General features: G+C 55.4%; 41 protein-coding genes, 4 tRNA genes and 1 pseudogene (1 of these 46 cut by a window edge). 32 read left to right on the forward strand and 14 right to left on the reverse strand.

Annotated elements, in window-relative coordinates:
- Window positions 1-193: 193 nt before the first annotated feature.
- The 4 genes from amyA to fliD form a co-directional block, all read right to left on the reverse strand.
- A complete protein-coding gene (gene amyA / locus A1830_RS01820) occupies window positions 194-1,675 on the reverse strand; it encodes an alpha-amylase (protein WP_067700901.1) in 1,482 nt (493 codons plus the stop codon).
- Window positions 1,676-1,814: 139 nt separating this feature from the next.
- Window positions 1,815-2,177 carry a flagella biosynthesis regulatory protein FliT gene (gene fliT, locus A1830_RS01825; protein ID WP_067700904.1) on the reverse strand — a complete coding sequence of 121 codons (363 nt, stop codon included), beginning with the start codon at window positions 2,175-2,177 and terminating at the stop codon, window positions 1,815-1,817.
- On the reverse strand, window positions 2,178-2,588 hold the full coding sequence (gene fliS, locus A1830_RS01830) for a flagellar export chaperone FliS (protein WP_067700908.1): 411 nt from the start codon (window positions 2,586-2,588) through the stop codon (window positions 2,178-2,180).
- A gap of 16 nt (window positions 2,589-2,604) precedes the next feature.
- Window positions 2,605-4,011, reverse strand: coding sequence for a flagellar filament capping protein FliD (gene fliD, locus A1830_RS01835; protein WP_067700911.1), 1,407 nt, complete (start codon window positions 4,009-4,011; stop codon window positions 2,605-2,607).
- A 280-nt stretch (window positions 4,012-4,291) separates the two neighbouring features.
- Between fliD and A1830_RS01840 the strand changes: the two genes are divergently transcribed.
- The 20 genes from A1830_RS01840 (at window position 4,292) to tcyN (ending at window position 28,529) form a co-directional block, all read left to right on the forward strand.
- The gene (locus A1830_RS01840; RefSeq protein ID WP_067700915.1) at window positions 4,292-5,578 is read left to right on the forward strand and encodes a FliC/FljB family flagellin; all 1,287 of its coding nucleotides are present in this window, start codon (window positions 4,292-4,294) and stop codon (window positions 5,576-5,578) included.
- Between the two features lie 209 nt (window positions 5,579-5,787).
- Window positions 5,788-9,315 (forward strand): glycosyltransferase, encoded by a 3,528-nt coding sequence (locus A1830_RS01845; RefSeq protein WP_067700917.1) that lies wholly within the window; start codon window positions 5,788-5,790, stop codon window positions 9,313-9,315.
- Between the two features lie 191 nt (window positions 9,316-9,506).
- On the forward strand, window positions 9,507-13,019 hold the full coding sequence (locus tag A1830_RS01850) for a glycosyltransferase (RefSeq protein WP_067700920.1): 3,513 nt from the start codon (window positions 9,507-9,509) through the stop codon (window positions 13,017-13,019).
- A 69-nt stretch (window positions 13,020-13,088) separates the two neighbouring features.
- Window positions 13,089-14,237, forward strand: a complete 1,149-nt coding sequence (locus tag A1830_RS01855) for a DegT/DnrJ/EryC1/StrS family aminotransferase (protein WP_067700923.1) — start codon at window positions 13,089-13,091, stop codon at window positions 14,235-14,237.
- 123 nt (window positions 14,238-14,360) lie between these two features.
- Window positions 14,361-15,005, forward strand: coding sequence for a NeuD/PglB/VioB family sugar acetyltransferase (locus A1830_RS01860; RefSeq protein WP_067700926.1), 645 nt, complete (start codon window positions 14,361-14,363; stop codon window positions 15,003-15,005).
- Window positions 15,006-15,331: 326 nt separating this feature from the next.
- Window positions 15,332-15,568 carry a hypothetical protein gene (locus A1830_RS01865; RefSeq protein ID WP_067700929.1) on the forward strand — a complete coding sequence of 79 codons (237 nt, stop codon included), beginning with the start codon at window positions 15,332-15,334 and terminating at the stop codon, window positions 15,566-15,568.
- A gap of 8 nt (window positions 15,569-15,576) precedes the next feature.
- Window positions 15,577-16,320: an SDR family NAD(P)-dependent oxidoreductase gene (locus A1830_RS01870; protein WP_067700932.1), complete on the forward strand. Its 744-nt coding sequence runs from the start codon at window positions 15,577-15,579 to the stop codon at window positions 16,318-16,320.
- Window positions 16,321-16,330: 10 nt separating this feature from the next.
- Entirely contained in the window at window positions 16,331-17,074 is a 744-nt protein-coding gene (locus A1830_RS01875; protein ID WP_067700935.1) for an SDR family NAD(P)-dependent oxidoreductase, read from the forward strand.
- Complete coding sequence (locus A1830_RS01880) at window positions 17,071-17,898, forward strand: transketolase (protein ID WP_067700938.1); 828 nt, start codon at window positions 17,071-17,073, stop codon at window positions 17,896-17,898. The genes A1830_RS01875 and A1830_RS01880 overlap by 4 nt, the downstream gene beginning before the upstream one ends.
- Window positions 17,892-18,860, forward strand: a complete 969-nt coding sequence (locus tag A1830_RS01885; protein ID WP_067700942.1) for a transketolase family protein — start codon at window positions 17,892-17,894, stop codon at window positions 18,858-18,860. Before A1830_RS01880 ends, A1830_RS01885 begins: the two co-directional genes overlap by 7 nt.
- Before the next feature lie 5 nt (window positions 18,861-18,865).
- Complete coding sequence (locus tag A1830_RS01890; protein WP_067702185.1) at window positions 18,866-20,266, forward strand: AMP-binding protein; 1,401 nt, start codon at window positions 18,866-18,868, stop codon at window positions 20,264-20,266.
- On the forward strand, window positions 20,250-21,335 hold the full coding sequence (locus tag A1830_RS01895) for a LuxE/PaaK family acyltransferase (RefSeq protein WP_067700945.1): 1,086 nt from the start codon (window positions 20,250-20,252) through the stop codon (window positions 21,333-21,335). Before A1830_RS01890 ends, A1830_RS01895 begins: the two co-directional genes overlap by 17 nt.
- The gene (locus A1830_RS01900) at window positions 21,319-22,518 is read left to right on the forward strand and encodes an acyl-CoA reductase (protein ID WP_067700948.1); all 1,200 of its coding nucleotides are present in this window, start codon (window positions 21,319-21,321) and stop codon (window positions 22,516-22,518) included. Before A1830_RS01895 ends, A1830_RS01900 begins: the two co-directional genes overlap by 17 nt.
- A gap of 187 nt (window positions 22,519-22,705) precedes the next feature.
- Window positions 22,706-23,719, forward strand: coding sequence for an HNH endonuclease signature motif containing protein (locus tag A1830_RS01905; protein WP_067700951.1), 1,014 nt, complete (start codon window positions 22,706-22,708; stop codon window positions 23,717-23,719).
- Between the two features lie 95 nt (window positions 23,720-23,814).
- Window positions 23,815-24,537, forward strand: a complete 723-nt coding sequence (locus A1830_RS01910) for an RNA polymerase sigma factor FliA (protein WP_067700954.1) — start codon at window positions 23,815-23,817, stop codon at window positions 24,535-24,537.
- A 42-nt stretch (window positions 24,538-24,579) separates the two neighbouring features.
- Window positions 24,580-25,083 carry a flagella biosynthesis regulatory protein FliZ gene (gene fliZ / locus A1830_RS01915; RefSeq protein ID WP_067700957.1) on the forward strand — a complete coding sequence of 168 codons (504 nt, stop codon included), beginning with the start codon at window positions 24,580-24,582 and terminating at the stop codon, window positions 25,081-25,083.
- A gap of 90 nt (window positions 25,084-25,173) precedes the next feature.
- Entirely contained in the window at window positions 25,174-26,160 is a 987-nt protein-coding gene (locus tag A1830_RS01920; protein ID WP_067700960.1) for a D-cysteine desulfhydrase, read from the forward strand.
- Between the two features lie 148 nt (window positions 26,161-26,308).
- Window positions 26,309-27,112, forward strand: a complete 804-nt coding sequence (tcyJ, locus tag A1830_RS01925; protein WP_067700962.1) for a cystine ABC transporter substrate-binding protein — start codon at window positions 26,309-26,311, stop codon at window positions 27,110-27,112.
- Window positions 27,112-27,780 (forward strand): cystine ABC transporter permease, encoded by a 669-nt coding sequence (gene tcyL / locus A1830_RS01930; protein ID WP_067700965.1) that lies wholly within the window; start codon window positions 27,112-27,114, stop codon window positions 27,778-27,780. Before tcyJ ends, tcyL begins: the two co-directional genes overlap by 1 nt.
- Window positions 27,777-28,529 carry an L-cystine ABC transporter ATP-binding protein TcyN gene (tcyN, locus tag A1830_RS01935; RefSeq protein WP_067700968.1) on the forward strand — a complete coding sequence of 251 codons (753 nt, stop codon included), beginning with the start codon at window positions 27,777-27,779 and terminating at the stop codon, window positions 28,527-28,529. Before tcyL ends, tcyN begins: the two co-directional genes overlap by 4 nt.
- Before the next feature lie 91 nt (window positions 28,530-28,620).
- Here the strand turns inward: tcyN and A1830_RS01940 are convergent, their stop codons facing one another.
- Both A1830_RS01940 and putA read right to left on the reverse strand, forming a co-directional pair.
- Window positions 28,621-28,851, reverse strand: coding sequence for a hypothetical protein (locus A1830_RS01940; RefSeq protein ID WP_067700971.1), 231 nt, complete (start codon window positions 28,849-28,851; stop codon window positions 28,621-28,623).
- Window positions 28,852-29,824: 973 nt separating this feature from the next.
- A complete protein-coding gene (putA, locus tag A1830_RS01950; protein ID WP_067700978.1) occupies window positions 29,825-33,775 on the reverse strand; it encodes a trifunctional transcriptional regulator/proline dehydrogenase/L-glutamate gamma-semialdehyde dehydrogenase in 3,951 nt (1,316 codons plus the stop codon).
- Window positions 33,776-34,306: 531 nt separating this feature from the next.
- Between putA and putP the strand changes: the two genes are divergently transcribed.
- The 6 genes from putP (at window position 34,307) to phoH (ending at window position 41,942) form a co-directional block, all read left to right on the forward strand.
- On the forward strand, window positions 34,307-35,791 hold the full coding sequence (gene putP, locus A1830_RS01955; RefSeq protein WP_067700980.1) for a sodium/proline symporter PutP: 1,485 nt from the start codon (window positions 34,307-34,309) through the stop codon (window positions 35,789-35,791).
- Window positions 35,792-36,949: 1,158 nt separating this feature from the next.
- Window positions 36,950-37,288, forward strand: coding sequence for a hypothetical protein (locus A1830_RS22455; RefSeq protein WP_156484918.1), 339 nt, complete (start codon window positions 36,950-36,952; stop codon window positions 37,286-37,288).
- A 113-nt stretch (window positions 37,289-37,401) separates the two neighbouring features.
- Window positions 37,402-38,235 (forward strand): iron uptake transporter permease EfeU, encoded by an 834-nt coding sequence (gene efeU, locus A1830_RS01965; RefSeq protein WP_067702188.1) that lies wholly within the window; start codon window positions 37,402-37,404, stop codon window positions 38,233-38,235.
- Between the two features lie 53 nt (window positions 38,236-38,288).
- The gene (gene efeO, locus A1830_RS01970) at window positions 38,289-39,410 is read left to right on the forward strand and encodes an iron uptake system protein EfeO (protein ID WP_067700986.1); all 1,122 of its coding nucleotides are present in this window, start codon (window positions 38,289-38,291) and stop codon (window positions 39,408-39,410) included.
- 6 nt (window positions 39,411-39,416) lie between these two features.
- The gene (gene efeB, locus A1830_RS01975) at window positions 39,417-40,703 is read left to right on the forward strand and encodes an iron uptake transporter deferrochelatase/peroxidase subunit (protein WP_067700989.1); all 1,287 of its coding nucleotides are present in this window, start codon (window positions 39,417-39,419) and stop codon (window positions 40,701-40,703) included.
- Window positions 40,704-41,153: 450 nt separating this feature from the next.
- Window positions 41,154-41,942 carry a phosphate starvation-inducible protein PhoH gene (gene phoH, locus A1830_RS01980; protein ID WP_067700991.1) on the forward strand — a complete coding sequence of 263 codons (789 nt, stop codon included), beginning with the start codon at window positions 41,154-41,156 and terminating at the stop codon, window positions 41,940-41,942.
- A 59-nt stretch (window positions 41,943-42,001) separates the two neighbouring features.
- On the opposite strand, the gene A1830_RS01985 is transcribed toward phoH, so the two are convergent.
- From A1830_RS01985 to A1830_RS02000, 4 genes are all read right to left on the reverse strand, one after another.
- Window positions 42,002-42,089 (reverse strand) — tRNA-Ser (locus A1830_RS01985).
- Window positions 42,089-42,173, reverse strand: a tRNA-Ser gene (locus tag A1830_RS01990). Before A1830_RS01990 ends, A1830_RS01985 begins: the two co-directional genes overlap by 1 nt.
- A gap of 272 nt (window positions 42,174-42,445) precedes the next feature.
- A tRNA-Ser gene (locus tag A1830_RS01995) sits at window positions 42,446-42,533 on the reverse strand.
- Window positions 42,533-42,617 (reverse strand) — tRNA-Ser (locus tag A1830_RS02000). Before A1830_RS02000 ends, A1830_RS01995 begins: the two co-directional genes overlap by 1 nt.
- A gap of 229 nt (window positions 42,618-42,846) precedes the next feature.
- Here A1830_RS02000 and A1830_RS02005 point away from each other — a divergent pair.
- The 3 genes from A1830_RS02005 (at window position 42,847) to A1830_RS02015 (ending at window position 45,949) form a co-directional block, all read left to right on the forward strand.
- A complete protein-coding gene (locus A1830_RS02005; protein WP_231877551.1) occupies window positions 42,847-44,313 on the forward strand; it encodes a peptide MFS transporter in 1,467 nt (488 codons plus the stop codon).
- A gap of 90 nt (window positions 44,314-44,403) precedes the next feature.
- Entirely contained in the window at window positions 44,404-45,345 is a 942-nt protein-coding gene (gene ghrA, locus A1830_RS02010; RefSeq protein ID WP_067700995.1) for a glyoxylate/hydroxypyruvate reductase GhrA, read from the forward strand.
- A 49-nt stretch (window positions 45,346-45,394) separates the two neighbouring features.
- On the forward strand, window positions 45,395-45,949 hold the full coding sequence (locus tag A1830_RS02015; RefSeq protein WP_067700998.1) for a TorD/DmsD family molecular chaperone: 555 nt from the start codon (window positions 45,395-45,397) through the stop codon (window positions 45,947-45,949).
- Between the two features lie 103 nt (window positions 45,950-46,052).
- Here the strand turns inward: A1830_RS02015 and A1830_RS02020 are convergent.
- Window positions 46,053-46,877 (reverse strand): annotated as a pseudogene (locus A1830_RS02020) (CoA transferase); the annotation flags it as partial.
- 291 nt (window positions 46,878-47,168) lie between these two features.
- On the opposite strand from A1830_RS02020, the gene A1830_RS02025 reads away from it, so the two are divergent.
- The gene (locus A1830_RS02025) at window positions 47,169-47,891 is read left to right on the forward strand and encodes a glutamine amidotransferase (RefSeq protein WP_067701001.1); all 723 of its coding nucleotides are present in this window, start codon (window positions 47,169-47,171) and stop codon (window positions 47,889-47,891) included.
- A gap of 213 nt (window positions 47,892-48,104) precedes the next feature.
- Window positions 48,105-49,625 (forward strand): acetaldehyde dehydrogenase ExaC, encoded by a 1,521-nt coding sequence (locus tag A1830_RS02030; RefSeq protein WP_067701004.1) that lies wholly within the window; start codon window positions 48,105-48,107, stop codon window positions 49,623-49,625.
- A 6-nt stretch (window positions 49,626-49,631) separates the two neighbouring features.
- Here A1830_RS02030 and A1830_RS02035 read toward each other — a convergent pair whose 3' ends face one another.
- Both A1830_RS02035 and A1830_RS02040 read right to left on the reverse strand, forming a co-directional pair.
- Entirely contained in the window at window positions 49,632-51,815 is a 2,184-nt protein-coding gene (locus A1830_RS02035; RefSeq protein ID WP_067701007.1) for a putative bifunctional diguanylate cyclase/phosphodiesterase, read from the reverse strand.
- Between the two features lie 4 nt (window positions 51,816-51,819).
- Window positions 51,820-53,199, reverse strand: coding sequence for a cation:proton antiporter (locus A1830_RS02040; protein ID WP_067701010.1), 1,380 nt, complete (start codon window positions 53,197-53,199; stop codon window positions 51,820-51,822).
- A 601-nt stretch (window positions 53,200-53,800) separates the two neighbouring features.
- Here A1830_RS02040 and A1830_RS02045 point away from each other — a divergent pair.
- Complete coding sequence (locus A1830_RS02045) at window positions 53,801-54,277, forward strand: YciE/YciF ferroxidase family protein (RefSeq protein ID WP_067701013.1); 477 nt, start codon at window positions 53,801-53,803, stop codon at window positions 54,275-54,277.
- A 128-nt stretch (window positions 54,278-54,405) separates the two neighbouring features.
- On the opposite strand, the gene A1830_RS02050 is transcribed toward A1830_RS02045, so the two are convergent.
- Window positions 54,406-57,671, reverse strand: the 3' end of a protein-coding gene (locus A1830_RS02050) for a glycoside hydrolase family 94 protein (protein WP_231877562.1). It continues 5,356 nt past the right edge of the window; 3,266 of the gene's 8,622 nt are visible here — the last part of the coding sequence; the start codon falls outside the window, past its right edge; its stop codon occupies window positions 54,406-54,408.

The following is a 57,671-nucleotide window of genomic DNA, read 5'->3' on the forward strand; positions in this document are numbered from 1 at the left end:
CGACGAGCGGAGCGAAGGGACCGCGCCACGCGCGGCGCGAGGACCGCCAGGCACCGGGCCCCACCCGTAGGCGACACCTCCAGCTTTTGTAGCGCCGGGCCCCACCCCCAGGCGACACCCCAGGCCTGTGCAGCACCGTGCCCCCCCAGGCGGACACCCCAGGCCTATGCAGCACCGGGCCCCACTTCGGAACTTACTCCTGAATCACCCAGACGCTCAGACTACCCGCATTACAGCGGAAAACTGCGCTTCCCCCCTCATCCGCGGTGACCCCCTCTTCGCGGTGCCCCAGAAAATCGTACCAGTGCGTGCCCGCAAAGCCCTCACCCAGTGACAGCGTCTTCTCCCCCTCATCACCGTTGGACATCACCACCACGCAGCCAGGATGCTCCTCCGTGCCGCTGCGGGCAAAGGCCACGCAGTTAGGGTGATCGAACCACTCGGTCTGCACGCCGTGCGCGTAAAACTGACGGGCACGAATCAGCGCTTCTAACTCCGGGATAACCGGCATCTCAATCTTGTAAATCTCACCGTCTGACCCTTCATCTTCATACTGCGCACCAAAAAGGTCAGGATAGAAAACCGCAGGGACACCCTCTTCGCGCAGCAAAATCAGCGCATAGGCCAGCGGTTTAAACCAGGGCTCGACGGGCGCTTCCAGCGACTGAAGCGGTTGGGTATCATGGTTAGCGACAATCGTCACCGCGTGCCACGGATCGTGGGCGACCAGCGTATCGCTGAAAATCTGGCTGAGATCGAAACCGGCACCCTCGCGTGAGGCGTTGTGAAACTTCATCTGCAGCGGGGCATCAAACAGCATGGTCTTGCCTTCGACCTGGTGTATATAGTGCTGGAGCTTATCCACCTCATGCGACCAGTACTCGGCCACGATAAACATCGGCCGATCCGCCACCTCCTGAATATGATCGATCCACTCCCTGTAAAACCAGGCCGGAATATGTTTTACCGCGTCGAGGCGAAACCCGCTGCACGGCAGCGTCTCCATCATCCAGCGCGCCCAGTATTTTAACTCCTCGGTCACCGCCCGGTTGCGGAAATCGATATTCGCACCCATCAGATAATCAAAATTACCCAGCTCATCATCAACCTGGCTGTTCCAGCCTTCACCGGTATAGTCGTTAACGATTTTAAACACGCCGTTCTCATCGGGGTTCTCAATGTGGTCGACGCCGCTAAAGCACTTATAATCCCAGACAAACTTTGAATACTGCCCCGCACGCGGCGGGAAGGTGAAACGCGTCCACGCCTCAGCCCCGATAACCTCACTGTCGATCTCATCCCGATTATCCGGATTCACCCGGTTAACCTGCACCTGCTCCTTTTCATCCGCGCCCATCTTATGGTTCAGCACGACGTCCATAATCACGCCAACCTGATGATCACGAAGCGCAGTGACCGCTGCAATAAGCTGATCTTTATCGCCATATTTCGTGGCGCGGGAACCCTTTTGCTCAAACTCACCCAGGTCGAAGAGATCGTAAGTGTCATAGCCTACCGAAAAGCCACCGGACTCGCCTTTTGACGCGGGCGGCAGCCAGACGTCGGTAATGCCGATTTCAGCCAGCCACGGCGCACGGTCGGCGGCCTCTGGCCAGAGCTTACTGCCTGTGGGGTAATACCAGTGAAAGAATTGCAACAGCGTGGGATTGCGCATGTCCTTGCTCCAGTTTCAACAGCGATGAGTCTGAAGTATGGAGCAGGCTGCGGAAAAAGCGCGGGTCACGGCGTAATATTCTGGTGCACGCTGACCCGCTGGCAAGTATGGGGAAAAGTCATAGGCAAATATTATTATTTCAGGTGGATTGATGCGGGAAAAGCACGACTCCAGACAGTTTACCGTACGCTGAATTAACCGACTTCTGACGGGTATTTTGCCCAATCAGATCGGCGAGTTCGCCCATCCGATGCTGAAGCATACGTTTCACTTCGGCTTCGTTGTCCAGAATATGACGCAATACGGGACGCAGCTGATCCAGCGTTTGCGCCGGAATGGCCACATCGCGGGTTGTTTCCGCCAGTTTTTCAACGGTACTGACGTAATTGACTTCCGTATCGATCAGTTCATCCCATTTACCTTCTGAGGCCAGACGCAGCATAGACTGGCTGATCACTAACAGCTGCTGATAAATTCCGAACATGTGCGGGGCGATATTCATTTAGACAGCGTCCTGAACCAGTGCAGGTGAACCTGAAACTTCTTTCCAGGCGTCGGCGATATTGCGCAGCAGCGCTTCAACTTCTTCAATCACACTCACATCATTATCAAGATTCGCCCGCAGCAGACGATGTACCATATAACGATACAGACCTATCAGATTCTGCGTCAGTTCGTCCGTACTGCTTTCATCCAGCCCCACTTTCAAGCCGTTATCAATGATGTTAATGGCTTTAGACAGGGACTCTCCCTTTTTAACAAAGTTGCCATCCTGCAAAAATAGCCGTGCGCGAACCAGGGCGCTCAGCGCCCCGTCGAACAGCAGGGTGATCAGCTGGTCTGAGCTGGCGCTCATGACCGCGCTTTCCACACCAATTTTTGCATAGGCTTTGGTACCGCTTGCGCTATACATTACGACTCCTTATGTCTTAAGAACTGCTTGAAGAACTGCTGGTACTGAATTGAGAGGTCAGGTATGAGCTGGTGCTGTTTAGCTTGCTCATCATTACGTCCAGCGCGGTAAACTGTGTTTTATAGCGCGCAATCGTATTATCAATGCGGGTACTTGCAGCATTGTACTGGCTGGTCAGATTGTTCAGCGTCTTACTCACGCCATCCGTTGCCGCCTGTAAAATACCGCTGCTGGATAACCAGCTGGTGATATTGGTCGCTATAGTGGTCGTAATGCCGGTAGTTTTACCGTCTCCGACGATCATCTGTTTCACACCATCGGGATCTTTCGTGAGCGCGGCGGTTAGCGCGGTACTGTCCAGCTTCAGATCACCGCTGGTCGGGTCCGTCGTCACGCCAATCTGCGCCAGCGTTTTATAGGTTGAAGAGCTGGCGGCATTGGTCAGCATGCTTTTCAACTGCGACTGGATGGTGCGCAGGGTGCTGTCGCCCAGCAGGGCACCATTGCTGCTGTCCTGAGAGGTGGCCTGCGTTGTGACGGCGGTATATTTGGTCAGGTTAGCAAAGTTATCCTGCAGGCTGTTATAGGCGTTAACCCAGTCGCTGATAGCGCTGGAGGCGCTGGTCGTATCCTGAGTCACCGTCAGCGTCTGATTGCCGCTGGTGGTATCGGTCAGGTTAAGGGTAATGCCTTCCAGTGCATCGCTGATGGTGTTGCTGCTGTTTTCAATTGAAACGTTGTTTACCGTTAGTTTGGCATTTTGCGCCGCAACGCTCTGGGTCATATTGCTGCTGGAGGTCCCGTCGTAGTTGAGGATCCCCTGTAGCGTACTGTCGCCGCTGACGCTTATCGTCGCAGCATTATCCGTGCCGGTATCGTTCGAGGTCATCGACAGGCGATAGCTGCCATCGCCCACTTTAATAATGCTGGCGGTAACGCCCGCATCCGCTTTATTGATCGCATCGCGAATGCCGGTCAGCGAGGAGTTCGCGGCGCTAACGGAGACCGCGACGGCTTTATTGCCGTTCGCCTGCTGGATGGTAATGGTGCTGTCCGAGGAGCCCAGCGCGGTGGTGTTGCTGCTCTGCACCGCTGAGGTCAGCGTCTGCGCCGTGGCCAACTGAGATACGCTAACGGTATATTTACCGGCTACCGCACCCGTGGTGGTGGTGGCGCTAAATGCGCTGGAGGTGCTGGTCGCCTTGGTGGAGGCAAACAGGGCGGCGCTGTTCAGTGCGGTATTCGCAGTCTGAAAAGAGGTCAGTGAACTCTTCAGCGTACCGTAGGCGCTCAGCTTTGCCGTATAGGATGACTGCTGCGTTGAAATGGGTGTCAGTGAGGCCTTTTCGGCAGTTTGAAGATTATCCAGAATGGTGCTCAAATCAAGGCCGGAACCGATACCCAGTGTAGAGATGGTAGCCATAATAATTCCTTTATGTCGTCAACACGGAGAGTGAATAGCGTAGTTATCGGCCAGCAATGAGTAAAGTTTACGACTATTTGCATCGGGTTAATAAAGCGAATAGCGCTAATAGAGAAGGGTATTTCGGAGAGTAGACAGGTCCGGGAAAATAATCTGCCTGGGATAAAAAAAATTCTAAAGGTTAGGGGAGGGCAGACGATAACAACCTTGACGGCGATGAAGCCGGGGGGCAAACAGCCCAACCAACTTAACCCGAAATGATTTAACAGGAAACTTTATCATGGCACAAGTAATCAATACTAACAGCCTCTCGCTGATCACCCAGAACAACATCAACAAGAACCAGTCTGCTCTGTCTACTTCTATTGAGCGTCTGTCTTCTGGTCTGCGTATCAACAGCGCGAAAGATGACGCCGCTGGCCAGGCAATTGCTAACCGTTTCACCTCTAACATTAACGGCCTGACTCAGGCATCACGTAATGCTAACGACGGTATCTCTGCTGCGCAGACCACTGAAGGCGCACTGTCAGAAATAAACAACAACTTACAGCGCGTTCGTGAACTGACCGTACAGTCTCAGAACGGCACCAACTCCGATTCCGACCTGTCTTCAATCCAGGACGAAATCAAATCACGTCTGGACGAAATCGACCGCGTATCCGGTCAGACTTCATTCAACGGCGTGAACGTACTGGCGAAAGACGGTACCATGAAAATCCAGGTTGGCTCAAACGATGGCGAAACCATCTCTATTGACCTGCAGAAAATCGACTCATCTACTCTGGGCCTGAAAGGCTTCTCTGTAGATAAAAACTCCCTGAGCCTGGGCGACAACATTACTCAGGTTGGCGATGCTTCCGGTTCTGGTGCAATGTCTACCGTTGACCTGAGCGATGTGGCTAAAAATCTGGGTGTTGCCGCTTCTGGTCTCTCTCTGCACAGCGTGCTGGGTAGCGATGGCAAATCAACCGGTACCTACGTTGTTTCTTCTGGCAGCGACAACTACTCTGTGTCTGTTGGCTCCAGCGGTAAAATTGAACTGAACACAACTGAAGTTGACTACTCTGACAGCACCAATGGTGTGTCTTCAGGTGTAATGACCGGTCAGGCAATTAAAGTTGGTGCAGATGCCAGCGGTAATGCAGTCGGCTTCGTCACCGTACAGGGCAAAGACTACACTGTATCGTCAAGTGGTATTGCCAACGGCGGTAATACAGCCACATCGACCACCAACAATATTTCTGATATCTCTAACACCGGCAACACCAATCTCTATACCGGCACTTCAACGTCTGACCCGCTGGCTCTGCTGGACAAAGCGATTGCACAGGTTGATAAGTTCCGTTCAAGCCTGGGTGCGGTACAAAACCGGTTGGATTCAGCTATCACCAACCTGAGCAACACCACCACTAACCTGTCGGAAGCGCAGTCCCGAATTCAGGATGCCGATTACGCGACGGAAGTATCGAATCTGTCTAAAGCACAGATTATTCAGCAGGCTGGTAACTCCGTGTTGGCGAAAGCTAACCAGGTTCCACAGCAGGTTCTGTCTCTGCTGCAGGGCTAATAACCCGCGGATTAATCTTCCTGAAAACCCCGCTCCGGCGGGGTTTTTTTTTAAGGCCAAAAACTGGAAAGCAAACTTCCGGAATAACCTGCTTTTACCCACTTTCTCCCGCAATTGAAATTGACTTTTGTCGTTAAGATAAAAAATTCATTTTATTCCCAGAACCCTGATACAGACTGGGATTTCAGCCTTCCGGGAGCATATCTGCCATGTCCACGCCAGCCTTAGTCAGCATCATTATTATTGCGCGCATCCCTACCTATTTTGAACAGGCACTGAAAAGCGCGCTTGCTCAGGATTATCCACATTGTGAAGTTCTGATTGCTGACAACAGCGGCGATAAATACATTCATAATTTTGCCGCACCCTATATTGATAAGCCGGGCCATCCGATACGTTTTTACAACCATCCGAAAGATCAGGGAGAGGTGTATGAAAACGCGGTGCAGGAAGCGCAGGGTGAATATATAAAATTCCTTGCTGATGCCGACTGGCTGGCACCGGATGCGGTCAGTAAATTGCTGACCGTGATGCCGGTTAATGAAAAGGTTTCCGTCGCGGTGACCAGTCGCGTCCGAACAGACTGCCTGAATAACCCTGTGCCGAATATTTTGTCGAACTCTTCTCTGGTGAATGCAGACAGCCTGATCAACGGAGAGGATCTGTTGCGGCTGCAGAGCACGCTCAGCTTTAACGTAATAGGTGAGCTGAGTGTCGCCTTATTCCGTCGGAAAGAGTTATTATCCCTGATTGCCCGTGAGGGGGGCTTCTTCTCGATCAATGATGAAAATCTGCTGGAAGTCGAGGCCCTGACGCTCTACGCAAAATTGTTGCCGGGCAACCTGCTTCACTGGTTTAACGAACCCCTCTGCACTATCCGCGTTTCCACTGTTTATCAACAGCCAGGGCAACGTGATGACGACGAAAGAGTGGTCGCAAATCGGGATAAGCTTTTCCATTATCTTCGCCAGCAACGCTGGTTCAGTCAGGCGGAAAAACCTCAGAATATGGTGCGGGTTGCCGGGGTGTTGACCCCGGACATTTTTGAATACCAGAACTTCAGCCAGCAGCATTACAACAACTTTATTCAGGGCGAGATGACCGGCTGGCTGGGACAGCGCAAGCTCGAACCTTTTGAGCAGGAATACATTGCCCAGGTTGCACAGGAAAATGGCGGCCCGGTGAGCGTCGGTGTTGTCATTACCGTAACAGAAGCGACGCAGAACAGCGTAGCGGAGACGCTGGCCAGTTTTGCTGAAATCGACAACAGGGTATTGATTTTAAATCCTATTGTAGTGGGAGCGACTGGTGCGGACCCCGCAGGTATTCCGTGTTATCCGGCTACGGATGAGAACCGCGTGGCGGTTATCAATAGCGTACTGACTGAACGCAGTGACGACTGGTTTATCTTTATTGATGCCGGAACGACGTTTCTCTCCTCCGGCCTCATTGCGCTTTCCACTTCACTGCACCAGGCTGGCAACGTGCTGGCTCTGTTCGCTGATGAATTTTTTGCCATGGAAGGGCAGCCCGGCGGCATCTCATTCCGGCCTGACTTCAACCTCGACATGTTCCTCAGTTCCCCCAAAACCCTTGCGCAGCACTGGTTATTCCGCCGCGAACTTCTTGCTGCTGCTGAAGGATTCGATGCGGCTTACCCGATATCCGGTGAGTTTGACCTGATCACTAAACTGATTGAGAGTCAGGGCCTTGACGTTATTGGCCATCTGTCTGAACCTCTGCTGATGACCTCGCTGAAATTGCGGGCAATAGCCGAAGATGCCGATATCCTGCGACGCCATCTCGCCAACCGGGGTTATCCGGAAGGTGAGGTAGCACTGGATAAATTTGGCAATTACCGCCTGCGTTACCAGCATGCGCATCAGCCGCTGGTCTCGCTGATTATTCTGGCTAACTGGCATTTGCCCTCGCTGATCACCTCTGTCACCACGCTGCTGGAGAAAACCCGCTATCTGAATTATGAAATGATCATCGTGGCGGACAGTCAGCAAAGCTCTGAGCGGGAAAACTGGCTGGCCAGCATTGCCAGTGTGGATCCTGAAAGAATTAAGGTGATGCATTATCCGCAGGTCTGGCAGCATGCCGGGATGAGCAATATGGCGGCTACGGCAGCCCGTGGGGAATATCTGGCTTTCCTGCATTGTGAGCTGGCGGTCACGGAAGGAGAATGGCTGGACAATTTGCTTAACCATGCTCAGCGTCCAGAAGTGGGTATTGTTGGCGGTAAGCAGCTTAATTCTCAGAACCGTATTCGCCATGCAGGGTACTTGCTGGGCGTGAACGGCGCGGTTGGCGATGCTTTTCGCGGCATGCCAGACGATCAGGTCAGCTATCTGGGACGTCTGCAACTCGACCAGAACTACAGTGCTGTCTCTGGTGATTTTATGCTGGTGCGCCGCGAAGTTTATGATGCCCTTGGCGGATTCGATACCAGCAGTCAACTTTACGATGATGTAGATTTCTGCCTGCGGGCGCGCGAGCTGGGTTACATGACGGTATGGACACCTTATGCGCGCATACTGCGTCCCGCTGGCCGCCATAATCCATTCCAGGGGGAGAGCGCTCAGGCCGCTAAAACCCTCAGGCAGGATGAGGACACTAAACTTTACCGGCGCTGGCTGCCGATGATCGCTAACGATCCGGCATTTAATGCCAACCTTTCCCTGAAAAGCCGTCAGTTCGATCTCAACAGCGACAGCGCGCAATGCTGGTCTCCGGTTAACCGCCCAGGAGTGCCGACAATCCTTGCCAACCATGCCGATACGGCCGGCTGCGGACACTACCGTATTATCGGTCCGTTCAGTGCAATGCAGAAAGAGGGCATGGCCAATGGCAAGCTGCACAATCGCCTGCTGTCTGTTGCCGAACTGGCGCAGCATAAGCCGGACAGTCTGGTTATTCAGCGGCGTTATTCCGAAATTTTCCAGAACTGGATGGCACCGGTAGTGGCGGCAACTGAGATCTTCAAGGTGTACGAGCTGGACGACTACATCCTCAATGTGCCGATAAAAAATCATCACCATAAAGATTTCAAACAGGACATGTGGAAAAAAATGCGCCGCACCCTGGGCTTTTTTGACCGCTTTGTGGTGTCAACGGAGCCGCTGGCTGAAGCCTTTAAAGGGATGCACAGCGAGATCGTGGTGATGCAAAATCTTCTGCCGGTCCAGTGGTGGGGCAACCTGCAGAGCCAGCGCCGTCAGGGCCAAAAGCCTCGTGTGGGCTGGGCGGGCGGTTCAAGTCACACCGGGGATCTGGAGATGATCGTTGATGTGGTCAAGGAGTTTTCAAACGAGGTTGAGTGGGTATTTATGGGAATGTGTCCGCATAAATTACGCCCCTATATTCATGAGCTGCACTATGGCGTGGATATTGAAATTTACCCGGCCACTCTGGCGGCGTTAAATCTGGATCTGGCGCTGGCGCCGGTTGAGGAAAATATCTTCAATTCCTGCAAGAGCAATTTGCGCCTGATGGAGTACGGTGCCTGTGGCGTACCGGTAATCTGCAGTGATGTGGAGTGCTACCGGGGCGATTTGCCGGTGACTCGTGTACGTAATCGCTTTAAAGACTGGCGGGATGCAATCCGTATGCACCTCAACGATCTGGATGCCAGTGCCAGAATGGGCGATGAGCTGCAGGCCCAGCTAAAGCGCGACTGGATGCTGTCTGGTGACAATGCTGCCCGCTGGCTGAAAGCCTGGACGGCTCAGTGATCTGACCGCGCGTTTATGATGCAGTCGTAGGGCTGCATTTGGTTAACGGGCGGAATAGCGACCTTTATCACCTCTAATGCTCACATTGGATCGCCTTTCCTCAGGCTAAAGTGGGCATTATCTGGTGTCATTTGCACCGACAGCTTCCCGGGTTGCCCATGCACCCCTGAAAGAATGAGAACAGGTGAATCATGGCAGAGCCAGCGCTCGTCAGTATTGTTATTCCCTCTTATAAAACAGCCTGGTTCGAAGCCGCGCTGAAAAGCGCCCTCGATCAGGATTATCCTCACTGCGAAATCATTGTCAGTGACGACTGCCCGACGCTGTTTATCCGGGATGTGGTCAGTCGTTATCAGCCTCTGTCCCGTTTCCCGTTACGCTATATCCGCAATGATCCTTCGCTGGGAGAAATCCTTAACGGCGAACAGTGCATTACCGAAAGCCGCGGTGAATTTATCAAATTCCTGTTTGATGACGATTTGCTAGCCCCTCACTGCGTCAGCGAACTGGTCAAAGCGATGAGTGCCGGGCCATCGGTAACGATGGCCACGTCAAGGCGCCATCGTATTGATGCCGTGGGTGAGCTGCTGAATGCAGTGCCAACCAATAGTCCTCCTGTCAGTGTCGACAGCGTGATGAATGGCCAGGACATTATTAACTTTATGAGCGGCTGCATCAGCAACTTCATCGGTGAGCCGAGCTGTGTACTGATGCGCCGCCAGCATCTGCTGGACATTGTCGCCACTGAGGATTCACTGTATTGCCTGAAAGGGGAATTAATGTATTTCCTCGGCGATCTCACCCTCTACCTGAAAATTCTGCGCAAGGGCGATCTGGCATATCTGGTGGAACCGCTGTCCTCTTTCCGCATCACGGATGAGCAGGTCAGCCAGATGGGACGGGATAAAGATAAGCGTGCGGACATCAGTCACCGGAGATTACCGCAGTATTTGCTGGAGCTGGGTTGGGCGAAGCCTGACGAGCTTTTTAAAGGCAAAGTCAGGGTTGCTCCCTTTACCGACCTGCACAAACTGCACTGGGTGGATATCAGTGCGGCGCTGATGCGTGCTTTTGCCACCAGTGAGTTTTTCAGCTGGCTGGAGGCGCGCAGGCTGACGCCTGCACAGCAGGTATTGATCGAGCAGCACCATGCGGCTAATCCCGTCACGGTAAAAGTGGTGGCGGTGATCGGCGCACTGGGCAGCAAACCGTCTGCCGTTGAGCAGACACTCTCTTCCATCCGGCAGCAGCCTCGTACCGGATTAGAGATCACCCCGGTTGTCCTGAGTGATGAGCCTCTTACCCTGGCAGAGACAACGCTACAGGTGACGCAGAGCGATCTTTATCTCAGCGACGTGAATGCGGTGATTGAAAACCATGCCGGTGAGTGGTTTATCTTCCTGCAGGCAGGTGACAGATTCACTTCTTCAGGGCTGACCGCGCTGGCTGCCGCACTGCCGCAAATTGGCGATCTGCTGGCCGTCTATGGCGATGAAGTGACGATGTCTGGCAGTGCACCCACGGCCTGTCTGTCACGGCCGGATTTCAACCTGGATCTGTTTCTCAGTTCACCGGCCACCATGGCGCATCACTGGCTGTTCCGGCGTGACCTGCTGCAGGCTGCCGGGGGGCTGGAAGAGGGCTGCGGCAATGCAGCCGAACTGGCCCTGATCCTGAAGCTAATTGAAAGTACTGGTTTCGCTTCAATCGGCCATCTGCCTGAGCCTTTACTGCTGACCAGCAGCAAGAAGGGCGATGCCGTGGAGGAAATGAGGGTTATTCAGCGCCATATCCACCAGCGCGGCTTCCAGGATGCTGAAATCAGCTGTGACGAAAACGGTCATTATCGCGTTCACTACCATCACCAGCATAAGCCGTTGGTCAGCATCGTGATTCTGGCAGGTGCTCATCTGCCATCGCTGATTGGCTGCCTGACCAGCGTAATGGAAAGAACGCGTTATCCCCACTATGAACTGATTATTGTTGCCGATAATCAAGGCTCACCAGCCCGTGACGGCTGGTTAAGCGAAATTGGCCGGCTGGAAGGCAGCGGCATTAAAGTCTGCGCTTTCCCGGACAAATTCCAGCGCAGCGGCATGAGCAATCTGGCCGTCGCTTCAGCCAGTGGCGAATACCTGCTGTATCTGCATGCCGAGCTGGCGATCAGCGATGAATACTGGCTGGACAATCTGCTTAATCACGCTCTGCGGCCGGAAGTAGGCATTGTCGGTGGCAGGCAGCTTACCCCTTCTGGACGAGTCCATCATGCCGGTTATGTGCTGGGCATTGACGGGCTGGCGGGCGAGGTGTTCAAAGGGGCAGTTGAGCAGCAGGTGACGATGATGAACCGCCTGCGCCTGGAACAGAATTATAGCGCGGTCTCCGGTGACTTTATGCTGGTGCGAAAAGAGGCATTGCTGGCGGTGGACGGTTTCGACGCCTCATTACACCGCTATGACGATATCGACTTCTGCCTGCGCATACGAGAGCAGGGCTATTTAACGGTCTGGACACCCCATGCCCGCATTCTGCGCAGCAGCGCAGAGGACAGCCAGCCGGAAAATGCCTCTCAGCTCAGCCTGGAGCAGGACACCCTGTATCAGCGCTGGCAGCCTCTGATTGCCCGCGACCCGGCCTACAACAGTTCTCTTTCCTTTAAAAGTAAAACCTTTGAACTGGAAGCCCATAGTCTTACCTGCTGGAACCCCCTGGCCGGGATATCGGTTCCGACTCTTTTTGCCGTCACCGACGAGAAACAGGACAAAGCCAGCTGGCAGATCCGTGAGGGGCTTAATGCTCTGCAGCAACAGGGCATCGTTAGCGGGATGTCGCTGGCGGAACTGCCCGATCTGGCTCGCGTGGCGCAGTATCAGCCAGACAGCATTATTTTACAGCATCAGACCACCGCAGCTTTTCAGATCTGGACGGCAGGGCTGCCGCGCATTGATAAGCTGTTCAAAGTTTACTGGCTCGATCAAAACGTGCCGACGCTGGGATTAAAAAACCATTATCGCCACGACCTGAAAAATGAGGCGGTGATCCAGCTGAAGAACACCCTCAGCCGCATGGACCGGCTGATTGTCTCCTCTGCAGGGCTGGCGGAAGCGCTGGAAGGGTTGCACAGCGACATCGTGGCTCTGCCAGTTTGCCTGTCTGAGGCCAGCTGGAGCGGGCTGCACACTTACCGCAACCGCGGGAAGAAACCTCGGGTGGGCTGGTCTGGCACGGCCGACGAATTTACCGATCTTGCCGTTATCGCCGATCTTATACGGGAGTTCGCGGATAAGGTTGAATGGATCGTGCTGGGCACCTGCCCGGACAGCCTGCGGCACTGTATTCATGAAGTCCATGGCCAGGGGATTCCGGAACTTTATGGCCAGCGGCTGGCCTCGTTAAATCTCGACCTGGCTCTGGTCCCGGCTGAAGATAACTTTTTCAGCGCCTGCAAAAACAACCTGAAATTACTGCAGTTTGGTGCCTGCGCTATTCCGGTGATCTGCAGCGATGTGCGCAGTTTCCAGGGGGCGCTGCCGGTCACCCGGGTCAGAAACCGTTTTAAAGACTGGCGGGATGCGTTGCGGATGCATCTCAACGATCCCGTGGCCAGTGAGCGTCTGGGCCGGGAATTACAGGTTGTCGTTGAGCAGGACTGGATGCTGACGGGGTCAGAACTGTCGCTTTTTGCTCAGATATGGCTGCAGTAAACTTCCCGACTCTGCCACTCACAGGGCTGGCAGAGCCGGGATAATTTAATCAATAGCAGGTGATGCAATATGAACAATAGCGACCCTAAAGCTGCCTCTTCCGTCCTGGTCACCAGCCCACTGATGCCGCCGCTGGAAGAATTTATCCCGTATCTGGAGAATATCTGGAAGAGCAAGCAATTGACGAACGGCGGGCCATATCATCAGGCACTGGAACAGGCGCTGGCTGACTATCTGGGGGTGGAGCATATTTGTCTGTTTGCCAACGGCACGCTGGCGCTGGTGACCGCTTTGCAGGCATTGCGTATCACTGGCGAAGTGATTACCACGCCTTACTCTTTTGTCGCCACGTCTCATTCGTTGTTGTGGAATGATATTAAACCAGTCTTTGTGGATATTGATCCGGTCACCTGCAATCTGGACCCTGCGAAAATTGAAGCGGCAATCACCCCTGCGACCAGCGCTATCATGCCGGTGCATTGCTATGGTATCCCTTGTGATGTCGAACGTATCCAGCATATTGCCGACAATTATGGCCTGAAAGTGATCTACGATGCGGCGCACTGTTTTGCGGTGAAGCAGGAAGGAGTCAGCGTGCTGCAACATGGCGACCTTTCGGTCCTGAGTTTTCATGCCACCAAAGTGTTTAACACCTTTGAGGGTGGGGCGATTATTTGCCCGGATGCAAAAATCAAACGCCGCATTGATTACCTGAAAAACTTTGGTTTCGCGGATGAAACCACCGTGGTGGCGCCTGGTATCAACGGCAAAATGAATGAATTTCAGGCGGCTTTTGGCATGCTGCAGCTCAAGCACATTGATGCTGCGCTGGCAGTGCGTCAGACCATTTACCAGAATTATCGCCAGGCGCTGGCGCATATCCACGGTATCTCTTTCCTCGCTCCTCAGGAGACAACGGCGTGGAACCATGCTTACTGCCCCATGTTCATTCATGAAGGACTCTTTCCACTGAGCCGCGATCAACTCTATACCGAGCTGAAAGCTCACGGCATCTTTGTCAGGCGGTACTTCTATCCGTTGATTTCAGCGTTTCCTATGTATCGGGGTTATGAATCTTCAGCGGAGGCCAACCTGCCGGTAGCCCGCAAAATGGCGCAGAGCGTACTTTGCCTGCCAATCCATCCGAACCTCTCTGCGGCTGAGCAAAATCAGATTATTGCGATCATTATTCGCGCCAGCAGCGTCAATGCTGCCTGAAAGAGAAAGCAGCTTTCAATCTCCGGATAAGAGAGAGAAAACGGGCGGTATTCACCGCCTGACTTTTCTTCATTTTATGTCAAATTAAGGCTTATTCCCGTAGCACACTGACGGACGATAAGTATGAAACTGGCTATTTATGGCGCCGGCGGCTTAGGTCGTGAGGTACTGGTTCTGGCACAGCGTATTCAGCATGCAGCGCCCCGCTGGGATGAAATGCTATTTATTGATGATATAGCCCCTAACCGTGAAGTGAAGGGCACTGCCGTGATTACGTTTGAACAGGCTCTCAGTCAGGATATTGCGGTAGTGATTGCGGTGGGAGAGCCTGAAGCGCGTGCTCGGCTGGCGGAGAAGGTCCTGCGTCAGGGCATTCCGCTCGCCACCTTGATTCATCCTGATGTGGTGCTGACTGACTGTAGCCGAATCGGTGCCGGATGTGTGCTCTCCGCCGGTGTGTTTATCTCCTGCGATGTGGTGCTGGGGCAGAACGTTTACCTGCAGCCTTATTCCAGCGTCGGACACGATTGCCAGGTAGGCAATCATAGCGTGCTTTCCACCTATGTAACGATGGGGGGGAATTGTCTGATTGGGGAGCGCGTATTTATCGGCATGAGCGCGGTGATTCAGCAGCGGGTCACCGTAGGAAAGGATGTCATTATTGGCATGGGCGCAGCGGTGTTTAATTCTGTTCAGGAAGGCGTGATTGCATTAGGTAATCCGGCACGTGTCATGCGCAAAAACGATGAAAAGCGCGTATTCAAATAGTTGAAACGCAGCGGTGGGGCTTAAGGATGGATTTTCTTTCTCGTATTACTGAACGCCATACCCATTTTTTACTGGCGTTAGACAAAATCCATCAGAATACATTGCCGGTAGTGCTTTGCGGCAGCGGCTATGTCGCCGAATTTGTGGACAGAGTGGACACCTGGCCCCGTACTACTATGCCAATCATTATCTCGTTCATGACCTGATCACATTGAGCAATCATCATAAGAAGTATGCTTACGACCTGGTGCTGTATGCGCTGCCTCCCGCGTTAGCTGCCCCTTCAGTGTAAGCGAGTTTATTTTAAGCTAATTGAGAAAATCATCATGTCTGATATTGAAAAATATAACCTTATTTTTGTTGAAACCTTTGAAGTTGATGAAGCTATTCTGCCTGACTACAAATATCAGGATACTCCTGCCTGGGATTCGGTCGGCCACATGAGCATGATTGCCGCGCTGGAAGAGAGCTTTGATATCATGCTGGATACGGAGGATATTATTGCGTTCTCCTCCTGGGCTGCGGGCAAAGAAATTCTGAAAAAATACGACGTCGTATTATAGGAGTTTTTATGTTACTCGCTGGAAAATGGGCGGTTATTACCGGATGCCTGCAGGGCATTGGTAAAGCCACGTTGGAAACGTTTGCGGCTTCTGGTGCCTCCGTTTTTGCCTGCTGCCAGCAAGAAGATGAGGCATTTTCAGATCTGATTGCCACGCTGCAGGATCGCTATCAGGTTGAGATTATTCCTGTCTTGTTTGATCTGCTGGATGAAGCTTCTATTAAACTCGGCGTACAGACCATTCAGAAAGCCAAAAAACCGATCGATATCCTTGTGAACATTGCAGGGGCAAATTTTGATGCGTTATTCCCGATGATGACGCTCGCTGAGCTGCAGAAAACTTTTGCGATTAACGTGTTCTCTCAACTGGTCTTCACCCAGTACATCACCAGACTGATGCTTCGCCAGAAAAAGGGCAGCGTCATCAATATTTCCAGTATCTCTGCCCTGGACGGTAATCCGGGCCAGCTCGCTTATGCCGCATCAAAGGCGGCCTGGATTGCGGCAACAAAAACCCTTTCAGCAGAGCTCGGTCCTCAGGGGATTCGGGTCAATGCGGTGGCGCCGGGCGTGATTGCCACAGCAATGACCGCTGAGCTGCCGGAAGCGGTGATGGCAAGGCAGATGGCGCGGTGTGAACTGAAGCGTCCTGGCCTGCCGGAAGAAGTGGCGAATGTGTTGCTGTATCTGGCTTCGGACAGCGCCAGCTACATTACCGGCCAGATTATTCGGGTCGATGGCGGGATGGGCTGAGGGGATAACTATGTTAATGCAGGGCAAAACAGTATTGATCACTGGCTGCCGCCGAGGGATGGGGCGGGCAATGGTAGAGGTTTTTGCCGCCAACGGCGCCAATATTTATGCACATGTGCGTGCCGAAGATGACGATTTTATTGCTGACATGCAGCAAATTGCCGCCGCCTGTCAGGTAGACATCTGGCCGCTGTTTTTTGACATGACGGATCCCGCCGCGATGAAGTTGGCGGTGAAGCGCATCATGGCAGAAAAGCGGCCGCTTGCCGCGGTGATAAACAATGCCGGGATCACCCATAACAGTCTGTTTCAAATGACCACCGAGGCTCAGCTTCGTCAGCAGTTTGAGGTTAATTTCTTTGCGGTGTACCTTTTCAGCCAGTTCATGGTCAAGCTGATGCTGCGCAATGGCGAGGGCAGCCTGATTAACATCGCTTCCACCGCAGGGGAAGATGGTAATCCCGGAAAATCTGCTTATGGTGCAGCGAAAGCCGCGCTGATTGCCATGACCAAATCCATTGCCGCCGAGTTGGGAGAGCATGGTATCCGTGCCAACTGTATCGCCCCCGGCATTACCGAGACGGAAATGCTGCTGACCATGCCGGAACAGGTGGTTGAAGCAGCCAGGCAGGGGGCTGATTTACGCCGTGCGGGTTTGCCTTCAGAAATTGCAGAAACCGCATTGTTCCTGGCTTCTGAACTGTCCAGCTACGTTACCGGCCAGACTATCCGGGTGGATGGAGGGTTAAAATGAGCCAGCCCATCACTGCTTTACGTGAGACCGCGACGGCAATCCGTAAAAGTATTTTGACCGTGGCCTGGAACGCGCCCAGCGATGGGGTACATATTTCGCCAGCCCTGTCGATGACCGATGTGCTGGCCGTGTTGTACGGGAGTGTGATGCGCTACAGGCCTGCGAAAATTACCGACAGGCAACGTGATGTGTTCATTCTGAGTAAAGGCCATGCCGCACTGGGCCTCTACGCGACGCTGTTTCATCATCAGATAATCAGCGAAACGCAGTTGAACAGCTTTGAGATTAATGGTTCTGTGCTGCAGGTTCACCCCACCAAACATGAAGAGTACGGCATTGATTTTTCGGGCGGCAGTCTGGGTCAGGGGATGAGTTTTGCCATTGGACTGGCGTTGAGTCACCGTTTGCAATGCCAGCCATGGCAAACCTATGTGCTGATCGGCGACGGTGAATGCAATGAAGGCGCTGTCTGGGAAGGGGCGTTTATGGCTGCGCAACACCGACTGGATAACCTGACGGTGATTGTCGACCAAAATGGCCTGCAGTCCGACGGTTTTACCGACGATATTATGTGCATGAATCTGCCCGCGCTCTGGCAGGCCGCCAGCTGGCAGACCCTGACCTGCGACGGGCACGATCATCAGGCGCTTCTGGCGGCTTTCAACACGCTGCGCGATGGCAGGCCGAAAGTGATCCTGGCCCGGACGGTGAAGGGGAAAGGGGTTTCTTTTATGGAAAATAATAAAGAATTCCACCGTAACCGCTTGAACGAACAGCAAATGCAGCAGGCGCTGGCCGAACTTGATGGAGAGAAATCATGCTGACCATTAAACCGGCAACAGTGCGTTCCTGGTCAATGTTGGGCTCTCGTGGAACATTCGGTATTACGCTGTTGGATCTGGCGGAGCATCATCCTGAAGTTGTTGCTCTGTCCGGCGATCTTTGCAAGTCCTCAGGACTTGATCGTTTTGCCGTCAGTTATCCGGATCGTTTTTTTAATGCTGGCATCGCTGAACAGAATATGGTCGGCGTAGCTGCCGGTCTGGCCGCTGGCGGCTGCATCCCGTTTGTCACCTCTTTTGCCAATTTTCTGACTTTCCGCGCAGCGGAACAGGTGCGTCTGAACCTCGGCTATATGCAGCAAAATGTGAAGCTGGTTGGCCTGGCTTCCGGGCTGGCGACCGGTATGTTTGGTGCCACGCATCATGGAATCGAAGATCTGGCCGCGATGCGTGCGGTTTCTAATATCACCATTTTGTCTCCTGCAGATTGTACGGCTACCGTAAAAATGACTGAGGCCGCCCTTAACCATTGCGGTCCTGTCTATTTGCGTCTGACCGGCAATATGCGCGCTCCCATTGTCTATAAAGAAGATTTTGTGCTGAAAATTGGGCGGGCGAACATCCTGCGTGAAGGGAAGGCAGTAGGGATTGTCGCGACCGGCAGCATGGTACACGTTGCCCTGCAAGCTGCCGATCTACTGGCAGAAAAGGGGATCAGCGCGCGTGTGGTGGATATGCACACCATCAAGCCACTCGATTACGCTGTTCTGGATGAGATGTCGGATATTCCCCTGTTGGTGACGGTGGAAGAACACAGTGAAACCGGAGGGCTGGGAAGTGCCGTGGCCGAATATCTTGCCGATAAAACGCACAAACCTGTGCAGTTGATCGTGGGTATCCCGCAGGGGTACCCCCATGCCGGCGATTATGCCTGGATGCTTGAGCAGGCCGGTCTGACGGCTACACAGATTTCCGATCGTGTCCTGACCTTTATGCGGCGTTGATGGCGATGTTCTGGCAACTTGAAAAGCATGCTGAAACTCAGGCCCTGATCGATGAGCAGGGCTGTACGTTCTCCTATGGCGACCTTGCTGAGGTATGTCGTCAACTGGAGCCATACCTGCCGGCATCCGGGTTGGTGTTTATTCTCTGCCGCAACACTGTTGCTGCGCTGGTGGGGTATCTGGCCTGTTTGCGTAAAGGCGCGGTACCCCTGTTACTCGATGCCGATCTGGACCCTCAGCGGCTAGGGTCCTTAGCTGAAACATATCATCCAGGTCTGATTTGGCAGCCGATGGCAGCAGGCTCTGACCCTGTCTGGCAGTGGCGTGATTATCAACTGATCGCCACCAGGTTAACGACTTATCCGCTCCATCGCGATCTGGCGCTGCTAATGACCACCTCCGGCTCAACGGGCAGCCCCAAACTGGTGCGCCTCAGCAGGCGTAACCTGCAGTGTAATGCCGACAGCATTAAGCAGTACCTGGCTCTGGACGCCACCGAGCGCCCACTGGTTCATCTTCCTCTGCACTATGTCTACGGTTTGTCCATCGTCAACAGCCATTTGTTGGCAGGGGCAACCCTGGTGATGACCACGCAAAGCGTGATGCAGCGGGAATTCTGGCAGGGAATTGAGCGCAACCAGGTGACGTCACTGTCCGGTGTGCCCTATACCTGGGAAATGCTACACCGTCTGCGTTTCAGCCGCATGTCGCTGCCTTCTTTGCGTACGCTGACTCAGGCGGGTGGCAAGCTCTCGCCCGCGCTGCATCAGCACTTTGCCGACTATGCGCGACAGAATGGCAAGCAATTTATCGTGATGTACGGCGCTGCAGAAGCCACTTCCCGTATGGCCTGGCTACCCGCTGAGCTGGCGGTGGAAAAATGTGGGGCAATCGGCCAGGCCATCCCAGGCGGTCACCTGTTTCTCAAAGATGATCAGGGGGAGCTGGTTGTACAGCCTGCGGTGCAGGGTGAACTCTGTTACCGCGGCGAGAATGTGATGATGGGCTACGCCAGTTCAGGCGATGACCTGGTTTGTGGGGACCAACTGCATGGCGAATTGCTTACCGGTGACCTGGCTGTGTTCGACGAACAGGGTTGTTTCACCGTGGTAGGGCGGAAAAAGCGTTTTCTGAAGATATTTGGCAACCGGGTTGGGCTTGACGAGATGGAAATGCTGCTCAAAAACCGGTTCAGCGGGTTGGCATGTGCCTGCATCGGAAGGGATGATCGGTTAACTATCGTGCTGACCGACCCGGATCTGCAAAATGAAGTCCTGCGCTATGCGGCGCAAAGCACCCGCTTACATCCTTCAGCATTTCGCTTTCGCATCGTCCCGGCCATTCCGCTGACCGCCACTGGTAAAACACATTATGAGAGGTTGAACGAAGATGACGCCGGGATTTGAGGAAGGGCTGAAGCTGGCGCCGTTTTCTTTAAACCGTGTTGATAAACAGGCATTTTTGCTGCAGCGGGTGCGCGAGTTGTGTCTGCATCATCAGCAGCACTGTCAGGCTTATCAGCGTATCCTTGCGGCTCAGGGGTGTAACCTGCAGACCGTGGAGACGCTGTCTGCGCTGCCATTCTTGCCCGTTTCACTGTTTAAGACGCTTTCCCTAAGCAGTGTTGCCGCAGAGGCGGTGGTCAAAACAATGACCTCCTCCGGCACCTCTGGCCAGCAGGTTTCGCGCATCCTGCTGGATAAAAGCACCGCCAACCTGCAACAAAAGGTTCTGGTAAAGATTGTCAGCGATTTTATCGGTACTGCCCGCCTACCCATGCTGATCATCGATTCCTCTGTGGTGATGAAGGACCGCAGCCTGTTTTCTGCCCGAGGTGCCGGGATCCTGGGTTTCTCACTGTTTGGCAGGAATATCACTTTTGCGCTGGACGAGCAGATGGCATTGGATCATCAGGCGCTGAAGGCTTTTCTGATGAAGCATCGCGGTCAGCCAATCCTGCTGTTTGGCTTCACTTTTATGGTCTGGCAGCACTTCTGGCAACAGTTGAAGGCCACTCCCGGCCTTTACGACCTCTCGCAGGCCACCCTGGTCCACGGCGGCGGCTGGAAAAAATTACAATCGCAGGCGGTGTCACCGGAACAGTTTGCCCGCAGTTTGCAGCAGGTCACTGGCCTGCAACGCGTCAGCGACTACTACGGGATGGTAGAGCAGACCGGTTGTATTTACATGCAATGCGAGCATGGCCGAATGCACGCCAGCCTCTGGTCGGATGTCATTATTCGTGATCCACAGGATTTCTCTGTCTGTGAGGTGGGGGAACGCGGCATCATTCAGGTGATTTCCGCGCTTCCGGAATCCTATCCTGGCCAGTCGCTGCTGACCGAGGATGAAGGCGTACTGCTGGGGGAGGATAATTGTCCTTGTGGACGAAAAGGCAAGTATTTTCGCGTGCTCGGGCGCTTAAAGAATGCCGAGTTGAGAGGATGCAGTGACACTTATGCCGCACAACTTTAATGACGTTGAATTTCTGCTGGGGGATGCTGAAAAGTTGCGTGCGATCGGCAGCATCCCCGCTCGTGCGCCTTTCTCGCCTGAAATTCTGGCTTTTGTTGCCTGTTTTTCTCAGGCCCTGCTGCGCCAGCCTGAGGTAAAAGCGTGGAGTGATGTTGCCAGTCTGGCTTTCTGGTGTCGTCCTGCATCTCTGCAACAGATGCAGGACACTTATCCCGATCTGGCGATGCGACAGGGGCGGGGTGTGGCTTTCCATATAGCCCCTGCCAATGTGGCGGTAAATTTTGCCTATAGCCTGCTGGTCGGTTTACTGACGGGCAACGCCAATGTGGTTCGCCTGCCGGGCAAAAGCTTTCATCAGGTAGAGATGATCTGTCAGGCACTCAAGGAAGCACTGGTGCTTTACCCGCACTTCGCGTCTGCCATTGTGCTGGTCCGTTATGACAAGCAGCGGGCGATTAACGATGCGCTTTCCGGCGTGTGTCAAACCCGACTGATTTGGGGCGGCGATGCAACCATTATGGCCTTGCGCCAGTCACCGCTGCCGCCGAGATCGCTGGATATTGCCTTCGCCAATCGTCACTCATTTGCGGTAATCGATGCCGAGGGATATCTGCAAAAGGCTGACAAGGCCAGAATTGCGCTGGATTTCTATAACGATACGCTGCACAGCGATCAAAATGCCTGCTCTTCGCCAGGACTGGTGGTCTGGCTGGGGAGCGACGCCGCGCTGCGCGAGCAAGCCCGTCAGCAGTTCTGGCACTATTTTAATCGGGTCAGCGCGGCACGTTATACTCTGCAGGCCGTCAGTGCGGTTGAAAAGCTGAACGCGTTCTGTCTGCTGAGTGCCGAAGTGGCGGGGGTGGTCCGTCAGCCGGTCAGGGACAACAGGCTGGTTCGGGTGGAATTGCCTGAACTGACAGGCGACAGCCTGAATTACAGCGGTACCTGCGGTTATTTTCTGGAGTATCAGGCGAACAGTATTGATGAAATCGCGCCGGTTTGTGGCCAAACCACGCAGACCCTCTCTTACTGCGGATTGTCCAGGGAAACGATCGAAGATTTTATCCGCCGCCGCCGTCCGTCAGGTATTGACCGGATTGTTCCGGTGGGGCAGGCGTTACACTTCACCCTGTTGTGGGATGGCTACGATCTGATTCGATTGTTAACGCTGATCCGCGCCTGATTTTTGCTGGGTCAGGCTAAAGGGTACCCCGCTGGTAAAGGGCAACAGCCTTCTATGAACAAACTTTTCACTCGACCTTACAGAATCTTTACGCATTGCCGATAACTGAACATATTGCCACCGTTTCGCGTCTCACCCCAGCCTGTAGCGCAGGGGGGCGAAATTTTATCCTGTTCTGGAGTGTCCGATGCGCTTCAATTATGACTTGTTACCCGGGGAGCAGCTGTCGTTCGATGAAATCAGCGAACGCTACAGCCAGCGGTACCCCGACGATAAATCGCTGACCAGCCGGGGCTTACTCAGCCCGTCCACTTCCAGTAAAAACTGGACGATCCGCGCCGTCTTTGCAAGTAAAGACAGCAAGATCCCGCTGGAAGATCTGTTGTTTATTGCCAGCGATAATGAACGTAAGAATTATTTGCAGCGGTTTGAACACTATCTTGTTCGTCAGGAAAGCTTTCTCTATTTCCGGCGTCCTGCCGATCCGGCGCCGTGGAATACATGGAAGGTGATGGGCGAGAGCAAGGTGCTGGCTATGCTCGATCCCGCGTCGATCATGGCACAAAGCCTGCTGCAGCAGCGGGGGTATACGCTGTCCCTGCTGCGCAGCGAAGATGAGGAAGAGTACTGGCAGCTGTATGACCAGCAGTCGAAACCCTGCTTTGAATATTCCCGTCAGCTGCAGTTTATTGTGGTACTGAATTCGCCGATGCTGCCGCCTCCGGCCGGGGTCATTCAGGGAACTCAGGTGGGGCGTCGGGTTAAAGCCCGGCTGTGGCATCGTGCCAGCAATCAGGAGTTCAGTAAGGCAGTCCGCGAGCGTTATGGCGCCTGCGTGATCACCGGCACGCTGCTAACGGATGAGCATCAGTGGCCGTGGGTGGAAGCCTGTCATATCGACACGCGTGAAAGCGAGCAGGGTGTCATGCTGGATAACAGCACCGACAATGGCCTGTTCCTGCGCAGCGATTTGCAACGCCTCTTTACCAGCCGTCGGCTGAGCATTGATGCGCAAAACGGCACGGTTCAATTCCGCCGCGCGCTGCAGGAGGATCACACTTTGCTGCCGTTTTATCAGGAGCTGGAAGGGAAGGTGTGCGCACTGTGGCACCTGGTACCCGAGGCCACGCGCGACAAACTTCGTCTGCCTGACTTCCTGAATGGCGGTTGCGCAACGCGCCGCTTTCTTAAACAAAATTGAAATAAACCGCCTTTATTAGCGCTATTCCACCAATCAATCTTCCCTACAGAAACAGATAATCGTGCCGATAACTTAACTAACGCAGGGTAGTCAGAGTGAACGATCTCTATACCGCCGATGGGGTGATGGACAAAAACTCGCTGTGGCAGCGTTACGTACCGCTGGTACGTCACGAAGCGCTGCGTCTGCAGGTCAGATTACCTGCCAGCGTTGAACTGGATGACCTGCTACAGGCAGGGGGAATAGGGCTGCTTAACGCCGTGGAGCGCTACGACGCGCTACAGGGAACGGCCTTCACCACCTACGCCGTACAGCGCATCCGTGGGGCCATGCTTGACGAACTGCGCAGCCGCGACTGGGCACCGCGCAGCGTGCGACGTAACGCACGTGACGTTGCGGGCGCTATGCACCGCGTTGAACAGTCACTTGGCCGCTCGGCAACCGAGCAGGAAGTTGCGGCACAGCTGGACGTGTCGTTAGAGGATTACCGGCAGATCCTGCTGGATACCAATAACAGCCAGCTGTTCTCCTACGACGAATTTCGGGAAGAACACGGCGACAGCGCCGAGCTGGTGACGGAAGGCCATGAAGAGGCTAATCCGCTTCACCAGCTGCTGGAAGGGAACCTTCGCGAACGCGTCATTGAAGCGATCGAGGCGTTGCCCGACCGCGAAAAAATGGTGCTGACGCTTTACTACCAGGAAGAGCTGAATCTGAAAGAGATTGGCGCAGTGCTTGAGGTCGGGGAGTCCCGGGTCAGTCAGCTGCACAGTCAGGCGATAAAACGCCTGCGCGCCCGGTTAGCGGGAGCGCGCTGACGGAGTCAGCTTTGCACTCTCAACACCAACCGGGGACTCAAAATGAGATCCAGTACAAAAATGAGGCCGCTGAGCCGTTATTTGAAAGACTACAAACACAGCCAGAGTAACTGTTCGCACTGTGGCAAGGTGCTGGATCGTATGGCGCTGGTGTTTCGCGGTCAGATAATAAACAAGGAGGCTATAGCCCGGATGGATCAGCTGATCGACGATCAGGTGTGGCTGAAACTGCAAAATGAACTGACGGCGCTGTGCCGCTTTTGCAGTGATATTTATTGCAATACGCATCCAAATTATTTCGACATCATGGCATTCAAACAGTATCTGTTTGAGCAGACCGAGATGAGTCATAGCACGATCCGTGAATACGTTGTGCGTCTGCGTCGCCTTGACGATATGCTGTCGGCGCGCAATTTCCCTGCTGAAAAGCTCAGCGGGAACAGCTGGCACGAATGCCTGGAAAATGACCTTCCTGACGCCGGGAACAATAATTACCGCATCGCCCTGCGCAAATATGACCAATTTTTAGGCTGGCAGCGTAATTAGGTTCGCGCTGAACGCCTCTTTTACGTTACCTTTTGGCTCTCTTCTGTAAAACTGTAAGGATAACCGTTTGCGCTTTCCACGGAGGCTGCGTTGTCCTTACATCTTTTATCTTCCTTTCCTAAATTAGAGCTGCTGGGTGCGCCCACGCCGCTTGAGTATCTTCCCCGTCTCTCCGACCATCTTGGCCGCGATATCTTCATTAAACGTGACGATGTCACGCCTGTTGCGCTGGGCGGCAATAAGCTGAGAAAGCTGGAGTATCTGGCCGCTGACGCGCTGCGGCAGGGCGCAGATGTTCTGTTAACCGCCGGGGCCATCCAGTCTAACCACGTCCGACAGACGGCCGCCGTTGCCGCTAAGCTGGGGCTGAAATGCGTCGCGCTGCTGGAAAATCCGATCGATACCGCGTCAGAGAATTATCTGAGCAACGGCAACCGTCTGCTGCTGGAGCTGATGGAGACCGAGGTGGTCATGGTCGATGCGCTACATGACCCGGATGCCCAGCTTGCGGAGCAGGCCACCCGGCTGGAGGCACAGGGCTTTCGTCCCTATGTGGTGCCGGTGGGCGGCTCGAACGCGCTGGGTGCGCTGGGCTACGTTGAATGCGCACAGGAGCTGGCACACCAGTCGGAAGGCGTGGTTGATTTTGCCGCAGTGGTGGTGGCTTCCGGTAGCGCAGGTACCCATGCGGGGCTGGCGGTGGGGCTGGAGCTGCTGCTACCGGAAACCGAACTGATTGGGGTCACCGTCTCACGCCGGGCAGCGGAGCAGCGGCCAAAAGTTGAGGCGATCCGCCAGCAGCTCTCCGCTTCGCTGGCGCTGACCTCCTCAGCGCCGGTTACCCTGTGGGATGACTATTTCGCGCCGCAGTACGGTATGCCAAACGAAGAAGGGCTGGAGGCCATCAGGCTGCTGGCACGGCTTGAGGGCATCTTCCTTGACCCGGTTTATACCGGTAAAGCGATGGCCGGTCTGATTGATGGTATCAGCCAGCAGCGCTTCACGCGTGAAGGCCCCATCGCCTTTATTCATACCGGCGGTGCGCCTGCGTTATTTGCTTATCACCATATGGTCTAAGCTGTATCGGGTAATTTATCGCTGCCATCTGGTATAAACGCGCCGGGCTGGGTAAATTTTGCCGGTTAGCCCGGGTTGCAGGCAGCGAGATTGACAATAAGCGGGAAGCCGGGCGGCTTCCCTGAACTAATAATAGCGTGGAGTGACTATGAATTTTTCTCTGGTGCGTCGCCGGGTGGTAATGGGTGTGATGTCTCTGGCGCTGGTGGCGGGCTTCTCTTCGGCCAGCTATGCGGCACAAGAAAATCTGCTGGCCAAAGTGAAGGAGCGTGGATCCCTGCTGGTGGGCCTGGAAGGGACGTATCCCCCGTTCAGCTTCCAGGATGAAAATGGTAAGCTGGCGGGCTTCGAAGTCGATTTTGCTACTGCCCTGGCGCAGCATCTGGGCGTGAAGGCCAGCCTGAAGCCGACCAAATGGGATGGGATGCTTGCCGCGCTCGACTCTAAACGCATCGACGTGGTAATCAATCAGGTGACGCTCTCACCCGATCGTGAGAAGAAGTATGACTTTTCCACCCCCTATACCATTTCTGGTATTCAGGCGCTGACCAAAAAAGCCAACGCGGACAGCATCAAACGTCCTGAAGATCTGAGCGGCAAAAAGGTCGGCGTGGGCCTGGGTTCAAACTATGAGCAGTGGCTGCGTCAGAACGTGAAGGGCGTGGATATTCGCACCTATGATGATGACCCGACTAAATATCAGGATCTGCGCGTTGGCCGCATTGACGCTATCCTGGTTGATCGCCTTGCCGCGCTGGATCTGGTGAAGAAAACCGGTAACACCCTGGCCGCAGCGGGTCCGGCTTTCTCCCGTCAGGAATCGGGTGTGGCACTGCGCAAAGGCAACACCGATCTGCGTGACGCTATCAATAAAGCCATTGCGGACATGCAGAAGGACGGCACGATGGGTAAACTCTCTGATAAATGGTTTGGCGTGGACGTAACTAAATAATGCAGGAAAGTATTCAACTGGTGCTGGATTCAGCACCTTTTTTATTGAAAGGGGCGGTATTCACCCTTCAGCTCAGCATCGGTGGCATGTTCTTTGGGCTGGTGCTGGGTTTTGTGCTGGCGATGATGCGCCTGTCGCATTTCTGGCCGCTGTCATGGTTGTCGCGTTTTTACGTGTCGATTTTCCGCGGTACGCCGCTTATCGCTCAGCTGTTTCTGATCTACTACGGCCTGCCGCAGTTTGGCATTGAGCTGGATCCCATTCCCTCGGCGATGATTGGCCTGTCGCTGAACACCGCCGCCTACGCGTCAGAATCCCTGCGGGGGGCCATTGCTGCAATTGAGCGCGGGCAGTGGGAAGCCGCCGCCAGTATTGGCATGACCCGCTGGCAGACCATGCGCCGGGTGATCCTGCCGCAGGCAGCCAGAACCGCTCTGCCGCCGCTGGGCAACAGCTTTATCAGCCTGGTCAAAGATACCTCGCTGGCCGCGACCATTCAGGTTCCTGAGCTGTTCCGTCAGGCGCAGCTGATTACCTCACGCACGCTGGAAGTGTTCACGATGTACCTGGCCGCCTCCCTGATCTACTGGGTGATGGCAACGCTGCTCTCGCTGTTACAGAGTAAGCTGGAAGACCACGTTAATCGTCAGGATCGGGAGTCAAAATGAGCGCCATTGAAGTCAGCAAACTGGTTAAACAGTTTAATGGTCAGACCGTACTACACGGCATCGATCTTGAGGTTAAATCGGGCGAAGTCGTTGCGATTATTGGTCCAAGCGGATCGGGTAAAACCACGCTGCTGCGCAGCATTAACCTGCTTGAGGAGCCGAATAGCGGCACCATCAAGGTCGGCAATATTCAGATCGACTCTTCCCTGGGAATGCACCGCCAGAAAGAGCAGATCCGCAGCCTGCGTCAGCAGGTCGGCTTTGTTTTCCAGAGCTTCAATCTGTTTCCCCACCGTTCGGTGCTGGAGAATATTATTGAAGGGCCGGTCATCGTTAAGCGTGAGGCCAAAGCACAGGCGATAGCACGCGCCCGGCAGCTGTTGGAGAAAGTGGGGCTGCAGGGAAAAGAGATGAGCTATCCGCGCAGCCTGTCGGGCGGTCAGCAGCAGCGCGTGGCGATTGCGCGTGCGCTGGCGATGCAGCCGGAAGTGATACTGTTCGATGAACCGACCTCTGCGCTAGACCCTGAGCTGGTAGGGGAGGTGCTCAGTACCATTCGTGCGCTGGCACAGGAAAAGCGCACGATGGTTATCGTGACGCACGAGATGAGCTTTGCCCGCGACGTGGCGGACCGGGCAATCTTTATGGATCAGGGGCGAATTGTCGAACAGGGCCCGGCTCGCGATCTGTTCACTGCGCCGCAGCAGCCGCGTACCCGCCAGTTCCTGGAAAAATTCCTTAATGCCTGAAGGCGCGGCATTCTGAATCAGGCCATCGCTTTACCTGATATACGGGTGAACAGGGGCGTCAATTTATGATGCCCCTGTTGTCATTTCGCCATTATTTTTGCGCGGGCTTTGCAATGATTCGTTTGATGCAAGGACCTTGTATAATACCAGGCAAAAAAAACAGAGTAATCAATATTTCATCTAAATCCTTATCTGCTGATCGCAAAGACTCCCTTTTACTGGCTGAATATAGTATCTGTCTTAAATAAAATAATTCTTCATACCTCTCCTTAGTAATCATTACCGCTATATCTGGCGTAGTCTCTGAATTTTTACTGATCATCAAACTATTTCTGAAAAAATATTCAGACTGACATTTCGCTTATCCGGCCGGAATCGCTTATGGCGATCTTTCGTCTTCTGAATAGTATGTCGAAAATTTCTTAGTAAAGTGTACTGGTTTAGAGGGGGCGGCAATTAAATATTTTAGCTACACCTCCTTATAAAAACGGGTAATTACCTTTGCCAGTAATCTGCTTTTTAATGTCAGAATGATTACCCTTTTGTTGTTGACAATTCTATTTTCCTTATTTCTCTTCATTTCTAATGTAAGAAAATCATCGAGTTTTGAAATTTTCTTTCTCACCTTATAGCTCAGCTGGTTCAGATTGTTATTGATAATGACCTGGCTGCGATCTTTCCAGATATACTCAATAATTTCGTCCGTTTGAAATGGACTGCTATTACGCCTCTCAATAAGGAACAACATAAATGAAAACTCCATTCTCGTAAATCTTACTACTTTCCTTTTATAAAGTATTGAGTGATTAAACACGTCCAGAATCATCAACACGTCATGCCTCCTTTTTTATCCTGTCGCAGATAATACTTAAACAAAATTAAACCACCAATGCTAATTATTTTATGTGTGATTTGAATAATAATGTTGAAAAGTTTGCATATCATTAATTGTTGTTTAATGTAACGAGTGGGTAAATTCAATTTAAAGTTAGATGGCATTATTTATTTATTTTGAGTTCTTTTTAACTTATCAGATCGATAATTGTTGGATTTAAGCGTGTATGAATTATTTCACTTCCATAGATAAATAATTACCTTATGGGTGGTCAACAACTGCGGGGCGGTCAGGTCAATATCATTGCCGGCTGGAACTATATTTATTTATGGCAGGTAGGGTAATAGCGTACTGGCCAGTCAGGCAGATTTAAGGCCGTGTAGGAAAAGGAAGGGATCGCTGGTAACACATTGAACATCATGACGGTGTCGGGGAGATGCCCGACACCGCCATGATGCGGTTAGCCGATGGTCATCAGGCTGGCGTTACCACCCGCCGCGGCCGTATTGACGCTGAGTGAACGCTCCAGCAGCAGGCGTTCCAGCAGCAGGTTGGTTTCGCCGCGCGCGAAGCCCTGTACTGACACAATCGCACCTTCGCGTTCAGCCACCGTCCTACACACTTCGCGCAGCCTGTCGGCATCGCCATGGAATATAACCGCGTCAAAGCTACTGTTTTTTTCCAACGGCTGCGTCGCGAAATCTATCCGTGCCTGCACCGCCTCCGGTAGCGTTTTAAACAGGCTGCGGAGCAGCTCATCTTCCGGCCACAGTACCCGGCTGCCCGTTGCCGTAACGGCCGCCAGCTGCGTCAGCGCATCCTCCTGCGTATCCGCCAGGCATAAAACATGCTCACGCGGCAGCAGGGCAAAGGTGTTGCGCTCTCCCGTAGGACCCGGCAGCAGCCGAACCGTTCCTCCCTGGCTCAGTTCGGCATAGCGGGCGCAAAGACTCGCCAGTTCAGGTTTATCCTGCGCCCACGCGGTCAGCGCCTGATGCGCAGCCAGCAGGGAGGGGCGCAGCGCCGCATCGACCGGGTGCTCACCGTCATGACGATCCAGCGTGACGCGCAGCGCGCCATCAGGGCGGTGCGACAGCAGCCGGTACAGATACAGCGGTCCACCCGCCTTTGGACCGGTGCCGGAAAGGCCTTCACCGCCAAAAGGTTGCACGCCGACGACAGCGCCAACCATATTGCGGTTGACATAAAGATTGCCGACGCGGGCGCTGTTGGTCACCTGATGAATGGTTTCGTCTATACGGGTATGCACGCCCAGCGTCAGACCATAGCCTGACTGGTTAATTTGCGCGATTATCTGCGGAAGCTGGCTGCGGGTATAGCGCACCACATGCAGTACAGGACCAAAGATTTCTTTGTCCAGATCGGCGACGCTATCCAGCTCGATAAGCGTTGGCTGAATGAAGGTGCCACTCTGCCACTCTTTAACATCCTGCTGATTTTGCACTGCCGCCTGGTAAACCTTCATCCCCTTGCTGCGCATTGCCTGAATATGACGCTCGATATTCTCTTTCGCTTCGGCATCTATGACCGGGCCAATATCGGTAGAGAGGCGTTCCGGATTGCCCATGCGACATTCGGCCATCGCACCGCGCAGCATTTGCAGCTGATGTTCGGCCACGTCCTCCTGAACGCACAGCAGACGCAGGGCCGAACAGCGCTGCCCTGCGCTATCAAAGGCGGAGGCCACAATATCAACCACTACCTGTTCGGTCAGCGCTGAGGAGTCGACAATCATCGCGTTCATCCCGCCCGTTTCGGCAATCAGCGGTGTCGGACGCCCCTGCGGATCGAGACGGCCTGCCAGATTACGCTGTAGCAGGGTCGCTACCGCCGTCGAGCCGGTAAACATCACGCCGCGCACGCGGTCATCCCCGGTAAGCTGCGCGCCGACGGTTTCGCCCTTGCCAGGCAGCAGCTGGAGCGCGCCGACCGGTACACCTGCCTCGTGCAGCAGGGCTACCGCTTCGGCGGCAATCAGGGGCGTCTGTTCGGCAGGCTTTGCCAGTACGCTGTTGCCTGCCGCCAGCGCGGCAGCGATCTGTCCGGTGAAGATGGCCAGCGGGAAATTCCATGGGCTGATGCAGACGACCGGACCGAGGGGGCGGTGCGTTTCATTATCGAAATCATCCCGCACCTGTCCGGCATAGTAATAGAGGAAATCGACGGCTTCGCGCACCTCGGCAATGGCGTTGCTGAAGGTTTTACCCGCCTCGCGCACCAGTATGCCAATCAGCCGCTGTAGCTGCCCGTCCATCAGCATGGCCGCCCGCGACAGGATGGCCGCACGCTCCTGCGGTGGGGTGGCGAACCAGATCGGCCCCGCACTGACGGCGGCGTCCAGCGCAATAGAGACATCGGCTTCGCTGGCGTATTGCACATAGCCGACGATATCGCCCGGCTCGGCCGGATTAAGGACCGGCAGGGGTTCACCCGGCTGTCGCTCACCGTCAATCACCGGCACCGCGTGCCAGGGCTCCATGGCGCTGTTAAGCAGCGCGCTCGACAGCGAGGCCAGACGGTGTTCGTTGGCCAGGTCCAGCCCGGAGGAATTCACGCGCGCGCTGCCGTAGAGATCGCGCGGCAAAGGAATTTTAGGATGGGGCAGGCCCACGCCGCCTTCGCTGCGCGCCAGCTTTTCCACCTCTTCGACCGGGTCGGCCACAAGATCGTCAATCGGTAGCGTCTTGTCGGCGATGCGGTTGACAAAAGAGGTATTCGCGCCGTTTTCCAGCAGTCGGCGCACCAGGTAGGCCAGCAGGGTTTCATGCGTGCCAACCGGTGCATAGATGCGGCAGGGGCGGTTGAGCTTACCGTCGGACACTTTGCCCACCACCTGTTCGTACAGGGGTTCACCCATGCCGTGCAGGCACTGGAACTCATACTGGCCGGGATAGTAGTTGTTACCCGCCAGCTGATAAATAGCCGCCAGCGTGTGGGCGTTATGGGTGGCAAACTGCGGATAGATCAGGTTCGGTACGGCCAGCAGCTTTCGGGCACAGGCCAGATAGGAGATGTCGGTGTAAATTTTGCGGGTGTAGACCGGATAGCCCTCCAGGCCCTCCATCTGCGCGCGCTTTATTTCGCTATCCCAGTAGGCACCCTTCACCAGACGAACCATCAGACGGCGGCGGCTGCGCTGAGCCAGATCGCAAAGCGCGTCGATGACGAACGGGCAGCGCTTCTGGTAGGCCTGAATCACAAAGCCAATGCCGTTCCATCCCTCCAGCTCTGGTTCGAAACAGAGCTTTTCCAGCAGATCCAGCGACAGCTCCAGCCGGTCCGCCTCTTCGGCATCAATATTGATGCCAATATCGTAGGAGCGTGCGAGCAGCGTCAGGGATTTCAGAATCGGGTAAAGTTCGCTCATCACGCGCTCGTACTGGGCGCGACTGTAGCGAGGGTGCAGGGCGGAAAGCTTAATTGAAATCCCGGGGCCTTCATAAATGCCGCGACCGTTGGAGGCTTTGCCAATGGCCTGAATCGCCTGCTGATAGGAGAGGAGATAGGCTTTTGCATCCTGCGCCGTCAGGGCGGCTTCACCGAGCATGTCGTATGAGTAGCGGAAGCCTTTCTCCTCCAGCTTGCGGGCATTTGCAAGGGCTTCAGCGATGGTTTCCCCGGTCACAAACTGTTCGCCCATCAGGCGCATCGCCATATCCACGCCTTTGCGGATCAGCGGTTCGCCGCTTTTACCGATAATGCGATTAAGCGAACGGGAGAGACTGGCTTCGTTATGGGTGGACACCAGGCGCCCGGTAAACAACAGACCCCAGGTGGCCGCGTTGACGAACAGCGAGGGGCTACGACCCAGATGCGAGTGCCAGTTACCGTTGCTGATTTTGTCGCGGATAAGGGCATCGCGGGTCGGCTTGTCCGGTATGCGCAGCAGCGCCTCGGCCAGACACATCAGGGCCACCCCCTCCTGAGAGGAGAGAGAGAACTCCTGCAGCAGGCTTTGCACCATCCCGGCGCGTCCGGTTGCACCTTTCTGGTGCCGAAGCTTATCAGCAAGCTGGTAAGCGAGCTGATGGGTTTGCTGCGCCAGGGGAGCAGGCAGGCGCGCCTGTTCCAGCATCATCGCCACGGATTCATTTTCAGGGCGGCGCCAGGCGGCGGTGATCGCGGCACGGGTCACGGACTGCGGAAGAATATGCTCGGCAAACTCAAGGAACGGCTGATGCTGCTCATCTTCTGAGCGCTCATCCCCCTCGTGCGTCAGCAGCTGAGAAGGAATTTCAGGCAGGGCTGCGCCATTTTCCAACTGCTCAAGATAATTAAAAATCGCCTGCTTAATAAGCCAGTGTGGGGTGCGATCAATCTGACCCGCAGCCAGCCTGATGCGCTCGCGCGTGGCTTCATCCAACTTCACGCCCATGGTAGTTGTGCCCATGCCTCTAGCTCCTTGAAATGATAAATGACGACGATATTGAGCAATATCACTTAAGTTGCAACTTTGTGCAACCTTGTTAAATACGCCTCTGTTTGATCGATGAAAGCGCTGTTTTGAAAAGCGGCATGGATATTGCTGCAAGTATCGCGCCAGAACGGTAGTTACAGGTAGTATCTGGATATTTAAGGTCTTTTTTAAGGTGCAACTTGCCGGGTTGTGATCCGGTGCAACCTTTCATTGTTGAGTCTGTGACATGGGGTGAAGTTACTGTAACTGATGTGTTAAATCGTTTGTGCGCTTACACCCTTTACGGCAGGATACCTGCGCTGGGTTGACAGGAGGGGGCTGCTACGTTCCGGTGGCACCGCCAGTGCAACCTTGAGCACTGCGCATTTAAAATAATAAATGGAGAATTTCAATGACAGCNAGGATACCTGCGCTGGGTTGACAGGAGGGGGCTGCTACGTTCCGGTGGCACCGCCAGTGCAACCTTGAGCACTGCGCATTTAAAATAATAAATGGAGAATTTCAATGACAGCAAGTACACCAATGATGGTGACCTTTTGCGTATATATCTTTGGCATGGTGTTAATTGGTTTTATCGCCTGGCGGTCAACTAAAAACTTTGACGATTACATTCTTGGCGGTCGAAGTTTGGGCAGCGTGGTTACGGCGCTCTCTGCCGGAGCATCCGATATGAGCGGCTGGCTGCTGATGGGGTTGCCGGGTGCCATTTTCCTTTCTGGCATCTCCGAAAGCTGGATTGCCATCGGTCTGACGCTGGGGGCCTGGCTGAACTGGAAAATTGTTGCAGGACGTCTGCGGGTCCAGACAGAACATCACGATAACGCGCTGACGCTACCTGACTACTTCACCAGCCGGTTTGAAGATAAGAGTAAGCTGCTGCGGGTGATTTCAGCGTTGATTATTCTGGTATTCTTCACCATTTATTGCGCGTCGGGCATTGTGGCTGGGGCGCGCCTGTTTGAAAGCACTTTTGGCATGAGTTACGAAACCGCGCTATGGGCGGGGGCGGCGGCCACTATTATCTATACCTTTGTCGGTGGGTTCCTGGCAGTAAGCTGGACCGATACGGTGCAGGCCAGCCTGATGATTTTTGCGCTGATCCTGACGCCGGTGATCGTTATCTCCGCCGTTGGCGGGCTGGGTGATGCGCTGACGGTTATCCGGGCTCAGAGCGCTGAGAATATGGATATGCTGAAAAACCTGAATTTTGTAGCGGTAATTTCGCTGCTAGGCTGGGGGCTGGGCTATTTCGGCCAGCCGCATATCCTGGCGCGTTTTATGGCGGCCGATTCTCACCGCTCCATTCGCAGCGCCCGTCGTATTGGTATGGCATGGATGGTGCTCTGTCTTGCAGGGGCGGTAGCGGTAGGATTCTTTGGTATTGCTTACTTCCATAATCATCCTGAGCAGGCAGCGGGCGTAGCGGATAACGGCGAGCGAATTTTCATCGAGCTGGCGAGGATCCTGTTTAACCCCTGGATTGCCGGTATTTTACTTTCCGCTATTCTGGCGGCGGTGATGTCCACGCTCAGCTGTCAGCTGCTGGTGTGTTCCAGCGCGTTAACCGAAGATTTATACAAGAGCTTTTTGCGCAAGGGTGCGACCCAGCGTGAGCTGGTGTGGGTAGGGCGGATGATGGTGCTGCTGGTGGCGGTGGTGGCGATTGCGCTGGCATCCAACCCACAGAACCGCGTGCTGGGTCTGGTGAGCTACGCCTGGGCGGGCTTCGGTGCGGCGTTTGGTCCGGTGGTGCTGCTTTCACTGGTCTGGAAGCGGATGAACCGTAACGGCGCGTTGGCGGGAATGATTATCGGTGCGGCCACGGTTCTTATCTGGAAGCAGTACGGGTGGTTGGGTCTGTATGAGATCATCCCGGGCTTCCTGTTTAGTACTATTGCTATCGTGCTGTTTAGCCTGTTGGGGCCAGAGACGTCGGCGGCGGCACAGCAGCGTTTCGAGCAGGCTGAGGCGGAGTTTAGCGCCGACTAAGTGAGAGGGCCCGGCTAGCTAAAGGTTTGGTGCCGTCGCCAATCGCCAATGGGGGCCCGGCTGGCTAAACGTTTGGTGCCGTCGCCAATCGCCAATGGGGGCCCGGCTGGCTAAACGTTTGGTGCCGTCGCCAACGGATGGTGCCCGGTGCCAGGCGGTCCTCACGCCGCGCGTTGCGCGGTTCCTTCGCTCCGCTCGTCGACTTTCCGGACCGGGTATGACGGGACATCCCTGTCCCGGCATGCCCTTGTGCCAGCCTCCCTGCTGGCCCATCCGGGTCTTCCTCTCTCCACTCAGCGCTGCGGATTGCCTGTCACCGGGCCCCACCCGCCGGCTTCTTTGCTTTGTGCTGGCTGCGGGTAACGGCGGTGTCGGAGATTCCCGGAAACTCTTCGCCAGATATGAATGCGTACAGGAAATATGCAATGACCAAAATAGTTGGGATATGAAGAANAGATTCCCGGAAACTCTTCGCCAGATATGAATGCGTACAGGAAATATGCAATGACCAAAATAGTTGGGATATGAAGAAAATCAGAAGACTGAGAGTGCACAGTTTATTGTGACTGACTTTTTCGTGGTGCAGATAAATGACCTAAATAGCGGCACCAAAACTAAATCGAAAAATGAGCTGAATCCTGCGCGAGAGCAAACCTTAACTTGGATAGGCTCGGAAACCTGCGGACAGATAAACGGTTTTATCGGAGCAGCTCAGCAGCCCGCGGACAGATAAACGGTTTTACTGGAAGCAGCTCAGCATCCCGCGGGCAGATAAACGGTTTTACTGGAAGCAGCTCAGCAGTCCGCGGACAGATAAACGGTTTTACTCAAAGCGGCCCAGAAGCCTGAGAGGTGGATAATCCCAGCGGGTGACGGGCATTCCGCAGCGCTGCGGCGCAGACGGAAGGCCAGGCGAGGGCAGCAGGGATGCTGCACTCAGGGAGCGGCGGGCAGGGATGCCCGCTCGCAACCGGGCCGTCCGGCCTGAAGTCGGAGCCAAAGGCACCNCAGCAGGGATGCTGCACTCAGGGAGCGGCGGGCAGGGATGCCCGCTCGCAACCGGGCCGTCCGGCCTGAAGTCGGAGCCAAAGGCACCATGCGAAGCGTGGCGCGAGGACGCCCGGCAAACGCTGGGATTATCCACCGGCACAGCAGAAATTGCAGCCAGCACAACCCACCAGTAACCGCGGGGATTATCCACCGGCACAGCAAATAGTGCAGCCCGGCACCCGCAGGGATTATCCACCGGCACAGCAAATAGTGCAGCCCGGCACCTGCTGGGATTATCCACCGGCACAGCAGAAATTGCAGCCAGCACAACCCACCAGTAACCGCGGGGATTATCCACCGACACAGCAAATAGTGCAGCCCGGCAACCGCTGGGACTATCCACCGGCTCGTCAGGCATCGCACCCCGACAACAACTATCCGAAAAATTCACTGACTGCCATAAGAGATATCACCCACTGGCACTCAATGCTTCCAGGCAAAACGTGAAAATAGCCGGACGGCCTCTTGTTTTTTCTTGCACGATAATGATAATCGGTATCGTTTCGATTTACGTTTCTTTACTGGAACTGAATTTATTTTTCGCACCTGAGGGCGTTTGCATGTTTGTACCCTTTCTGATCATGTTACGTGAAGGACTTGAAGCCGCGCTCATTGTCAGCCTTATCGCCAGCTACCTGAAGCGTACTCAAAGAAGTCAATGGTTTGGTGCCATGTGGGCCGGGGTGTTTGTTGCCGCTGCGCTCTGCCTGGGCGTAGGCTACTTTATCAACGAAACCACCGGTGAATTCCCGCAAAAACAGCAGGAAATGTTTGAAGGCATCGTGGCGGTCATCGCCGTCTTCGTCCTCACATGGATGGTATTCTGGATGCGTAAAGTCTCCCGCAATGTAAAAGCCGAACTGGAACAGGCGGTGGATAACGCGCTGCAAAAAGGGAACAGCAGCGGCTGGGCACTGATATTTATGGTCTTCCTCGCAGTCGCCCGCGAAGGCCTGGAATCGGTCTTCTTCCTGCTGGCCGCTTTCCAGCAGGATGTCGGCATCGCTCCGCCGCTGGGGGCCATGCTGGGCCTGGCGACCGCCGTTGTGCTGGGAATGCTCATCTACTGGGGCGGAGTACGCCTCAACCTGGGCGCTTTCTTCAAATGGACCAGCCTGTTTATTCTGTTCGTGGCCGCCGGGCTGGCGGCAGGAGCTATTCGCGCTTTCCACGAAGCGGGCCTGTGGAATCATTTCCAGGATATTGCATTCAACATGAGCAACCAGCTTTCTACCAGCAGCCTCATCGGTACGCTGCTTGAAGGCGTCTTTGGCTATCAGGAATCTCCCAGCGTCAGTGAAGTGGCGGTCTGGTGGATTTATCTCCTGCCTGCGCTGCTGCTGTTCTTTATGCCAGTGCGTACGCAGGCCGAAACATTACGTACAGCCCGATAGACTTTTTTTCTGGCCCGTATCACGGGCACCTTCACTTTTTACAGGGATTGACTATGACACTCCGTATTCGCCAACATGCGCTGAGCGCTGCGCTCCTTAGCCTGATCTCCGCGTCCAGTGCGACGATGGCCGCAGATATTCCTCAGGTTCACATCACCGTTAACGACAAACAGTGCGATCCGATGACCGTCACCGTTAACGCTGGTAAGACCCAGTTCATTATTCAGAACCACAGCCAGAAAGGACTGGAGTGGGAGATCCTCAAAGGGGTAATGGTGGTCGAAGAGCGCGAGAACATCGCACCTGGCTTTACGCAAAAGCTCACCGCCAACCTTGAAGCAGGTGAATATGATATGACCTGCGGCCTGCTGAGCAATGCCAAAGGCAAGCTGATTGTGAAGGGCAGTAAGCCCTCGGACGGTAAGCCGGATGTGATGCAGCTTGTCGGGCCGATTGCCTCTTATAAAGCCTATGTCACCCGTGAGATCGCCGAGCTGGTGACCGGCACTAAAGCGTTTACCGATGCGGTAAAAGCTGGAGATGTGGCGAAAGCGAAGGCGCTCTATGCGCCAACCCGTCGCCACTATGAGCGCATCGAACCCATTGCAGAGCTGTTCTCCGATCTGGATGGCAGAATTGACGCCCGCGAAGACGATTACGAGAAAAAGGCAGAAGACCCTAAATTTACCGGCTTCCACCGTCTGGAGAAGGCGCTTTTCGGCGACAACAGCACCAAAGGCATGGATACCTATGCTGACCAGCTCTATAACGATACGCTAGACCTTCAAAAACGCGTGGATGAACTGGCTTTCCCACCGAGCAAAGTGGTGGGCGGTGCGGCGGGTCTGATTGAAGAAGTGGCATCCAGCAAAATCTCCGGTGAAGAAGATCGCTACAGCCGCACCGACCTGTGGGACTTCCAGGCGAACGTCGATGGCGCTCAGAAAATTGTTAACCTCCTGCGACCTGCGCTGGAAAAAGCCGATCCGGCTCTGCTGACAAAGGTTGATGCTAACTTCAGCAAAGTGGATGCGATACTCGTTAAGTACCGCACCAAAGATGGCTATGAGAGTTACGATAAGCTCACCACCGCTGACCGTAACGCCATGAAAGGCCCCATCACCACGCTGGCGGAAGACCTGTCGAAGCTGCGTGGTACGCTGGGTCTGGATTAATCCGCAATGGCAAGCAAACCTGTTGACGACGCGGCGCTGCCGTCGCGTCGTCGTTTACTGAAAGGAATGGGGCTGCTCGGCGGCGCGTTTGCGGTGGGGGGCGGCTGCCCGGTACAGGGCGCTTCCGGGGAAAAATCATTTTCGCCGGGCGCGCTGTCGCCCAATGCCCGGCTGGAGGCGCAGCCTTTTTTCGGTCCGCATCAGGCAGGCGTGGTCACCCCCCAGCAGGCGTCGATGATGCTGGTCGCCTTTGACGTACTGGCAGGCGACAGGGACGATCTGACTCGCCTGTTCAGGCTGCTGACGGACCGCATCGCTTTCTTAACGCAGGGAGGCGAGGCACCCCAGGTGACCAATCCACGTCTGCCGCCGCTGGATTCCGGTATTCTTGGCGATCGCATCTATCCGGATAACCTGACTATCACCGTATCGGTTGGGCATTCGCTGTTTGATGAGCGCTATGGCCTGCAGGCGCATAAGCCGCTTAAGCTCCAGCCGATGACGCGTTTTCCAAACGACGCGCTTGATGCCCGTTTGTGTCATGGTGATCTGCTGCTGCAAATCTGTGCGAATACCAATGACACGGTTATTCATGCGCTGCGGGATATTATCAAACACTCACCGGATCTGCTCAGCGTTCGCTGGCGTCGGGAAGGCTTTATCTCCGACCATGCTGCGCGTAGCAGGGGGAAAGAGACGCCAGTCAACCTGCTTGGCTTTAAAGATGGCACCGCCAACCCGGATACGGCAGATTCAGGTCTGATGGATTCTGTGGTGTGGGTGACAAAAGAGCAGGGCGAGCCAGCGTGGGCAGTGGGCGGCAGCTATCAGGTTGCCCGCATTATCCCCTTTCACGTTGAGTTCTGGGATCGCACCCCACTGCGCGAGCAGGAGACGATTTTTGGTCGGGTTAAGCACAGTGGCGCGCCGCTCGGCATGCAGCATGAGCGCGACGTGCCGGATTATGCCAGCGATCCGGAGGGGAATATCACCCCGCTGGATGCGCATATTCGTCTTGCCAATCCCCGCACGCCTGCCACGCAAAGCAGCCTGATGCTGCGACGGGGTTACAGCTATTCGCTGGGCGTTTCGCTGGCCGGTCAGCTGGAGATGGGGCTGCTGTTCGTCTGCTATCAACAGGATCTGGAGAAAGGCTTTCTCACCGTACAGAACCGGCTTAACGGCGAAGCGCTGGAGGAATATATCAAGCCCGCGGGCGGGGGGTACTTCTTTGTTCTGCCGGGCGTGGAGGACCGCCAGCACTACCTTGGGCAGGGATTACTGAGCACCTGACGCCTTTTCCACCTGCCAGCGTATCCGGCGGGTGGTCTCTTTTCCTCACAATGATAATGATTGTTGCATTAGTTGTTAAAAAAGATGTTGAATCCGTCCGTGATCTGTTGCACCTTAATTAAGCGGTACACAAGGGTGTTGTCTGAATCATCACGGAGATCGCGAATGGTAAAGTCCTGTCACCGATACAAGCGTCACAGCCATACCGTTATCGCTTTCCCCTGCGAAGGTGGTTCAACCTCAACGATCTATCCTCTTCTCATTCACGCATCAAAGGCCAACGTGCCGTCTTCGCTCCACAACGATGTCTGGCTTAGCGCATGCTCTGCTTTGCATCATATCCAGCGGCCTTTCAAGGCTTACAAGGAAGCCACTAAAACCTCTAAAGCGTTCACGTAATCGCATCTGACATTCTGATGCGGGAGATGAAACCAACTGTAAGGTGCCACTATGGGAAGACAGAAAGCAGTGATCAAAGCGCGCCGTGAAGCTAAACGCGTACTGCGTAGCGATTCGCGCAGTCACCGTCAGCGCGAGGAAGAGTCGGTCACCTCGCTGGTGCAAATGGGTGGGCTGGACGCAATTGGCATGGCGCGAGATACCCGCGACCATTCGCCGATTGAAGCCCGAAATGAGGCTCAGGCGCACTATCTTAAAGCCATAGAAAGCAAGCAGCTGATCTTCGCCACCGGCCAAGCGGGCTGCGGTAAAACCTGGATAAGCGCCGCCAAAGCGGCAGAGGCCCTGATCCACAAGGATGTAGACAGGATTATCGTTACGCGACCGGTGTTGCAGGCAGATGAAGATTTGGGTTTCCTGCCGGGTGACATTGCTGAGAAATTCGCCCCTTACTTCCGGCCCGTCTATGACGTTCTGGTTAAACGTCTCGGTTCTTCCTTTATGCAGTATTGCCTGCGGCCCGAAATCGGCAAGGTGGAGATAGCCCCCTTTGCCTATATGCGCGGACGCACCTTTGAAAATGCCGTGGTGATCCTCGATGAGGCGCAGAACGTCACCGCCGCCCAAATGAAAATGTTCCTGACGCGCCTCGGGGAAAACGTAACCGTCATCGTCAACGGCGATATTACCCAGTGTGATTTGCCGTCCCATGTGCAGTCTGGCCTGAGCGATGCGCTGTCCCGCTTTGTGGAGGACGAGATGATTGGCGTGATACGTTTTGGTAAAGAGGATTGCGTGCGCTCGCAGCTGTGCCAGCGTACGCTGGTGGCCTACGGCTAAACGGCTATAAGCAGACAACAAAAAAGCCTGAGCTTTCGCTCAGGCTTTCTCATTTAATGTGGCGGTGAGAGAGGGGTTCGAACCCTCGATACGTTGCCGTATACACACTTTCCAGGCGTGCTCCTTCAGCCACTCGGACACCTCACCGTNGAGAGAGGGGTTCGAACCCTCGATACGTTGCCGTATACACACTTTCCAGGCGTGCTCCTTCAGCCACTCGGACACCTCACCGTATTTTTTTACTGCCCTGCCCCAGAGGGCAACGGGGCGCTACTATAGGGAGTCACGCCCCGCCGGTCAAGAAGAATTTTTCCCTTTTATTCTATCTGCTTAAGCCGCAGGCGCGCTATCCGCCAGGCGCCTGTTTACCAACCGGAAATTATTTTAAGCGCTGCTGCGGCAACTGACTGTACGGCGTGATTTATCCCGCCCGGAAGTCGGCAGCGGTTATCTGGCAGGCAACAAAAAAGCCTGAGCTTTCGCTCAGGCTTTCTCATTTAATATGGCGGTGAGAGAGGGGTTCGAACCCTCGATACGTTGCCGTATACACACTTTCCAGGCGTGCTCCTTCAGCCACTCGGACACCTCACCGTNGAGAGAGGGGTTCGAACCCTCGATACGTTGCCGTATACACACTTTCCAGGCGTGCTCCTTCAGCCACTCGGACACCTCACCGTATTTTTGCTGGCACACTGTGCCTGGGCGCTAATGTAGGTAAAAGCCGGGGCAGGGTCAACTCCCTTTGTGAAATTTCCCGTTCGTTTAGTCAGTTTTACAGCATGTTGCTGCTTAAACAGGCAAATGGCCGGATAAATGATGAAAAGTCCGCATCCATAAAGGTAATTATGCGGCGCTCTGTGCATAATGATGCACTTTTCTGCATCAGATAATCATGAGGGCTGTTGTGAATACCGCTGCTAAATATACTGATACCGCCGCCATTCGTGGCTCCGGGGCGCTGTTCTTTATTCAGATCTTCGCCACCCTCGGCTTTGCCGTGCTCTATTCGACCCTGGTGCTCTACGCCACCAAACGTCTGGGATTTAGCGAAGGGCAGGCCAACGCCATGATGGGCGTTTTTGGCGCTTTCAACTACGGGCTGCACCTGTTCGGGGGCTATCTTGGCGGACGCTTCCTCAGCAACCGTATTCTCTTTGTGCTGGGTATGCTGCTTCAGGTTATCGGCTGTTGGGTGCTCGCCGGGCAAACCGCAGAAGGGCTGTACTGGGGGCTGGCGATGTTTCTTACCGGCAGCGGCCTGAACGTCACCTGCATTAATATGATGCTTACCCAGCGTTTTAAACCTGAGGATAACCGCCGCGAGACCGCTTTTCTCTGGAACTATGCCGGGATGAATCTCGGATTCTTTCTGGGCTTTACCGGCGCAGGTTACTTCCAGCTGAGCGAGCATTATCATTCGCTGTTCCTGTTCGCCACCCTCGGCAATATGGTCGCCATCGTCATTTCGCTGCTGTGCTGGAAAATATTGGCAGATATTGACACGCCGCTGCTGCACGTCAGTAAAAGCCAGTTCAGGCTGCGGATGGTGGGAGGAGCGATCATCCTGGCGGTGCTGGTGCCACTGGTGCGGCTGATGCTAACCCACGCCAGCTTTACCGGCTCTTTTGTCATCGGGCTGGGGGTAATTATTTTCCTGCTGCTGGCGTCAACCACTCTGCGCCACAGGCCGCGCGAGGAGCAGCGTAAAATGACGGCCTGGCTGATTCTGGCGCTGGGTTCGCTGGTATTCTGGACGCTGTATCAGCTGGCCCCCATGGGACTGATGCTGTTTACCGAGCACAATATCAACCTGAACGTTTACGGCATAAAGATTGCTCCTCAGTGGGTACAAAACATCAATACGCTGGTGATTGTTATCGGCGGGCCGCTGCTGGCGCTGGGCTTCCGCAATCTGCGCGAGCGCGGCTGGCGCATTGACATCCCCCTGCAGTTTGCCTCATCGCTGTTCTTTATTGGTTTGGGAATGCTGGTGCTGCCGCTGGGGATCCTGCTGGCGGGCGGTGATGGCCAGGTGGCGTTTAAATGGATTGTCATCAGCTATGTACTGCAAAGCATCGGTGAACTGCTGCTCTCACCGATCGGCTACGCAATGATCGGCAAGCTGGCTCCGGCCCGCTATCAGGGAATTATGATGGGCTGCTGGATGATGGTTACCGGCGTGGCATCGGTGCTGGCGGGATACGTGTCAGGTCTGATGCCCGAAAACAGCGGCAGCACGCCGCTCCTGACTAATCCGGGCTACAGCCATATTTTCAGCCTGCTCGGCTGGGGGAGTGCGGTGGTCGGGCTGATCCTGCTGATGCTTATGCCGCTGTTGCGCAGGCTGATTGAGCCTGCTGTCGCACGCTGATAAACCCTGGGATGCCTGGCGTATCCCGGGATTGTTGCTTGCCATCCGCGCGTTTTTACCCGAGCCTGATAAAAAAAGAGGAGATCATACGTGGACGTCATTTTTTATCACCCATCCTTTCGCGCCGATAAATGGATTGCGGGCCTGCAGCAGCGCCTGCCGCAGGCGCGTATTCGCCAGTGGACACCCGGCGACGATGCGCCCGCCGACTATGCGCTGGTTCGTCAGCCGCCGGTAGAGATGCTAACGGGGCGCACGACGTTAAAAGGCGTATTTGCACTGGGCGCAGGCGTTGATGATATTCTCGCGCAGCTGCGACAGTATCCCGCTATGCTGCCCGCCGGGGTGCCGCTGTTCCGGCTGGAAGATACCGGCATGGCCCGTCAGATGCAGGAATACGCGGTGTATCACGTGCTGGGCTGGTTCCGCCGCTTTACGGAGTATCAGCAGCAAAAAACGCAAAGCCTGTGGCAGCCGCTACCAAACTATTCCCGCAGCGACTTCGGCGTCGGCATTCTGGGGGCGGGCGTACTGGGCGGCAGCGTGGCGGAGAGCCTCCTGGCCTGGGGCTTCCCGGTGCGCTGCTGGAGCCGTTCACCGAAGGATTTGCCCGGGGTCAGCAGTTTTTACGGTGACGATCAGCTGGACGCGTTCTTGCACGGCTGTCAGGTGCTGATCAATCTGCTGCCCAATACGCCGCAGACCACGGGTATACTGAACCGGAAGCTGATGCAGCAGTTAAAACCCCAGGCGTTTATTCTTAATCTGGCGCGAGGCGCGCATCTGGTCGAGGATGATTTGCTGGCCGCTATCGGGGCGGGTGAGGTAAAGGCCGCCGCGCTGGATGTCTTTGCGCGTGAACCGCTGGATACACAGCACCCTTTCTGGGCGCATCCGGCCATTGCCATTACGCCTCATAATGCCGCTGTAACGTTACCTGACGATGCTATGGACTATATTGCACAGGCCATCCGCCTGCGCGAGGCGGGGCAGATGCCGTCAGGCCGCGTCGACCTGTCGCGCGGCTACTAAATGCGTCCGTACGTGACCCTGTCACATTTTACTTATGATGAGACTTACCATGAATGAATTTTCAATCCTCTGTCGCCTGCTGGGTTCGCTGTATAACCGTCAGCCTCAGGATCCCTTGCTGGTTCCGCTGTTCACGCTCCTGCGTGAAGGCAAGCTGCAACAGCACTGGCCGCTGGAGCAGGACGAGTTGCTGCTGCGCCTGCAACAGAACAGCGATCCCCAGGCGCTGGCAACGGACTACAATGCGCTGTTTGTGGGCAGTGATTGCAGCGTACCGCCCTATGGTTCGCACTGGGAAAACGGACCGGATGAGTCTGAGGTCCGGCGCTTTCTGCAAAGCCGCGGCATGCCGCTAAGTGATGCGCCGGCCGACCATATTGGCGCGCTGCTGCTGGCCTCCTCCTGGCTGGAGGACCAGTCGGAAGCGGATGAGTTTGCGGCGCAGATCACCCTGTTTGATGACTACCTGCTGCCGTGGTGCGGTCAGTTCCTCGGCAAGGTTGAAGCCCATGCCACAACGGCATTTTACCGCACCCTGGCAGCGATCACCCGCGAAGCGCTACAGGCAATGCGCGACGAACTGGAAGAAGATAACGAAAGCTGAGGTGGGGAAAGGCTGAAATCGGGCGAGGGTCCTGGCCTTTGCATCAGCCCTGACAGGGGGCCGTTTGGGGAACAGACAGCGAGGCAAAAGCTGGCCGGTGATCCTAACTGGAAGTATTAGACCAGCATGGTGCCGACGACCCCAGCGGCGAGGCGGGTCGTGACCAGATCAGCGGCGTGCCGGGCAGCCAGACCGGGGCGTTCAGGCGATAGCCAATTCCCCGGGCGGCGATCTCAGTTTCGGCATTCAGATCGCCCGCTACGTCAGCGCCCAGGCCTGGGGGCCGATCAGCGACGGGGTAGGGGCGTTGGGTCAGTAGCAGAGCGGTTCTGGCCAGCGAGAGGCGGGCGGTAAAACCGATATTATGCCGCCGTCGTTGCCGCAAGCCTTTCAGCACGGAGGCTGCCATCATGTAGCCCGTGGCGTGGTCCAGCGCCTGAACCGGCAGGGGGGAGGGCGGCGTGCTTACGTCTCCTCCCCGCCCATAGTCGGCGATACCGCAGCCCATCTGGACCAGGCTGTCAAATCCCCTGCGGTTGCGCCACGGGCCACTCCAGCCCCAGGCGTTCAGGCTGACGTCGATAAGTCCTGGCGATAGCCTTTGCAATGCATCGGTGTCATAGCCAAGCCGGGGTGGCGCATCGGCACGAAAACCGTGAACCAGCACGTCCGCCTGCGCTAACAGGGTCTCAAAAGCTTTCCGACCCTCTTTCGATTTCAAATTCAGACGCGCACAGCGTTTACCGAGGGTAATCTCCTCCTCCAGGGAAGCCTCTTCCCAGCCAGGCGGATCCAGGCGCAGAATCTCAGCCCCCAGGCCAGCGAGAAAGCGCGTGGCGACCGGCCCGGCAATAATCCGCGTCAGGTCAAGCACTCTGATGCCCAGCTCCGTGACCGGCCAGGCCGATTGCAGCCGTTCCCCGGCGGTAAACGCCACGGCAGGCGGCGAGGCGTCATTGCTATGCAAGCCCTGCCAGAGCGATAGCCACAGGGACGTCATCAGGCGGTTATCCATAGTATTCCTTCTTTCTTGCGCTATTTATAGATGTATAAATGCTTCGAGATGTGCTGCAACCCGCAGCGCCTTATGCCATTTTCTGCATTAGCTCTCACTATAAGTCATGTGACAAGCTCTCGGCAGCTTGCCATGATAAGGTTCTGAATCCTGAGATTTGCGTCAGGTGTGCGTCAGAGATCACCAAAAGGAACCCTAAACCTTATGTCTTCTTCGCTTCCCTTAGCAATTATTCAGCTCGAAACGCCGCCCGAGCGCGTCAGTGCGCAGGTGGGCGAGCAGCAACACTGGTTTGTGGACGCACTGAGTTTGCAGCCACAGGACTACATTGTCATTCGTCCCGACCTGGGGGATGAGCTTCCTGCGCCGTCCTCCGTTGCGGCGGCGATACTGAGTGGCTCCTGGGCGATGGTGACCGATCATGCGGAGTGGAGCGAGCGCACCGCCGCCTGGATCCGCAGCGCGGTTGAGCAGGATCTGCCCCTGCTGGGCGTCTGTTACGGGCATCAGCTTATGGCTTATGCCCTCGGCGGCCAGGTCGGGGACAACCCGCGCGGCTGGGAGAGAGGGCTTCAGCAGCTCACCACGGTTGACGGCGATCGCCACGATCCGCTGCTCGGTGCGCTGCCGACGCATTTTTCTGCCTGGCTTTCCCATCGTCAGTCGGTACTACAGCCGCCGCCGGGGGCGCAGGTTCTGGCCGTCTCTGCGCTGGATGACTGCCAGATCATCCGCTACAGCCCGCAGGCGATATCGGTACAGTTCCATCCGGAATTTACCGGCAGCATTATGACTGCCTGCATGGAGAACGCGCAGCGCGAGCGCGAGGTGAGCAGCCTGATGTCACACCAGGCGGAACCCACCTGGGCCCGTCAGCTACTGCTGAACTTCTGGCCCCGCCATCGTCAGAACAGCCTGTTTGCCTGAGGGCTAACTGAAAGGGGCGCTATCTGCGCCCTTTATTCATTTCTCCTTTTGTCTGTGCGGTACTTCACACTTAGTTGCAGATTTTGCCAATTCTTATACCCGATCACAGTTTCATCCGTGACGCTCTGCCATTCTCTCGCTTAGCAATAATGTTAATAGTAAGTTACCTGCATGTTAACTAAGGCGGGGCGTACGACCCCATGGGAGAATAAGATGCGTTATGCATATCCGGGCCATAAAGATTCGCTGATCGTTCTTAAGTCGCACTACGGCAACTATATTAACGGTGAGTTTGTCCCGCCGATAAACGGCGAATATTTTTCTAATAGCTCGCCGGTCAACGGCTCCCCGGTGGGGCAGTTTCCCCGGTCCGACCGCCAGGATGTGGACAAGGCACTGGATGCAGCGCACGCCGCCGCTGAGGCCTGGGGCAAAACCTCGGTGCAGACGCGCTCGCTGACGCTGCTAAGAATTGCCGATCGGCTGGAGGAAAACCTGGAGTATCTCGCCGTTAATGAAACCTGGGATAACGGCAAGCCGGTGCGTGAAACGCTGGCCGCCGATATGCCGCTGGCGGTGGACCATTTCCGTTACTTTGCGGGCTGTATTCGCGCGCAGGAAGGGGGCGCGGCAGAGATTGATGAGTTCACTGCCGCCTATCATTTTCATGAGCCCCTCGGCGTGGTAGCGCAAATTATTCCATGGAACTTTCCGCTGCTGATGGCTGCCTGGAAGCTGGCTCCGGCGCTGGCGGCGGGTAACTGCGTGATCCTTAAACCTGCCGAGCAAACGCCGCTCTCCATTTCGCTGTTTGTTGAGCTGATCGGCGATCTGCTGCCTAAAGGCGTGCTGAATATGGTGCACGGCTTTGGGCGCGAGGCGGGCGAAGAGCTGGCGAGCAGCCCCCGCATCGCAAAAGTCGCCTTTACCGGCTCTACCGCCATTGGCGGTCATATTCTTGAGCTGGCGGCGAAGAACCTGATCCCGTCAACCGTCGAGCTGGGAGGGAAGTCACCGAACATTTTCTTTGAAGACATTATGCAGGCCGAACCGGGCTTTATTGAAAAAGCGGCGGAAGGGGTGGTGCTGGGCTTCCTGAATCAGGGCGAGATCTGTACCTGTCCGTCGCGCGCGCTGGTGCAGGAGTCGATCTATGTGCCCTTTATGGAAGCCGTGATGAAGCGCATCAAAACGATCAAACGTGGCGATCCGATGGACACCGAGACGATGGTTGGCGCGCAGGCGTCGCAGCAGCAGTTCGACAAGATCCTCTCCTATCTCGATCTCGCCCATAAAGAGGGCGCAGAGCTGCTGACGGGCGGCGGCGTGGAGAAGCTGGAAGGAGAGCTGTCAGGCGGCTACTACATTCAGCCGACGCTGCTGAAGGGGAATAACAGTATGCGCATTTTTCAGGAAGAGATCTTCGGGCCGGTGGTGGCGGTTACTACCTTTAAAGATGAGGCCGAAGCCCTGGCTATCGCCAATGACTCCATTTACGGCCTGGGCGCAGGCGTCTGGACGCGGGATATTAACCGGGCTTATCGCATGGGCCGCGCCATCAAAGCCGGACGCGTGTGGACCAACTGCTATCATCTATATCCCGCTCATGCGGCCTTTGGTGGCTACAAAAAATCGGGCATCGGACGGGAAAACCATAAAATGATGCTCGATCACTATCAGCAAACCAAAAACCTGCTAATCAGTTACAGCACCGAGCCGCTGGGCTTTTTCTGATTTGGCTTACGCCTCCTCACGGGCCAGTAGCGTTGCAATCTGGCCCTCGGGTACTGCCTGCGAAAAAAGATATCCCTGAAGCTGATTACAGCCTGCTTCGGCCAGCGCCGCCATCTGGCTGCTGGTCTCTACCCCCTCTGCGGTAACCACCAGTCCCATCGCCTGGCCCAGCCTGACGACCGACTCAATGATCGCCATGGAGTTTTCCGTCACCCCCAGTGCCTGAGTAAATGAACGGTCGATTTTAATCTTATCGACTGAAAAATGGCTCAGGTAATTAAGGCTGGAATAACCGGTGCCAAAATCGTCCAGCGCAATATGGAATCCGACTTCACGCAGACGGCTCATAATCTTCTTCGCGCCCTTACTATCTTCTATCAGCACCCCTTCGGTAATTTCCAGTTCGATGCGTGAAGGCAGGGTATTCTCCTGCTTTACAATCGCTTCAAAATGTTCGACGAACCCCGGCGAGCGAAATTGCAGGGGAGAGACATTAACCGCAATGACCAGATCGGGCCATGCCAGTGACACGCGGCAGGCCTCACGCAGCACCCACTCTCCGAGCTGAATAATCAGCCCCATCTCCTCCGCCAGCGGAATAAACTCGCTGGGAGGAATGGCGCCCAGCACCGGATGATTCCAGCGTATGAGTGCCTCCAGCCCAACGACTTTCTGACCAGAGATATCCATCTGCGGCTGGTAGTAAACCGCCAGGTTCTGCTTATGCAGCAGCGCCTGACGCAGATCGGTCGCCACCTGCAGGCGCGTTTTAATGGATTCATCCATCGAGGGATCAAAGAACTGATACTGGCCCCGCCCCTGACTTTTCGCCTGATAGAGCGCGATGTCCGCTTTGCGTACGATCTCGGCGCGGTCGGTATGCTCTCCGCTGACCAGCATGACGCCGATACTGACGCCAATCCAGGTTTCACATCCCAGCAGGATGAAAGGGCGGGAGAGATCCTCCACTATTTGCTCACACAGCCTCTCTACTTCCGCAGAGGTCGCTACGGCCGACAGGATAACCACAAATTCATCGCCGCCGAGGCGACCCACGGTATCCTTTTCGCCCACCCGCTGCGTGAGCCGATGCGCCACCTCAATAATTAAGTCGTCGCCCGCATGATGACCGTAAGTGTCGTTGACCAGTTTAAAGCGATCGAGATCCAGCAGCAACAGCGCCACCTTGTCGCCGTCAGGATCTCGCATCCGCCTGCCGAGCGTCTGGGCAAGACGCTCTTCAACCAGCGCACGGTTGGGCAGGCCGGTCAGCACGTCATGAAAGGCCAGATGCTGCGCCTGGGCTTCGCTGGCGCTGAGCTGGAGCAGCGACTGAGAGAGCCGGAGTGAGGAGAGCCAAATGCGGCGGATCATCATCGTGCAAATAAGGGTAATAATCAGCAGCACGGCTACGACCAGCGGGGCGATGATGCCCAGCATCCGGGTCCCTGGCCTGTCTGCCTGCCATGCCAGGTAACCCAGCGGATAGCCAGCCGGGCTTATCAGCGGGTAGTTAGCCGTAAGATGGCGGAGAGGGGCCTTATCAGCATAGTAAAGCCCCTGAAGCTGGCTGCGCTGTGACAGGGCGTCGAGAAAAGCGCCGTCCAGATAGCGGATGCTGACCAGCACAAAGCGACGAGGCTGGGCGGGGTCGCCATCAATGGTTCCCACCGCGAGCGCAGCAGGGCGGTTATCAATCAGCGCGAATCCCACGCTTTCACGGCGTGTTTTCAGGCTGGCTACGGCGTGGCTGAGACCGGTAAGCGCAGCCGCTACGGCTGGCGTGACAGGTGTCGCGCCGTCGGGGCGCACGCTGCGGCCATTTTCCCACTGGTAAACCGGCTGGCCATCAGGACGCAGGATATAAACCCGCTGATGACCAAACATGCCTGAAAGCCATGCGCCCACGTTCTGATCCAGCCAGGCCTGGTCAGGCGGAGTATGCTGCACATGGCGCGCCAGCGGCTGCCACAGCGCAAGGCTGCGATGCTGGATAATCATCTCACTCAGGCTCTGAGAAAGAGACGTTTGAATAATATGGTGCTGGCGCGCCGCGGCCTCGGCATTGCTTTTTGACGTGGCCCAGTAGACGGCATAGCCCGCGCCGAGAGAGGTAATCAGCAGCACCAGCACCAGGGGCGCGAGGATCTCACGCAGGAAGTGCGCGCGAAAACTGTCTGATATTTTCATCTGTTTACCCGCGCGATTTCTCTTTTTCTGCGGCCTCTGCGGCAGCTTTAGCCGCTGCGTCAACCTTAGCCTGCCGCCAGTTGACCAGCGGCGTCACGGAAATGCCGTGTACCACTACGCTGGCCACAATCAGCGTAAAGGCCATATTGGCCATGCGGTTCGCCTCATCGCCCCCCAGGCCGTGGGTGTAAGCCCATGCAATGTAGTTGATACTGCCAATGCCGCGAATGCCCAGCCATCCCAGTATCAGCCTCTGCTTACGCGGCGCGCCCATCCCGATGGTGGCCACCCACACCGACAGAGGACGAATCACCACAAACAGCAGCAGCCCCATCAGCAGGCCCACTGGATCCCAGTGATGAGCCAGGGTGACGCCCAGTACGATAATAATCCCTGCGGCAAACAGTCTTTCAATCATATCGCCAAAGGAGAGGGCATCGCCCACTACCAGGCCCACGGAGCTGGCAGCGTTGGACTCGCCTGACTCGTGACGAATATGTGGGTTAACCATCAGCTCAGCGGGGGGGCGGTTATCGCTGTCCTGGAACGTATCCGCTGGCTGCCGACGGGTCACGCGCATTTCAGCGCGTCGCAGACCGACACCGGCGGCAAAGGCGGCGAGAAAGCCTGAGGCATCAAGTGACTGTGCCGCAGCGTAGCTGAGCGCAATCAGCGCCAGTGCCAGGAAGTCATTAGGCGCAACGTCCTGGTGGGTATAACGTAAATGCGTCGCATACTGACCGACGAAGCGTCCCAGCAGAAAGCCAATAGCGATGCCGCCGACGATAGCCCATAAAACATCGATCAGCGCCCAGTGGCTGAACATCGCCAGCGTCAGATCGCCCTGGGTGGTTATCAGCAGCATTGCCAGCATCAGCAGCGGCAGTGCGCTTCCGTCGTTCATGCCCGCTTCGCTGGAGAGCGACACGCGCAGATTATCATCATCCCGGGCATCGTTAACCGCGATCAGGCTGGCCAGCACCGGGTCCGTAGGCGCAACAATTGCGCCAAAGGCCAGCGACAGCGGCCAGGAGAGCCCAGTCAGAAAATGCGCGGCCAGCGTCACGCCGCCTACCGTCAGCAGCATGCCTGGAAACGCCAGACGCATACCGATGCGCCAGCCCTGACTCCGTAAAGGCAGACGCAGCTTCAGCCCGGTGATAAACAGCGAGGCGGCCATGGCGATCTCTGTCAGGTTTTTGGCAAGATCAGCATGCGCGGCGACATCCACCTGGAGCAGATTAAGCACCCAGGGGCCGCAGATCACCCCGGCGATGAGGTAAAGTGCAAAGGTGGTGATAGGGCCGCGGTTAATCCACCCGGAAGCCAGCGACATTAACAGTAATAAACCACCGGTTGCGGCAGTCCAACCCAGAAATTCCATCATTACTCCTCTATTGCGGCAAAATCACTGCGATAAGTATGGACGAAAATGCGGAGAGCGGCACAATATCTGCTTGAATTAACATATTTTTTTCAGTCTTTGTAACAGATTGCAGACCTTAGACCCGGTGAGACGTGTGAAAAGAGAAAATAAACCCCCGGCAAGATGCTGTAAAAGGCGCGGGGTAAGGGCAATGACACAGACAATCTTGACAATAATACTGTTAAATACATCACATAAAGAATACACGCCGGTAATTAAATTTAACCCGATGATTACTGTGCGCTTTAATTATTATTTTATCGCTCAGATAATGTATTTTATTTAATAAGCCTCGCATTGTCTTTTTATCACCTACTATTATCTACGTAACGGGATCCAGGTAACCTGGACTAAAAGTAGCAGAAAAATAACGCAGAAATACGCCTTCACTGGGTGTGGCTGTGCCATTTGCTCTGCGCAGTAGAAGAGTACGGAGCAAAATCCCCTTGCCGGAGCGAAGCGGCAGGCGGGGGGTCACCTGCGTTACCGAAATTATTATTTCATGCTGGTCAGAATTAATAATAATTCCTGGCCTTAATTTATTATTCCGGAGCCGATTATGTCTATTACTACTTTAGAAGAACTTTTTATACATGACCTGTCAGATATTTATAGTGCAGAAAAACAGATAACCCGAGCCCTGCCGAAAATGGCGCGCGCCGCCACCAGTGAGACGCTAGTTGCGGCCTTTAATAAACACCTTGAAGAAACCCGCGGCCAAATAGAGCGCATTCAGCAGCTGGTGGACGTCACCGAAGGGGTGAAAATCAAACGTATGACCTGCCATGCGCTGGAAGGGCTGGCAGAAGAAGCCCAGGAACTGATCGACACCGTCGAGAAGGGAGAGGTTTTAGATGCCGGGCTGATTGGTGCGGCACAGAAGGTGGAGCATTATGAAATTGCCACCTACGGTACGCTGCACGCCATGGCGTTAAAGCTCGGCTATAAGGACGCGGCTAAGCTGCTGGCAGAGACGCTGGCGGAAGAAAAAAGTACCGATGAAAAACTGACCCAGATCGCTCAGGCTGCGGCATAACACCCACAGGATAAAGGCCAGGCGTTTGGCGTCTGGCCTTTACTTATACCCTGTGTCTCTTCCCGCCGCATCGCCCCGACGGGGCGTGATACGCCCCTCATCTTTACCCGGCCACAGTGACCTTTCGTTTATCCCGCAAGAATAACTTTAACCTGATGCTCCTCGCCCCTGACGCTCAGGGGGATAATCGCCTCCTCCAGCTTTACGCCATCCATCCAGAGTTCATAATCCGCCGTACCGCGTATGACCTCAATATGGTAACGGCTGGTGCCTTCACGCCAGGTGAGCGTCAGCGCCGGCCATGCCAAAGGCATATGCGGGCGAATCGTTAAGCCTTCGCCCCGACGTTTAATGCCCAGCAGGGCTTCAATCAGCAGGCGGCTGGTCCAGCCCGCCGAGCCGGTATACCAGCTCCAGCCTCCGCGTCCGATATGCGGCTCAACGGAGTAAACATCCGCAGCCATCACATAGGGTTCGACCTTATAACGCTGCGTGGCTTCCGGCGTCAGGCTGTGGTTTATCGGGTTTATCAGCGCAAACAGCTGCCAGGCTCGCTCGCTGTCACCCATTTCCGCAAAGGCCATAATTGCCCAGATGGCACCGTGGGTATACTGGCCGCCGTTTTCCCTCACCCCCGGCAGATAGCCGCGAATATAGCCCGGATCGGGGCCATTCCCGTCGAAAGGCGGCGTAAGTAGCTTGATCAGCCCGTTGTCATTATCAACCAGTTTATCGTCAAGCGACTTCATCGCCACCGCCGTGCGCTGGGCATCGCCTGCACCCGAGAGCACTGCCCAGCTCTGCGCGATAGCGTCAATCTGACACTCTTTACTGAGGTGTGAACCCAGTGGTTCCCCGCTGTCGAAAAAGCCGCGCAGGTACCACTCACCATCCCAGCTGTGCGCCTGGAGATTCTTTTGCAGCTTGTCCGCCTGGTCACGACAGAGCGTAAGGGTGTCATTATCACCCAGCGTTTCCGCCAGTGCCGCATAGCGACGCAGTACCGTATAAAGGAAGAAACCCAGCCAGACGCTCTCACCGCGTCCGGCAATCCCAACCTGGCTCATGCCATCATTCCAGTCCCCGGAGCCCATCAGCGGTAAGCCATGTTCACCGAAAACCAGGCCGCGTTTGATAGCGCGAATACCGTGCAGCCAGACTGACTCTTTCAGGGTACTGACAGCCGACTGTTCATAGAGGGACTCCTCGTTGGGTTCCAGCTGACGCGCCTCCAGATATCCCGCCTGTTCCTCAACGAGAGTTTTGTCTCCCGTTGTTTCAACGTAGTGGCTGATCGCCAGCGGAAGCCACAGGAAATCATCTGAGCAGCGGGTGCGTACGCCGTGGCCGGTTGGAGGATGCCACCAGTGTTGCACATCGCCTTCGGTGAATTGCCGGCTGGCACAGAGCAGGATCTGTTCACGCAGCCGCTCGGGCAGAGCATTGCTCAGCGCCAGACAATCCTGTAGCTGATCGCGGAAACCCCAGGCACCGCCGGACTGATAGTAGCCGCTGCGTGCCAGAATACGGCTGGCCAGGGTTTGATAAAGCAGCCAGCCATTTGCCAGCAGGTTGACGCCCGCATCGGGCGTGTAAAGCTGGATCTTGTCCAGTATGTGGTGCCAGTAGTCGTGGACCCCCGCCAGCTCCTCTCTGACCTTCGCCTCATTCAGCCAGACCTCAATCAGCCTTTCCGCCTCTGGCCGATCTTCCCCCACGCCGAGGATAAAAATAAAGGTGCGCTGATCGCCATCGATAATGGTCGTCGCCGACTGAACGGCACCGCAGGGGTCTAATCCCACGCCGGTCCTGTCAGAAAGCCGCTGCATGCCCAGCGCCGCGGGCTTGCTGAGTGACCCGTTGCGGCCAATAAATTCACGGCGATCGCCGGTCACCGAGCAGTGAACGCCGGTTAATGCGATAAACGCCGTTCGCCCGGCGTCGGTATCGCGATAGTGATTGGTCGCCAGGATACCGCAGCCATTTACCACCCTGGCCGGTGAGGTTGCCACATGCAGCGCCGTCTTACTGCGATGCTCGCCCAGCGTCCACTCCACGTAGCCCGTCACCGAGAGCCTGCGGGTATGGCCTGAATGATTAGAGAGGGTTAACACGGCCAGTTTTACCGGGGCATCTCTTGCCACCAGCACCCGCAGTTCGCTGGCGATACCGCTGTACTGATGGCTGAACTGACTGTAGCCAAAACCGTGATGGGTTACGTAGTCGCAGTCGGTTCTGGCGGGTAAGGCCGTGGGCGACCAGAATTCGCCGCTCTCCTCATCCCGCAGATAAAGGGCTTCACCCGAGCTGTCGCTGACCGGATCGTTTTCCCACGGCGTGATGCGGTATTCATGCGCGTTGCCAAACCAGCTGTAGGCCTGACCGCTTTCGGAAATAACGCTGCCAAAATCCTTGTTGGCGAGAATATTGGACCAGGGAGCAGGGGTGCTTTGCCCCGCTTTCAGCACGATGCAATACTCCCGACCGTCCTGGCTAAAGCCGCCGAGGCCGTTAAAAAAGTGCAGTTGAGAAATGTCGAACGCCAGCGCATTAGCCGGGTAATCAGGCCGGGGCAGGCGGGGGATCAGGGGGATAAGCTGTAGCGTTTGCGGCGGCATCTGTATCGGCTGGGTCAGCTGATCTGCCAGGCTGCCGCGACTGTCGTCAAGAACCAGACTGGCGGCGCTGAACAGCAGCGTCAGATCTTCGCTGCTTAACAGCTCGGTTTTGCGCACGTACAGGCCGCCCGGTTTATCCGTCAGGGCGGCGGACGGGCCGGACGCGATCAGGCTGGTTACCAGTGTAAACAGGCTTTGCTGATAACCTCCACGCGTCTGTACGAGGATAACCAGATCCACCTCCAGCCCTTTCAGCTGCCAGTAATGATGCGCCTGGATAAGCGTTTTCAGCATGCCGAGGTTATCTTCACTCCCGATGGCCAGTACGGCTATCGGCAGGGCGCCAGAAATCGCATTGCCCCACAGCCCCGACTGTCCGCGCCGGTTGCGACTCAGCACCTCCCGGTCTGCCCGCATCTCCGTGATCGGGAAAATAACCGCAGAGGCAAGCTGGTTAAACAGCATCGCGTCGCCTTCGCTGGCATTCAGCTGCCGCAGCACCACCTGACTGTGGGACCATGCCATTTCAAATACCCGATCGGCGATGGTGCGATCGCGATATTTTTCCATCAGCGCCAGGCTGCTATCACGGCTGCTGCTTACGCCATACAGCACGTCGACCACCACCGGGACGCCAGGTTTCAGGCTGATACGCTGGCGGATTGCCATAATCGGGTCCAGTACCGCCCCAGCACCGTTCCCCAGCGGCCCAGGCCGGGTCAGCGCCAGCGGTGTGGTAGGGGTGCGACCACGGCCAATAAAGGCGGCGCGATCCG

It is taken from the genome of Erwinia sp. ErVv1, from assembly GCF_900068895.1.
Taxonomy (GTDB): Bacteria; Pseudomonadota; Gammaproteobacteria; order Enterobacterales; family Enterobacteriaceae; genus Erwinia.

Coding starts and splice junctions, on each gene's coding strand:
- amyA (WP_067700901.1), bottom strand. CDS start 1,675: ATGCGCAATCCCACGCTGTTGCAATTCTTTCACTGGTATTACCCCACA.
- fliT (WP_067700904.1), bottom strand. CDS start 2,177: ATGAATATCGCCCCGCACATGTTCGGAATTTATCAGCAGCTGTTAGTG.
- fliS (WP_067700908.1), bottom strand. CDS start 2,588: ATGTATAGCGCAAGCGGTACCAAAGCCTATGCAAAAATTGGTGTGGAA.
- fliD (WP_067700911.1), bottom strand. CDS start 4,011: ATGGCTACCATCTCTACACTGGGTATCGGTTCCGGCCTTGATTTGAGC.
- A1830_RS01840 (WP_067700915.1), top strand. CDS start 4,292: ATGGCACAAGTAATCAATACTAACAGCCTCTCGCTGATCACCCAGAAC.
- A1830_RS01845 (WP_067700917.1), top strand. CDS start 5,788: ATGTCCACGCCAGCCTTAGTCAGCATCATTATTATTGCGCGCATCCCT.
- A1830_RS01850 (WP_067700920.1), top strand. CDS start 9,507: ATGGCAGAGCCAGCGCTCGTCAGTATTGTTATTCCCTCTTATAAAACA.
- A1830_RS01855 (WP_067700923.1), top strand. CDS start 13,089: ATGAACAATAGCGACCCTAAAGCTGCCTCTTCCGTCCTGGTCACCAGC.
- A1830_RS01860 (WP_067700926.1), top strand. CDS start 14,361: ATGAAACTGGCTATTTATGGCGCCGGCGGCTTAGGTCGTGAGGTACTG.
- A1830_RS01865 (WP_067700929.1), top strand. CDS start 15,332: ATGTCTGATATTGAAAAATATAACCTTATTTTTGTTGAAACCTTTGAA.
- A1830_RS01870 (WP_067700932.1), top strand. CDS start 15,577: ATGTTACTCGCTGGAAAATGGGCGGTTATTACCGGATGCCTGCAGGGC.
- A1830_RS01875 (WP_067700935.1), top strand. CDS start 16,331: ATGTTAATGCAGGGCAAAACAGTATTGATCACTGGCTGCCGCCGAGGG.
- A1830_RS01880 (WP_067700938.1), top strand. CDS start 17,071: ATGAGCCAGCCCATCACTGCTTTACGTGAGACCGCGACGGCAATCCGT.
- A1830_RS01885 (WP_067700942.1), top strand. CDS start 17,892: ATGCTGACCATTAAACCGGCAACAGTGCGTTCCTGGTCAATGTTGGGC.
- A1830_RS01890 (WP_067702185.1), top strand. CDS start 18,866: ATGTTCTGGCAACTTGAAAAGCATGCTGAAACTCAGGCCCTGATCGAT.
- A1830_RS01895 (WP_067700945.1), top strand. CDS start 20,250: ATGACGCCGGGATTTGAGGAAGGGCTGAAGCTGGCGCCGTTTTCTTTA.
- A1830_RS01900 (WP_067700948.1), top strand. CDS start 21,319: ATGCCGCACAACTTTAATGACGTTGAATTTCTGCTGGGGGATGCTGAA.
- A1830_RS01905 (WP_067700951.1), top strand. CDS start 22,706: ATGCGCTTCAATTATGACTTGTTACCCGGGGAGCAGCTGTCGTTCGAT.
- fliZ (WP_067700957.1), top strand. CDS start 24,580: ATGAGATCCAGTACAAAAATGAGGCCGCTGAGCCGTTATTTGAAAGAC.
- tcyJ (WP_067700962.1), top strand. CDS start 26,309: ATGAATTTTTCTCTGGTGCGTCGCCGGGTGGTAATGGGTGTGATGTCT.
- tcyL (WP_067700965.1), top strand. CDS start 27,112: ATGCAGGAAAGTATTCAACTGGTGCTGGATTCAGCACCTTTTTTATTG.
- tcyN (WP_067700968.1), top strand. CDS start 27,777: ATGAGCGCCATTGAAGTCAGCAAACTGGTTAAACAGTTTAATGGTCAG.
- A1830_RS01940 (WP_067700971.1), bottom strand. CDS start 28,851: ATGATCAGTAAAAATTCAGAGACTACGCCAGATATAGCGGTAATGATT.
- putA (WP_067700978.1), bottom strand. CDS start 33,775: ATGGGCACAACTACCATGGGCGTGAAGTTGGATGAAGCCACGCGCGAG.
- putP (WP_067700980.1), top strand. CDS start 34,307: ATGACAGCAAGTACACCAATGATGGTGACCTTTTGCGTATATATCTTT.
- efeU (WP_067702188.1), top strand. CDS start 37,402: ATGTTTGTACCCTTTCTGATCATGTTACGTGAAGGACTTGAAGCCGCG.
- efeO (WP_067700986.1), top strand. CDS start 38,289: ATGACACTCCGTATTCGCCAACATGCGCTGAGCGCTGCGCTCCTTAGC.
- efeB (WP_067700989.1), top strand. CDS start 39,417: ATGGCAAGCAAACCTGTTGACGACGCGGCGCTGCCGTCGCGTCGTCGT.
- phoH (WP_067700991.1), top strand. CDS start 41,154: ATGGGAAGACAGAAAGCAGTGATCAAAGCGCGCCGTGAAGCTAAACGC.
- A1830_RS02015 (WP_067700998.1), top strand. CDS start 45,395: ATGAATGAATTTTCAATCCTCTGTCGCCTGCTGGGTTCGCTGTATAAC.
- A1830_RS02025 (WP_067701001.1), top strand. CDS start 47,169: ATGTCTTCTTCGCTTCCCTTAGCAATTATTCAGCTCGAAACGCCGCCC.
- A1830_RS02030 (WP_067701004.1), top strand. CDS start 48,105: ATGCGTTATGCATATCCGGGCCATAAAGATTCGCTGATCGTTCTTAAG.
- A1830_RS02035 (WP_067701007.1), bottom strand. CDS start 51,815: ATGAAAATATCAGACAGTTTTCGCGCGCACTTCCTGCGTGAGATCCTC.
- A1830_RS02040 (WP_067701010.1), bottom strand. CDS start 53,199: ATGGAATTTCTGGGTTGGACTGCCGCAACCGGTGGTTTATTACTGTTA.
- A1830_RS02045 (WP_067701013.1), top strand. CDS start 53,801: ATGTCTATTACTACTTTAGAAGAACTTTTTATACATGACCTGTCAGAT.